Here is a 46973-nt window from a genome sequence, read left to right on the forward strand (position 1 = left end):
GACCGGCTGGCCGACATCGTCTGCCGCCTGTCGGAGTTCCTCGCCGACCAGCGGGAGCGCATCGCGGAGCTGGACGTCAACCCGATCATCTGCGCCGGCGCCGAGGCGGTGGCGGTGGACGCGCTGATCGTGCGGAGCGGGGGCGCATAGGCGCCGCCCACCCCCTACTGCACGCGGATCTCCGCCCGCGCCGCCGCGCCCTCCGCGTCGAGCACCGTGACGCGGTAGAAGCCGGGGCCGGGCGGGGTCCAGAGCGTCTCGCGCTTGGCCCGCTCGCCCGCGATCGGCACGCCGCCGACGAGGAAGGTCAGCGGGCGGCGCCCGCCGGCGGCGCGCAGCGTCACCGGCCCCGCGCCCGCGGCGAGGACCGCGCCGGGGGGCGGGAAGAGCAGGCGCAGGCGGTCCGGCGCCTCGCCGCCGGCCGGGGCGGGGCCGGGCCGCACCGGCAGGGGCGGCAGGGGCGCCGGCGGCAGCAGGTGGAACAGCCGCGCCAGGACCGGCAGGGCGAGGTCCCGCCCCGTCGCGCCGGGCAGCGGCGTGCCGTCCGGCCTGCCCACCCACACCCCGGCGACATGCGCGGCATCGAAGCCGAGCGCCCAGGCGTCGCGCCCGCCCCAGCTCGTGCCGGTCTTCCAGGCCACGCCGCGCGGGCCGCCGCCGGGGAAGGGCTGCACCAGCACGCCCGCCACGGCGGCGGCGGCGCGCGCCTCCACCACCCGGCGCGGCGCCTCCGCCGGGGCATCCGCGCGCAGGCGCAGCGGCGCGGCCACGCCGCCGGTTCCGAGCGCGGCGTAGAGCGCGGCCAGCTCGCGCAGCGTCGTCCCCGCGCCGCCGAGCGCCAGCGGCAGCGAGGGCGCGGCGCCCGGCGGCAGGCGCGGCGGCGCGCCGGCGGCCTTCAGCGCGGCGGCGAAGCGCAGCGGCCCGAGCTGGTCGAGCAGCGCCACCGCGGGCAGGTTGAGCGACAGGCGCAGCGCCTCCGCCACGGTGAGGCGCCCGGCGAAGCCGCGGTCGAAATTCTCCGGCGCGTAGCCGCCGAAGCGCAGCGGCAGGTCGCTGACGAGGGTGTGCGGCGCCGCCACGCCGCTCTCGAAGGCCAGGGCGTAGAGGAAGGGCTTCAGCGCCGAGCCCGGCGAGCGCACGGCGCGCGTCAGGTCGAGCATGCCGGCGCGGCCCTCCTCGCCCCAGGCGCCGCCGACCAGCGCGCGCACCTCGCGCGTGGCGAGCTCGGCGACGAGGATGGCGACGGAGGCGCGGTCCGGCAGGCCCTCCAGCGCCATGCCGGCGATCGCCTCGCTCGCGCGCTGCAGCGGCGCGGAGAGCGTGGTGGCGACGCGCGCCTCGCCCGGCGCGCGCGCGAGCTCGCGCGCGAGGTGCGGCGCGAGGCGCGGCATCGGCCGCCGCCAGGCCGGCACCGGCGCGGCGAGGGCGAGCGCGCGGTCCTCCGCCGAGAGCCCCGCGAGCGGCCCGGCGCGATGGCCGAGCACGGAATCGCGCGCGGCGCGGGCGCGCTCCGGGTGGCGGTCCGGGCGCGTCGCGGCGGGGCGGCGGGGAATGGCGACGAGCAGCGCCGCCTCCGCCGCATCGAGCCGCGCCGCGGGCCGCCCGAACCAGGCGAGCGCGCCGGCGCGGATGCCCTCCAGGTTGCCGCCCTGCGGGGCGAGGGTGAGCCAGATGCCGAGGATCTCGCGCTTGCTGAAGCGCGTCTCGAGCTGCACCGCGCGCGCGATCTCGACCAGCTTGGCGCCGAGGGTGCGGCGCGGGCGCGGCTCCAGCAGCCGCGCCGCCTGCATGGTCAGCGTCGAGCCGCCGGAGACGACGCGCCCGCCGGCGCGCGCCCACTGCACGGCGGCGCGGGCGAGCGCGATCGGGTCCACGCCGGGATGCCAGCGGAAGCGGCGGTCCTCGGCCGCGATCAGCATGGCGAGCAGGGCGGGCGGGACGTCCTCGGCCGCGGTGCGCAGCCGCCAGACGCCGCCGGGGGCGGGGAGGACGGCGAGGGGGCGGCCCTCCCGGTCGAGGATCTCGGTGCCGGTCGCGCGCAGGCGCGAGAGGTCGGGCGGGAACAGGCGATCGAGCGCGGCCGCCGCCCCCAGGGCGAGCAGCAGCGCACCGCCGGCGCGGGCGAGGATGCGCCTCCGGCGCGCCCGCATCGCCCTCAGTCCGCCGGCAGCACCGTCACCCGCCCCGCGTTCTGCCGCGCGAAGACGCCGGGGCGGTACATGTCGGCCAGCTCCGCCCCCGGCAGCTCGAACACGCCCGGCGTCACGGCGCGCAGCCGCACCGCGAGGCGCACCGTCGGCGCGCTGCGCGTCAGGTCGAAGGAGGCGGCGAAGCGGTCGTCCAGCGCCGGCTGCGCCGCCGCCTCGGAGAGCGTGCCGAGCCAGGGCATGCCCGGCACCTCCCCCGCGCCGAGGCGCCCGGCGATCTCCCAGCCCGCCGCTAGCCCCTGCTGGAGCATGGCGCGGTGCGTCTCGCCGGTCTCCGCCTGCGCCTCGATCAGCAGCACGAACACCGTGTTCTGCCGGAGCTGGTCCAGGTTCAACGGCTGGCCGGCGAGGTCGAAGAACCACCGCCGCACGCGCATCCCCGACCGCGCCGCCGGCAGCGGCGCCGCCGGCACGCCGGCGGCCGAGACCGAGCGCCAGACCGGCGCGTCGCCGAGGTTGCGCGCCGTCGCCGGCCCGCTGAGCGCGGCGGCGAGGAGCGGCCCGGCGAGCGTCTGCCCGTCGAGGGCGATCCGCGCCGGCCGCCCGTCCTGGCCGAGCGCCGCCGCCGCTGCCACGGCCCAGGCCTGCTCCTGGGTGGTGGTGGCGGCCGGGGTCAGCTCCGGCCCCGGCAGGCGGGCGAGCAGCTCGGCCAGCCTCTCGCCGAGCACGCCGCTCTCGCGCAGCAGCAGCGCGACGGCGAGCGCGTCCCGCGCCGCGCTGCCGTAGTCGTGGAGCCAGAAGCGGCGGCCCGGCGCGTGCGCCAGCGCGGCGGCGAAGGCCGCCTCGGCGCGCGGCGTGTCGCCGGCGCGGGCGAAGGCGGCGCCGAGCTGCGCCTTGGCGAGCGGGGTCGGCAGCCGGTCCAGCTCCTCGAGCAGCCGCCGCGCCGCGCCGAGGCGGTGGCGGCCGGCGAGCGAGAGCGCGTGCACGCGGTAGGCCTGGGTGGCGCGCTCCTCGGGCGTCTCGGTGCCCGCCTCCTCCAGCTCCTGCTCCAGGTAGCGCAGCGCCTGCTCCAGCGCCGCATCCGGCACCGCGGCGCCGGCGGCGCGGGCGCGCAGCAGCCCCTCGACGGCGTAGGCGGTGAGCCAGGGCTCCGCCTCGCCCTGCGCCGACCACAGGCCGAAGGCGCCGTCGTAGCGCTGGCGGTCGAGCACGGACTGCACGGCGTGCTGCAGCCGCGCCGCGCGCTCCTCGCCCGCCACCCCGTCCGGCGGCATGGCGGCGAGGGCGAGGACCCGGCTCGCCGCCTGCTCCAGGCAGTCGAGCGGGAAGTCCTGCACCGCGCGCAGCAGCGCCGCCACGTCGTAGCGCACCGCGCGGCCGAAGGTGACGCTGGCGCGCCAGGTGCCGGGGAGGAAGCGCGCGACCGGCGGCGCCAGCGCCTCCTCGCGCCCCGGCGGCAGCTCGGCGGTGGCGACCTCGGTCACCGCGCCGCGCGAGGAGCGCACGGTCAGCCGCGCCTCGCGCTCGGCGCGGAAGCCGCCGGGGCCGGTGACGGCGAGGCGCAGCACGCCCTCGCCCGCCGCGGTCGCGCGCAAGGTGGTCGTCGGCGTCGCCCGCGCGCCCTCGGCGAGCGTCGCCGAGAGGCGCGCCGGGCCGGCGAGGGCGAGGGCGCCGCCCGCGCTCATCTCCGCCACCGCCTCGCCGGCGGGGAGGCCGAGGTTGTGCAGCAGCAGCGCGATCCGCGCCTCGTCGCCGGGGGCGAGGAAGCGGGGCAGCAGCGGCTCCGCCACCAGCGGGTCGCGCACCGTCATCGGCCGGTCGGCGTTGCCGACGCGGTTGCCCGTGTCCCAGGCCACCGCCATCAGCCGCAGCTCGCCGGCGAAGTCGGGCAGGTCGAGCGGCACCAGCGCGCGCCCGTCGGCGCCGACCGCGACCGGGCCGGAGAACAGGGCGACGGTCTTCTGCGGGATCTCGATGGCACCGATCCCGTCGCCCTCGTCGCCGCCCTGGCGCAGCACGGCGGGCTCGCCCTCGGCGGGGGCGATCAGCCGGCCGTAGTCGTCGCGGATGTCCACGCCGAGCCGCCGCCGGCCGAGGAAATGCGCCACCGGATCGGGCGAGGCGAAGGCGGTGAGGCGCAGGATGCCCTCGTCCACCGCGGCGAGCGTCAGCATCGCCGCGCCGCCCGGGGCGAGGCCGGCGACGCGCACCGGGATCTCCACGCGCGCGCGGGGCCGCGCGAGGGAGGGCGCCTCGATCGCCACCTCCAGCCGGCGCGCGGCGGGATCGAGTCCGAGCCAGGCGAGGCCGAGCGCGCGCGCGGGCTGCCCGTCGCGCGCCTCGCCGGGGCGGAAGACGGTGACGGCGACATGGGCGCCGGGGCCCCAGGCGGCGTCCACCGGGACCTCGACCTCGCCGCCCGTCTCCGGCAGGTCCATCTCGCGCAGCGACACCAGCCGGTCGGTCAGCACGGCGATGGCGGCGCGGCCGCCGAAGGGCGGCTGGAGGCGCAGCCGCGCCGTCTCGCCCGGCGCGTAGGCGCGGCGGTCGGCGGCGACGTCCACCTTGTCCGGCACCTCCGCCGCCTCCACCCCGGCCCAGCCGCTGCGGAAGCGGAAGGAGGTGATGGCGAGGCCGCCGGGCTCGGTCACCTCGACGCGGTAGCGGCCGAAGCCGAGGCTGCGGGCGAAGCGCGCCGGCTGGCCGGGGGCGACGCGCAGCTCCGCGCTGTCCACCGGCTCGTCCACCCAGACCGTCTCGTAGCGGGCGAGGCGCTCGCGCACGACGACGCGCCATTGCGGCCGCTCGCGCACCAGGCGCAGGCGCAGCGTCGCGGCGACGGCGCGGCCCTCGGGGCTGACGGCGGCGATGTCGAAGGCGGCCTCGGCGCCCTCGTCCACCGCGCCGCCGGCGAAGGCCGGGCGCAGCGCGATCAGCGTGCCGGGCGGGCGCATCGGGACCTCGATCCGCGCGCGGGATTCGCGCCCGCCGGGCTCGGCGACGGCGAGCGCGATGTCGGCGCGCAGCGGGCGCGTGGTGTCGGGCGCGCGCGGCAGGGTGACGGTGAGGGTGGAGCGGCCCTGCGCGTCGGTCTCCGGCAGCGCGAAGGTCTGCAGGTCGGGGGCGAACGGCTCCTCGTGCAGCCCGAACTGCCAGCCCGTCCACTCCGGGAAGGGCTCCGGGTCGTGGCGCAGGCGCAGCTCGGCGCTGCCTTCGAGGCCGGCGCCGGGGGCGCCGTAGAGGAAGCGCGCCTGCACCGGGATGGCGAGCGGCCGGCCGGGCACCAGCGGCCCCGGCGCGGGGCCGAGCCGCACCTCCAGCCGCTCCGGCACGAAGGCGTCCACCCGGAACGTCGCGCGTCCGATCGGCGGCGCGTCGGGATCGGCGAGCACCTCCAGCGTCCACTGCCCGGCCGGGGCGCTGGCGGAGAGCGCGACCGGCCAGTGCAGCGCGGCGCCGGGCAGGCGCGGCGGCACGGCCTCGGCGTAGACCTGCCCGTTCGGGCGGCGCAGCCGCAGCCGCGCGGGGAGGTCCACCGGCGCCCCGCCGGCGTCGCGCAGCAGCGCGCTCGCCCGCACCGTCTCGCCGGGGCGGTAGATGCCGCGGTCGAGCCAGACGAAGGCGTCGAGCGGGCCGGGATGCGGCCGCCCGGTGGCGCCGCGGTCGGAGAGGTCGAAGGCGGCGGCCTCGAGGTCGAGCGCGGCGAGGTCGTCCCCCGCCTCGGCATGCACCGCGACCGGGGCGAGCGGCCCGCGCCCGCGCAGCAGGGCGGCGCCGAAGCGCGCCAGGCCGTCGGCGCCGGTGAGCGCCTCGGCGAGCACGTCGTTGTTGCGCGCGAGCAGCGCCACGCGCACGCCCGCGCGCGGCCGCGCGTCGCCGAGGCCGCGCGCCTGCACCGCGATCCCGTCGGCGCCGCGCCAGACGGTGAGGCCGAGATCGGTCGCGAGCAGCGGCAGCGCCGCGACCGCCTGCCGCGCCCCGTGCCCGTCGCCGGAGCGCGCGACCAGCACGAACAGGCCGGGCCCGGCGCCCCGCAGCGCCTCCGGCAGCGGCAGGGCGGTGCGCTGCGTGCGGTTGGGCTCGAAGCGCGGGATCTCGGCGCGGCCCTCCCAGACCACGCGGCCGATGTCCTCGGCGAGGGCCTCGGCGGTGTAGTCCTCCATCGCCTGGCCGGGGGTCCAGTCGCGGCGCAGCGGCACCAGGTTGCGCTCGCTCACGCGCACGAGGCGGAGCGCGAGGGCGCCGACGTTGACGGTGGCGACGGTGACCCGCGGCTCCCGCCCGCGCGGCAGGAGGAAGGCGCGGCTGTCGAAGGCGACGCGCGGGGCGCGGTTCGGCACCGCCACCGGAACCGCGGCGTCGGCGCGCAGGCTCTGCCCGTCCTCGCCCGGCAGCCCGGCGCGGAGCAGCAGGCGGGTGGTGCGGCCCCAGGGCAGGCCGGCGACGCAGAGCTGATCGCCCTCGCGCAGCACGGCGAGGCCGGGGATCGGCGGATCGGCGCGGATCCAGTCCTCCGGCCGCCAGTCGGTGCGCCGCGCCGGGGCGACGGTGAAGCCGAGGCAGGCGCGGGCCGGCTCGGCGTCGGGCTCGACGGCGACGCGGCGGACGAGCAGGCCGGCGGCGCGGCGCGCGGCGGCGAGCTGCTCGCGGTAGGCGGCGTTGCCGGGGGCGCGCTCGACCACCGCCTCGAGCGTCTCGATCAGCGGCACCGGGCGGTCCAGCCGCCGCAGCGCCTCGGCGATGAGGAGCAGCGCCGGAATCTCCGGCTCGCCCGCCGGGGCCATCTGGAAGGCGCGCCAGGCGGCCTGCAGGGCGCGGACGGGCTCCGGCGGGGTGCGGGCGAGCTGGGCGCGGGCGAGCGCCAGCCAGTGCTCCTCCCTCGGGCTGCCCATGCCGATCCGCTCCTCCCAGGCCTGGGCGGCGGCGCGCCAGTTTCCCTGGCGCTCGGCCTGGGCGGCGCGCTGCTCCGCCTGGGCGCGCTGCTGCGCGGTGGCGCCGGCCGGGTAGCGCCGCGTCAGCTCCCGGGCATAGGCCTGGGTGTCGGCCGAGAGGCCGGGGATGTCGAAGGGCTGCTGCGCCGCGAGGGGCGCGGCGAGGACGAGCGCGAACAGGAGCGGGAGAAGGCGCGGCAGGTGGCGCGGCATGACCGGATCCCCGCGGAAGGGAGTCGAGGACGCAGGCGTTCCAGCATGCCACGCTTCGCGCCGGCGCACACGCGCGGCGTCGCGCCGGCGCCGACGGAGCGTCTAGCCCAGCGACGCGATGATCTCGCGGTAGGCCTCCTCCGGGAACGCCTTGAGCGACTGCGTGCGGACGTTCCCCTGTTGGCCGAGCATCAGCGTGAAGCGCGCCGCCACGGCGTCGTCGGGCGCCTCGTAGAGGAGCACCAGGTCGTACTGTCCCATCGTCATCAGCACCGAGCCGATGCGCCCGCCCATCTCCTCCAGCGCCTTGCGGGCGGCGTCGAGCCGGCGGGGAGATTCGGAGACGGCGCGCATGCCCTGGTCGGTCCAGTTCAGCAGCATCACGTAATGCGCCATCGCACGCCTCCTTCGCAGGTGGTGGCCGCGGCGATGCTACGCCCTCGGGCGGAGGGGGAGCGAGGACCGGCTTCAGGCGACGAGGGGCGGCAGGACGGCGTGGCCGGAGGCGCGGCAGCGGCGAAGCCCGGCCATGGCCGCGCGGAATTGATCGAACGGGAAGCGCGGATGCACCGCGGGCCGCGGCGCGCCCTGCCGCCGCCGGCCGGGCGGCCGGCACCGGAGCGCCGGCACGCGCGGCGCCTGCGCGTGGCGGCCCTCGCCGGGGGACCGGCCGGGCTCGGCGCCGCGCCGCGGGATGGCCCCCGCGGCGCGGCCGCGGGCGAGCGTCGCGCCGCCATCGGCGGGGCCGCGCAGCCCCTCGTCGAAGGGCGCCGCGCTGTCGCGCGCGCCGCCGGCGCCGCCCGGCGCGGCGGCGAGCGCCGCGACGAGGGTGCGGCCCGCGAGCGGCGGCGCCATGCGATCCTCCCTTCCCTATCGTCGTCCTGATGCCAGGATGGGGGCGGACGCCGCGGAGGGAAACGCACGCATGCCGCCGAAGCCGTATGAGGGCCTGGTCGTCCTCGATGCCAGCCAGGGCATCGCCGGACCCTATTGCGCCACGCTGCTCGCCGCCTGCGGCGCCGACGTCATCAAGGTGGAGCCGCCCGCGGGCGACTGGTCGCGCGGGCTCACCACGCGGGCCGGGCAGCACAGCGTCATGCACACCGCCTTCAACCGCGGCAAGCGCAGCGTCGTGCTCGACCTGCAGACCGAGGCGGGGCGCGCCCGCTTCGCCAGGCTCGCCGCGCGCGCCGACGTGATGCTGGAGGCGTTCCGCCCCGGCGTGGCCCGGCGCCTCGGCATCGTGCCGGAGGCGGGCAAGCCGGACGTGGTGTTCCTCTCGATCAGCGGCTTCGGGCAGAGCGGGCCCTACGCCGAGCGGCCCTGCACCGACAGCGTCGGCCAGGCCTTCACCGGCCTCGCGGCGATGAACGAGGGCATGGACGGCGCGCCGCACCGCACCGGGCCGATCATGACGGTGGACGTGGTCACCGGCCTCTCGGCCTTCGCCGCGGTGCAGGCGGCGCTCGCCGCGCAGGCGCGGGACCGGGCGGCGGGCGCGCCGCCGAGGCCGCGCGTGCTCGACGTGTCGCTGATGCAGTCGGCGGCGGCGTTCCTCGCCCTCAACATCGCCGAGCACGGGCTGCTCGGCGAGGTGCCGCCGGTGCCGAACGCGCCCGCCGGCACCTACCGGTGCCGCTGCGGCGGCTGGCTGATCATCGGCCTGGTGCGCGAGGCGGAGTTCGTGGAGATGTGCCGCATCCTGGAGCTGCCGGACCTCTCCCGGGAGCCGCGCTTCGCCACCTATCCCGATCGCGCGCGCAACCGCGAGGCGCTGGTGCCGATCATCCGCGAGGCGTTCCTGCGGCGCGACCGGGAGGACTGGATCGCCCGCTTCCACGCCGCGCGGATGCTGGTGGACCGGGTGAACACGCCGCTCGACTTCCTCGCCGATCCGCATGTGCGCGCGGTGGGCGCGGCGGTGCCGCTGGAGCAGCCCGGGCTCGGCACCCTGCCCTTCCCGGCGCTGCCCGGGATCGGGCCGTGGAGCGTGCCCGCGCCGGGCCTCGGCGAGCACACGGAGGAGGTGCTGCGGGAGGCCGGCGCGTGAGCCTCGCCGCCGCGGTCGCGGCGCAGCGCGGGCTGGTCGCCGGCCTGCTCGACCGGCTGGCGGAGATCGGGCGCGACCCGCCCGGCATCACGCGCCACGCCTACGGCGAGCGCGAGGACGCGGCGCACGCGCTGGTGGCCGGGATGGCGCGCGATCTCGGGCTGGAGGTCGCGCGCGACGCGGCGGCGAACCTGGCGATGACCTGGCCGGGCGCCGACCGCGCGGCGCCGCGGGTGATGCTCGGCTCGCACCTCGATTCCGTGCGGCACGGCGGGAATTTCGACGGCGCGGCCGGGGTGGTGGCGGCGCTCGCCGCGATCGCCGCGCTGCGCGGGACGGGCTTCGCGCCGCGCGCCGACGTCACGGCGATGGCCTTCCGCTGCGAGGAGGCGGTGTGGTTCGGCCTCGGCCTGATCGGCAGCCGCGCCGCGCTCGGCCTGCTGCCGCGCGAGGCGCTGGAGGCGCGGCGGGCGGACACGGGGGAGACGCTCGCCGCCCACATCCGCCGCAGCGGCGGCGCGCCGGAGGCGATCGCGCCCGGCGCGCCGCTGATCCCGCCCGGCGCCGTGCGCTGCTTCCTCGAGGCGCATATCGAGCAGGCGCCGAGCCTGGCCGAAGCCGGCCTGCCGCTCGCCATCGCCACCGGGATCCCCGGCAACCTCCGCCACGCCGCGATCCGCATCGCGGGCGAGGACGCGCATGTCGGCCTGCCGCGCCGCTTCCGCCGCGACGCGGCGCTCGCCGGGGCGGAGCTGTTCACCGCCCTCGACGCGCTCTGGCGCGAGGAGGAGGCGGCCGGGCGCGCCATGGCCTTCACCATCGGCCGGTTCCACACGCCGGTGGAGACGCACGAGCTGACCAAGGTTTCGGGTAGCTTCGCGCTGAGCCTCGACCTGCGCGCCTACGACCCGGCGCACCTCGCGGCGCTGGAGCGGAGGCTGCACGCGATCGTGGCGGAGGTGGCGGCGCGCTGCCGCGTGAGCATCGCGCTCGGCCCGCGCAGCGCCGCCCCGGTCGGGCCGTGCGACGCGGCGCTGCGCGCGCAGCTCGCCGAGGCCGCGGCGCGGATGGGGGTGGCGACCATGCCGCTCGGCAGCCCGGCCTCGCACGACGCGGCGAACTTCGCCGCCGCCGGCATCCCGACCGGGCTGCTGCTGGTGCGCAACACGAACGGCAGCCACAACCCGCGCGAGGCGATGGAGGTGGACGACCTGATGGCCGCCGCGGCGACCTTCGCCGCCTGGCTCGCGGCGCAGGCCTAGGCCATGCCGAGCAGCGCGATCACGTGCTCGGCGATCATCCGCTCCTCGTCGGTCGCGCGCACCAGCACGCGCACCCGCGCGCCCGGCACCGAGATCTCCGGCGCGTGCGCCGCGTTGCGCGCCGGATCGAGCGTGACGCCGAGGAAATCCAGCCGCTCGCAGATCCGGGCGCGCACCCCGGCGGCGTGCTCGCCGATGCCGGCGGTGAAGACCAGCGCGTCCAGCCCGCCGAGCGCCGCCGCCATCGCGCCGATCTCGCGCCGCGCGCGCCAGCAGAAGTAGGAGAGCGCGCGCGCCGCCTCCGGCCGGCCGCTCGCCTCGAGGACGCGCACGTCCTGGCTCAGCCCGGACATGCCCTTGAGGCCGCTCTCGTGGTAGAGCAGGCGCCTGAGCCGCGCCGTGTCCCAGCCCTCGGCCTCGATCAGGTGCAGCAGCACGCCCGGGTCTATCTGGCCGCAGCGCGTGCCCATCGGCAGGCCGTCGAGCGCGGTGAAGCCCATCGTGCTGTCCACGCTGCGCCCGGCGCGGATGGCGCAGAGGCTCGCGCCGTTGCCGAGATGCGCGACCACCAGCCTCCCCTGGCCGAGCGCGGGGTCCTCGCGCGCGATCCGCCGGGCGATGTACTCGTAGGACAGGCCGTGGAAGCCGTAGCGGCGGATGCCGCGGGCGTGGAATTCCGGCGGCAGGCCGAAGGTGTCGGCCTCCCACGGGTGGCCGCGGTGGAAGGCGGTGTCGAAGCAGGCGATCTGCGGCACGCCGGGGAAATGCGCCGCCGCGGCCTCGATGCCGGCGAGGTTGTGCGGCTGATGGAGCGGCGCCAGCGGCACGAGGGCGCGCAGCCGCGCGATCACCGCCGCGTCCAGCAGGACGGGGGCGGCGAAGTCGGGGCCGCCGTGCACGACGCGGTGGCCCACGGCGGCGACCGCCGGCCGCGGCGCGGGCAGGCCGTCCAGCCAGGCGATGATGACGCCGAGCGCGGCGGCGTGGTCCGCCGGCGCGCCGGCCGCCGCGCCGCCGGCCGGCCAGCTGCGGTCGGCGAGCACGGCGTCGTCGGCGCCCCGCGCGACGAAATGCGGCATCGCCGCGCCGATGCCCTCGACCTGGCCGGTGAAGCGCGAGGCCGGGCCGGCGGCCGTCGCCTCGAACAGCTCGAACTTGATCGAGGACGACCCGGCGTTCAGCACCAGGATCGCATCGCCCGCTCGGATCACGTCATGCACTCCTCCGCCGCGCCCGGCCGGGATGACGACGGCGCGACGTCAGACTGCCCGGCCGCGCCCGCTCACGGTTGCGGCAGGTCAAGCCGCAGCGGGCACGCCGGTTTCAGGCCCTGTCGTATTCCTCCGTGCCCGGCCAGGGCTTGTCGGCGACATCGAAGATGATGCCCTCGTGGCCGCGGAACTTGTCCGGGCGGCGGTACTTACCGTCGTCCACCGGCGTCAGCTCCATTTCGTCCACATAGGGCTCGCCGCCCATCGCCAGCACCTTCTCGACGCAGCCGTCGGCGTCCTCCGTGTAGACGCCGAAATGGTGCAGGCCGACGTAGTCCAGGCCCTTGCCGAGCTGGTCGGTCTTGAACTTCAGCAGAGCAATGTTGATCGAGCCGTCGGTCAGGAAGTAGCCGCGGGCCCGCTCGTTGTCGAGCTTCCTCAGCTCGCGGAAGCCGAAGGCGGACTTGTAGAACTCCACCGCCTTGTCGGGGTCCTGGGTGGCGATCGCGATGTGGCGGATCTTGGCCATGGCGTGCGGTCCTTTCGTGGCTGGGGCGGCGGTCGCGGAACGCCGCGCTATTCAGCGCGGATCCCGGCCGCGGCGACCACCTCGGCGATGCGGGTGGCCTCGCGGCGGATGAAGGCGTCGAATTCCTCCGGCGTGTTGGGCAGCACCTCGTTGCCCTGCTCGACGAGCTGTCGGCGGAAGTCCGGCTCGGCGAGGATCGCGCGCAGCTCGCGGTTGAGCTTCTGCGTCCGCTCGGGCGGCAGGCCCGCGGGGGCGAAGAGGCCGAGCCAGGAGGCGATCTCGAAGCCCGGGATCGTCTCGGCGATCGCCGGCACGTCCGGGAGGGCGGGCTGGCGCTGCAGGCTGGCGATGCCGAGTGGCTTGATCGTGCCGGCGCGGATCGGCCCCAGCGCCGTGATCGGCACGTCGAAATAGGCCTGCAGCCGGCCGCCGACGAGATCGGGCAGGATCGCCGAGGTGCCGCGGTAGGGGATGTGCGCGATCTCGATCCCCGCCTTGCTCGCGAGCATCGCCAGCGCCAGGTGCGAGGCGGAGCCGTTGCCGGCCGAGCCGAAATTCATCCGCCCCGGGGCGGCCCGCGCCATCGCGACAAGCTCCGCCACGCTGTTCGCCGGATGCGACGGCGCGACGACGAGCAGCATCGGCGTGGAAGCGATCAGGCCGATCGGCTGGAAGTCCTTCTCGAGGTCGAAGGGCAGGTTACGGTAGAGGAACCGGTTGACCACCTGCGTCCCGGTGTTGCCGAGCAGCAGGGTGTGGCCATCGGGCCGCGCGCGGGCGACGAACTGCTGCGCGATGGTGCCGTTCGCGCCCGGCCGGTTCTCCACCACCACGGGATTGCGCCAGTTGGCCTCGAGCCGCGCGCCGACCAGGCGCGCGAGCACATCGGCGATGCCGCCGGCGGCGTAGGGCACGACGATGCGTATCGGCCCCGACGGGTACTCCTCGGCTCGCGCCGCGCCGGCGGCAGCGGCGAGCCCGGGGAGCGCGAGAGCCCCCCGCAGCAAGGACTGGCGCTTCATCGGTTCCCTCCCGGTGCGGTGCGACGTGCTTTGCGCCGACCCATAACGCGATCATTGCGCGACCCGCAGCCGCGGCTGTCAAGCCGGGGCGGGAGCTTCGGCCCGGACGGGCGATCCGCCCGCGCCGCCGCGGGGGGCGCAGCTTTACCGTGCCGCAAGCGCTGGCTAGCATCCGCACCGTCGCCCGCGCAGCAGTCGCCGCGGCGCGCCGAGCGGCGAACTCGCGCCCGCTCGGCCGGACATCGTGAGGACGGAATTCGGATGAGCACGATCATCGAACCCGGCGCGGGCGCCGACCTCGCCGAGGAGCACCGCATGGTCCGCGACCTGGTGGTCCGGTTCGTCGAGCGCGACCTGATGCCGCTCGAGCCCGCGGTGCTGGCGCGCGAGGCGCGGGGCGAGCGCTACGCCCTGACGCCGGAGGAGGAGGGTCCGCTGCTCGCCAAGTGCAAGGAGCTCGGCCTCTGGGGCCTCGACGTGCCGGAGGAGTTCGGCGGCGCCGACCTGCCGCTCGCCGCGCTGATGGCGATCGAGGAGGAGATGGGCCGCACCGTCACGCCCTTCGTCTTCCCGCCCGACAGCCCGAACCTGCACATGCTGCTCGCCGTGGCGAACGCGGAGCAGCGCGAGAAGTACCTCCGCCCCTACGCCACCGGCGAGGCGCGCTCCTCCATCGCCATCTCCGAGCCCGGCGCCGGCGGCGACCCGGCGGGGATGACCACGCGCGCGGTGAAGGACGGCTCCGACTGGGTGATCAACGGCCGCAAGATCTGGGTCAGCGGCGTGCCGCGCGCCGACTTCGTCATCGTCATGGCCCGCACCGGCGAGGGCAAGCGCGAGGAAGGCATGACCGCCTTCATCGTCGAGCGCGACCAGAAGGGCTTCATCATCGAGCGCGAGATCGCGATGATCGGCGGCCGGCGCACCTACGAGCTGGTGTTCGAGGACTGCCGCGTGCCGGAGAGCCGCGTCCTCGGCGAGCTGGGCAAGGGCTACGCGCCGATGCAGCTCCGCCTCAACGTCCGCCGGCTGCAGATGGGGGCGCGCTGCACCGGCATCGCGCGCCGCGCGCTCGCCATGATGTGCGAGCACGCGAAGCAGCGCGTCACCTTCGGCGTGAAGCTCGCCGACCGCCAGGCGATCCAGTGGTGGATCGCCGACGCGGCGACGCGCATCCACATCTGCCGCCTGATGGTGCGCGACGCCGCCGCCAAGCTCGACGCCGGCGCCGACGTGCGCAACGAGGCCTCGATGATCAAGGTCTTCGGCACCGAGATGGCGCAGAGCGTGGTGGACAACGCCATGCAGTGCTTCGGCGCGATGGGCATGACCAAGGAGCTGCCGCTGCAGCTCCTCGCCCAGCAGGTGCGCGTGATGCGCATCTACGAGGGACCGTCCGAGGTGCACCGCATGGCGATCGCCCGGCGCGTGCTGAAGGCGCATGGCTGAGGTCGCCGGGGCGAGCGCGGGCGGGCCGGCCGAGGGCCCGCTCGCCGGCATCCGCGTGGTGGACCTCACCTCGGTCGTGCTCGGGCCGCTGGCGACGCAGATCCTCGGCGACTACGGCGCCGACGTGATCAAGGTCGAGGCGCCCGAGGGCGGCGACATGATCCGCAGCAACGGCGTCTCGCTGCACCGCGGCATGGGCTCGATCTTCCTCGCGCTCAACCGCAACAAGCGCTCGCTCGCGCTCGACCTGAAGCGGCCGGAGGGGGCGGCGGTGCTGCGCCGGCTGGTCGCCACCGCCGACGTGCTGGTGCACAACATGCGCCCGCGGGCGATCGCCCGCCTCGGCTTCGCCTACGAGGCCTGCGCCGCGATCAACCCGCGCCTGGTCTACTGCGCCGCGACCGGCTACGGGGAGGACGGCCCCTATGCCGGCCGCCCCGCCTTCGACGACGTGATCCAGGCCGGCTGCGGCCTCGCCGCGCTGGTCAGCGCCGGGCGCGAGCGGCCCGACTACGTGCCGAGCCTGATCGCCGACAAGACCACCGGCATGGCGGTGGTCAACGCCGTCCTCGCGGCGCTGCTCTTCCGCGAGCGGTCGGGTCGCGGGCAGTGCGTCGAGGTGCCGATGCTCGAGACCATGACCGCCTTCGTGCTCGCCGAGCACATGGGCGGCCTGACCTTCGAGCCCGCGCCGGCGCCCGCCGGCTACCAGCGCGTCACCGCCGGCGGGCGGCGGCCGATGCCGACGGCCGACGGCTTCATCGCGCTGCTGCCCTACACGGGCGACCACTGGCGCGCCTTCTTCCGCGCCGTCGGGCGCGAGGAGGTGGGCGAGCGCCTCGGCGTCGCCGACCGGCACACGCGCAACGCCAACATCCAGGAGATCTACCGCGAGCTCGCCGCGATCACGGTGCAGCGCCCCTCCGCCGAGTGGCTCGCGCTGTGCGAGGCGCTCGACATCCCGGCCACCGCCATCACCGCGCTCGACGACCTGCCGGAGCACCCGCACCTGAAGGCGGTCGGCCTGTTCGAGCGCTCGGAGCACCCGAGCGAGGGGCCGATCCGCCAGGTCCGTCCGCCGACGCGCTTCGGCGCGACGCCGGCGCGCATCCGCCTCCCCGCGCCCCGCCTCGGCGAGCACACCGCGGCGATCCTGCGCGAGCTGGGCTATGGCGAGGACGAGATCGCCGGCCTCGCCGCCGGCGGCGTCGTGCGCCAGGCGGAGCCGCCCGGCGGCTGAGATGCGCGAAGCGACGGCGGCCGCAGCGGCGGCGCCACCGCTTCCCGCGATTCGTCAGATCTTCAGGCCGTAGGAAAGCGCAAACACCAGGAACACGCAGAGCGCGATGAACACGCCGATCCACGGAAGATCGGAGCCGCGCCGGCTCTCGGAGCCATCCGTCATGGGTTCATTCCTCCCTGTCGCGCGCCGCCCTCTCCGAGACGTGTCGCGAGCCTCCCGGCGAGGCCAGGGTTACGAAAACGTCAGACGATTGCAATGCTGACCTGAGGGGCCTGCGGCCGCTCGCCGCGTCTCCGGCCCGACGCGGGGCAGGCCCGCTTCGGCCGGGGTCCGGCCGTTGCCGCGACGGGCGATGCCGCCTCGCCCGCGGGAGGGGAGCGAGGGGCCGGGCGGGAGCCCGGCTGGCCGACTCCGGCCTCGGTGCATGACACGGTCCGCCCCGCGCCGCCGGCGATGCCAGCGCACGGCCGGCCGGGGTCACGATCCGGTGGCGCCGGTCCGCGCCGCGCGGCTTCCGCCTTGCCGGCGGCGCCTGCAGCCGGCAGGCTCCTGCCCATGTCCGCCGATCCGCGCTTCGTCCGCCGCATCCCCGAAGGCGACAACCGCGAGCGCCTGACCTGCCCGGATTGCGGCTTCATCGCCTACGAGAACCCCAAGGTCGTGGTCGGCAGCGTCGTCGCCGCCGAAGACGGCCGCGTGCTGCTCTGTCGCCGCGCGATCGAGCCGCGCGCCGGATTCTGGACCCTGCCTGCCGGCTACCTGGAGATGGGCGAGACCGCCCCGGAGGGCGCGCGGCGCGAGGCGTGGGAGGAGGCGCAGGCGCGGATCGCGCTCGACGGAGTCCTCGCGGTGTACTCGATCGCACGGATCGGCCAGGTGCAGGTGATCTTCCGCGCGCGTTTCGCCAGGCCGGGCTTCGCGCCGGGACCGGAGAGCCTGGAGACGAGGCTCTTCGCCTGGGAGGAGATCCCGTGGCAGCAGATCGCCTTCCCGACCGTGCACTGGGCCCTGCGGGCTTGGCGCGCGACGGCGACAGGCCCGTTGCCGGCGGCGGCGCTGAACCCGGACGAGGCCGGCGGGCCGGAGGCCGGACCGCTGGGCCTCTGATCGGCGCGCGCGCCGTGCCGTGGCGACGCGCGGCGCTGGCGCGGCTGGCGGTGTGCGGCACGATGCTCGCGGCCGGCGGCTGCGTGCAGGACGCCGCGGTCGCGCCGCACCCGGCCGGCGAACGGCCGCCGCGGATGCGCCTCGCGCCCGGCACCCCGCGGGACCCGCCGCCTGCCTCCGCGTCCCGTGACGAGCGCGCGCCGGTCCCCGATCGCGACCTCCAGGCGCCGCGCGGCACCGGAACCGCGGAGCGGCCCCGTCTCAGCCCGACCCTCATCGTGCCGCGCGGCACGACCCGCGGCGGCACCTTCGAGGGCGACCCCTTCCAGCGCCAGCAGGACCGCCTGTTCGACCAGCCCGCCCCCGGGGCGACGCTGCGGCTGCCCTTCTCCTACTGACCGCCCGGCGGCGCGCCCGCGCTCAGGGCGCCTCGATCAGGGTGAGCAGGCCCTTGAGCAGCTGCGTCGGCGTCGGCGGGCAGCCGCGGATGTGCAGGTCCACCGGCACGACCGCGGCGACGCCGCCGACGCAGGCGTAGCTGCCGGCGAACGGCCCGCCGTTGATCGCGCAGTCGCCGGCCGCGACGACCCATTTCGGGTCGGGCGTGGCGCGCCAGGTGCGCTCCAGCGCCTCGCGCATGTTCTTCGTCACCGGGCCGGTGACGAGCAGCACGTCGGCGTGGCGCGGGCTCGCCACGAAGCGCAGGCCGAAGCGCTCGAGGTCGTGGAAGGCGTTGTTGAGGGCGTGGATCTCCAGCTCGCAGCCGTTGCAGGAGCCGGCGTCCACCTCGCGGATGGCGAGGCCGCGGCCGAGGCGCCGGCGCGCCGCCGCGTCGAGCTTCCGGCCGAGCTCGGCGAGCTCGGGGTCGTCGAGCGCCGGCGGCGGATCGGTGACAGGCCGGTGGAGCAGGCCCTCGAGGAAGGTCTTGCGCATCGGCATCGGTCCCTCCTCAGAGGTCGTGGCCCGAGTAGGAGCAGTTGAAGGATTTGTTGCAGAGCGGGAAGTCGGCGATGATGTTGTCCTCGATCGCCGCCTCCAGCAGCGGCCACTGGAACCAGGAGGGGTCGCGCAGGTGGCAGCGCGCGACGCGGCCGCCGGCGTCGAGGCGCAGCCAGGCGAACACCTCGCCGCGGAAGGCTTCGGCGAGGGCCATCCCCTCGCGCACCTCGCCCCTGGCGGGCGCGACCGGGACGCGGACGGGGCCGTCCGGCAGCCGGTCGAGGATCTGGGCGACGAGGGCGAGGCTCTGCCCGATCTCGCGGATGCGGATCCAGACGCGGGCGTTGACGTCGCCCTCCTCCAGCACCGGGACCTCGAAGCGGAGCGCATCGTAGGGCGGATAGCCGCCGAGCGCGCGGCGCGAGTCGAAGGCGCGGCCGGAGGCGCGCCCGACATGGCCGCCGGCGCCGAAGCGGCGCGCGAGGTCGGGCCGCACGATGCCGGTGGCGACGGTGCGGTCGAGCAGCGAGGCGGTGCGGTCGTAGAGATCGGCCAGGCGCGGGAAGCGCGCGCCGATCTCGGCGACGAGCGCGCGCAGCGCGGCGATGCCCGCGGCGTCGAGGTTGCAGGCGACGCCGCCGGGGACGACGCGGTCCATCATCAGCCGGTGGCCGAAGCAGGTCATGGCGGCGCGCAGCACCCGCTCGCGCAGGATGCCGCAGTGCGCATGCATCAGCGCGAACGAGGCGTCGTTGCAGATGGCGCCGACGTCGCCGAGGTGGTTGGCGAGGCGCTCCAGCTCGGCCATCAGGGCGCGCAGCCAGACGGCGCGGGGCGGCGGCTCGATGCCGAGCGCGGCCTCGGCGGCGCGGGCGAAGGCGATGCCGTAGGCGACGGTGGAATCGCCGGAGGTGCGGGCGGCAAGCCGCGCGGCGCGGTCGAGCTCGGCGCCGCGCATCAGGCCCTCGATGCCCTTGTGGACGTAGCCGAGGCGCTCCTCCAGGCGCACCACCGTCTCGCCGTCGCAGGTGAAGCGGAAATGGCCGGGCTCGATGATGCCGGCGTGGACGGGGCCGACCGGGACCTCGTGCAGGTCCTCGCCCTCGACGGGAAGGAAGGGGTAGGCGGGGGCCTCGTCCGGCGCCGGCCGCGGGCTGGCGGAGAGCGGCGCGGCGACGCCCCAGCGGCCGTGGTCGGGCCAGGGCCGCGCGTCCGGCAGGCCCACGGGCTCGAGGCCGAACAGGTCGCGCATCGCGCGCTCGAGGCGGATCGCCGGGGCGTGCACGCGGCCGACCGAGGGGAAGCGGCCATCCGGACAGGCGAGGCTGAGCACCTCGATGCCGGGCGAGGCGGCGCCCTCGTCGAGGATCGCCATGTGCGCGCAATCGGGCTCGCCCCACAGGGCGAGGAGGGTCCCCTCCCCTGCCGCCAGCCGCGCCGCGGCGCGCTCCCAGCCGGGCGCGTCCGCCATGCGGCGCGGCCAGGGGCGGTGATGGGTGACGGTGCCGGTCATCGCGCCCCGCCCTATCCCAGCAGCCGCGCCACGTTCTGGAACCATGCGACGACGCCCGGCGGGAGGTAGAGGCCGGCGCCGAGCACCAGCGCGAGATGGGCGAAGATCGGCAGGCTGGAGGCCCGGACCGGCCCGGTGCGCCCTTCCGGCGTGCCGAAGGCGAGGCCGGTGACGCGCAGCAGCAGCGCGCCGAAGCCGATCAGCAGGCCGAAGACGAGGATCAGCGCGAGCAGCGGCGCGCGGGCGAAGGTGGAGCTGACCACCAGGAACTCGCTCATGAAGACGCCGAAGGGCGGCAGGCCGGCGATCGCCGCGACGCCGGCGACGAGCGACCAGCCGAGCACGGGGTGGCTCTCCGTCAGGCCCCTGATCTCGGCGATGCGCTGCGTGCCCTTGACCTGGGCGATGTGGCCGACGGTGAAGAAGATCGCCGACTTCGTCAGGCTGTGCATCGTCATGTGCAGCAGCCCGGCGAAGTTGCCGAGCGGGCCCGCCATGCCGAAGGCGAAGACGATGATCCCCATGTGCTCGATCGAGGAGTAGGCGAACATCCGCTTGATGTCGCGCCGGCGGTAGAGCATGAAGGCGGCGAAGACGAGCGAGACCAGGCCGAGCGTGACCATCAGCGGCCCTGGCGCGATCGCGCCGGGATTGGCCGCGAGCAGCATCTTGAAGCGCAGCAGCGCGTAGAGCGCGACGTTGAGCAGGAGGCCCGAGAGCACCGCCGAGATCGGCGTCGGGCCCTCGGCGTGCGCGTCGGGCAGCCAGGCGTGCAGCGGCGCGAGGCCGACCTTGGTGCCGTAGCCGAGCAGGAGGAAGACGAAGGCGAGGTTGAGCAGCGCCGGGTCGAACTCCGCGGCGCGCCCGATCAGCGCGGTCCAGACCATCGCCTCCGGCCCCTCGCCGATCACCGGCTGGGCGGCGAGGTAGACGAGGATGGTGCCGAACAGCGCCAGCGCGATGCCGACGCTGCCGAGGATGAAGTACTTCCAGGCCGCCTCCAGCGCCTCGTGCGTGCGGTAGATGCCGACCATGAGGACGGTGGTGAGGGTGGCGAGCTCGACCGCGACCCAGATCAGGCCGATGTTGTTGGCGACCAGCGCGAGGTTCATCCCGAACATCATCAGCTGGTACATGGCGTGGTAGAAGCGGAGGTAGCCGCGCGTGAGGCGGCCGATCTCCAGCTCGTGGCCGATGTAGCTCGCGCTGAAGACGCTGGTGGTGAAGCCGACCAGGGTGTTGAGCAGGATGAAGACGACGTTGAGGTCGTCCACGAAGAGCAGCGCCCCGGCCCCCGGCCGGTGGAAGAGGAGCTGCGCCGCGGCGAGCAGCGAGAGCGCGCTGGCGACGACGTTGATCCGCGCCGAGAGCCGGTAGCCCGGCAGCAGCGCGAGCAGCGCCGCCGCCGCCAGCGGCACGAGGAGGACGGCGGCCTCCGGCGGGAGGGGGGTGCCGATCACCGGCGCTCTCCCCGGAAGCGGTCGAGCGCCTGCACGTCCACCGTGTCGAACCGCTCGCGGATGCGGAACAGGAAGATGCCGATCACGATGAAGGCGATCAGGATCGAGAAGGCGACGCTGATCTCGACCACCAGCGGCATCCCCTGGGCGCCGGTGGCGGCGAGCACGATGCCGTTCTCGAGCGACATGAAGCCGACCACCTGGCTCACCGCGTTGCGCCGCGTCACCATCAGCAGCAGTCCGATCAGCACCACCGAGAGGGCGAGCGCGATGTCCTCCCGCGCCACCGGGTCCGCGCCGGCGGTGACCGGGAGCATCACCGCCATCGAGAGGGCGACCAGCCCGATGCCGGCGAGCATGGAGAGGCCGATGCCGGTCACCGTCTCGATCTCGCGGTGGATGCCGAGCCGGACGATCATCCGGCGCAGCGCCATCGGCACGACGATCGCCTTGAACAGGAGGGCGATGGCGGCGGTGATGTAGAGGTGCGGCGCCCCCTGGATGTGGGCCTGCCAGGCGACGGAGAGGGCGAGCACCGCGGCGTGCAGCGCCAGCACGTTGAGCAGCGCGCCGAGGCGCCGCTGGTAGAGCATGACGAAGCTCAGCAGCACCAGGGAGCCGGCGAGGGTGTGGGCGACGTCGAAGTAGAGCTTCGGCATCTCAGAGGCTCCGCGAGATGAAGAGCAGGAGCGTCGCGAGGAGCCCGAGCATCAGCGCCGCGCCGAGGAAGCCGGGGACGCGGAAGACCCGCATCTTGGCGATCGAGGTCTCGAACATCGCGAGCAGCACCCCCCCGGCGGCGAGCTTCGCCAGCCAGAGCCCGGCGCCGGCGGCGTAGGCGAGGAGGTCCCGGCCCTCCTGCGCCAGCCCGAAGGGGAAGAAGATGCAGGCGATGAGCGAGAGGTGGAACAGCAGCTTCACCGAGGCCGCGGCCTCGATCATCGCGAGGTGGCGGCCGGAGTACTCGAGCACCATCGCCTCGTGCACCATGGTGAGCTCGAGGTGGGTCGCCGGGTTGTCCACCGGGATGCGGGCGTTCTCGGCAATGGCGACGATGACCAGCGCGACCAGGGCGAAGGCGAGGGAGACGCGCAGCCCCACCTGCTCCGAGCCCATGAAGGCGGCGATGTGGGAGAGCTGGGTCGAGCCCGCGATCAGCGCGATGGTGAAGACGATCATGATCGTCGCCGGCTCGGCCAGCGAGGCGATCAGCGACTCGCGGCTGGCGCCGATGCCGCCGAAGCTGGTGCCGATGTCGAGCGCGGCGAGCTGAAGGAGGAAGCGCGCGGTGGCGAGCAGGGCGATGATCGCGATCAGGTCGCCGGTCCAGCTGAACAGCAGGCCGGTGGCGAAGGTCGGCACCAGGGCCGCCGCGACCCAGGTGGCGGAGAAGACCAGGTAGGGAACGACGCGGAACAGCCAGGAGGCGTTCTCGGCCAGCACCACCTCCTTGCCGATCAGCCGGCGGAGGTCGCGGTAGGGCTGCAGCAGCGGCGGCCCGCGCCGGCGCTGCAGCCGCGCCTTCACCTTGCGCACCAGGCCGGTGAGCAGCGGCGCGACCAGCAGCACCAGAAGCATCTGCGCCGCCTGGGCGGCGAGCTCGCCGATCAGGACCACAGGCCGAGCCCCAGCAGCAGAAGCACGAGCGAGAGGAAGACGAAGACGAGATAGCGCCGGATGGTGAGGAACTGCAGGTGGTTGAGCAGCTCCGCCGCGCGGCCGACGGCGCGGCCGACCGGGGCGTAGAGGAACTCCCACGCCAGGTCCCGGCGCTCCCGGACGATGCGCGCCGGCGCGACGGAGCCGGGCGGCGGCATCTCCACCGTCTCGCGCGCGCGGAAGACGACGGGGCCGAAGACGCGGCGCAGCGGCTGGGAGAGGCTCGCGCCGGTGTACTGCATGGAGGGCGCGAGGCGCGGGAAGCCGCAGTCCCAGGGCGGGGCGCGGCGCAGCGCGCGCGAGGCGAGGCGGTGGATCGCCGCCGCCGCGATCACCGCCGAGGCGACGACGAAGAGGAACACCAGCAGGCCGTTGTAGGAGCTGCGGCTGTCGGCGATCGGCACGATCGAGAGCCAGGCCTCGCCGAGCTGGGCCGGCATGCGCGCGCCGACCAGGCGCTCGGTCACGGGCGCCAGGGCGTCGACGGCCGCGCCGGGGAACAGGCCGAACAGCACGCAGAGCACGGCGAAGCCCGCCATGGCGGCGCCGGAGAAGCGATCGGTCTCCGCGGCCTCCGCCGCGGCGGCCGAGCGCGGGCGGCCGAGCCAGGCGATGCCGTAGGCGCGCAGGAAGCAGGAGGCGGCGAGCGCGGCGGCGAGGGCGAGCAGCGTCCCCACCGTGGGGATGAGGAATTTCAGCGCCCATTGCGGCAGGTCGGGGCTGACCAGGATGGCCTGGAAGGCGAGCCACTCGGAGGCGAAGCCGTTCAGCGGCGGCAGCGCCGCGGCGGCCATGGCGGCGACCAGGACGGCGGCGGAGGAGACGGGCATGCGGTGGATCAGCCCGCCGAGACGCTCGATGTCGCGCTCGCCGTGGGTGGCGGCGAGCACCGCGCCGGCGCCGTAGAACAGGGCGCTCTTGAACAGGGTGTGGTTGAAGGCGTGGAACAGGGCGGCGACGAGGGCGAGCGCCGCGGCCCCGAGATGGCCATCGGCGCGGAAGGCGAGGGCGAGGCCGAGGCCGATGAAGACCACGCCGATGTTCTCGATGGTGCTGTAGGCGAGCAGCCGCTTGAGGTCGCCCTCCGTCAGCGCGTGCAGCACGCCGAGGACCGCCGAGCTGGCGCCGAGCGTCAGGACCGGGACGCTCCACCACCAGGCGGGGGCGCCAAGCAGGTCGAAGACGATGCGGATGAAGGCGTAGACCGCGACCTTGGTCATCACGCCGCTCATCAGCGCCGAGACGTGGCTCGGCGCCGCCGGGTGGGCGAGCGGCAGCCAGACGTGCAGCGGCACGAGCCCCGCCTTGGAGCCGGCGCCGAGGAGGGCGAGCGCGAGCACCAGGGCGGAGGTGAGCGGCGCGTGGTCGCCGACGCGCATGGCGGCGAAGGCGTAGCGGCCCTCGGGGCCGGCGAGCAGGCCGAAGGCGAGCAGCAGGGCGAGCGTGCCGAAGCTCGCCATGACGATGTAGAGGAAGCCGGCGCGGGCGTTCTCCGCCGGGCGGTGCTCGGCCAGCACCAGCGCCCAGGAGGCGAGCGACATCAGCTCCCAGCAGAGCAGGAAGGCGTAGGCGTCGTCGGCCAGCGGCACCAGCAGCATGCCGGCGAGGAACAGCGGATAGAAGGGCAGGACGCGCAGCGGCGCCTCGGCGTGCCGGCCGTAGCCGAGGGCATAGAAGCTGGCGCCGGCGGCGCCGAGGCTGACGAGCACGAGGAAGGCGGCCGACAGCGCGTCGAGGCGGAAGTGCGCGCCGAGCCAGGGCAGGCCGAGCGGCAGGGTCAGGCCGGAGGTGACGCCGCCGAGCAGCGCGGCGAGGGCAAGGGCGAAGGCCAGGGTCGAGACGGCGAGGCAGCCGCCATAGACCGCGGCGGTCGCGAGGGCGGCGCCGCGCCTCTCCCCGCCGCGGCCGAGCGCGGCGAGCCCCGCCACGGCGAGCAGCGCCAAGGCGCAGAGGAGCAGCGCGGTCAGCATGCGCCCGAGGCCATCGCCGGGGTCGCCACGGGGCCTTCAGCCCTTCAGCCGCACGCCGCGGCCGCCGCCGGGGCTCACCGCGCCCTCGGCGATCAGCTGCACGCCGGCGGCGTCGAGTGCGGCGACGAGCTTCATCAGCGAGTCCACATTGCCGCGGATCACCCCCTCGCTCGCCTCCATGCGCTGGATCGTCGGCAGCGAGAGGCCCGAAAGCTCGGCGAGGCGTCGCTGGTCCATGCCGAGCAGCGCGCGGGCCGCGCGCATCTGCGCCGCGGTGATCATGGGCGGAAGGACATGCTGGCTGGGCGGCTCCCCGGACGGCGCGAAGCTAACGCCTTGCTTTCGCCGCTTCAAGCCTGAAAAGTGAGTCCTGACACATGCTTTCTGCGGTTCGCCGCCGCATCCCCGCCGGGGCGCTTGCGCCCGCCGGGCGGGCGCCACACCTGTTGCGCATGCCGATCGCCCCGTTGCCGGACCGCGGGGTCGTGGAGGTCGCGGGCGAGGACCGGATCGCCTTCCTCCAGGGCCTGGTGTCCAACGACGTCACGCTCGCCGCGCCGGGCCGCGCGGCGTGGGCCGCGCTGCTCACGCCCCAGGGCAAGTGGCTGGCGGACTTCTTCGTCCTCGATGCCGGGGACGGGCGGCTGCTCCTGGACTGCGAGCGGGCGCAGGCGGCCATGCTGGTGCAGCGGCTCGGCCGGTTCCGGCTGCGCGCGCGCGTGGCCCTGCGCGATGCCAGCGAGGCCTTCGTGGTGCTGGCCGGCTGGGGCGCGACCGCGCCGCCGCCCGGCCAGGCGCTGGCGGCGCCCGACCCGCGGCTGCCGGAGGCGGGCTGGCGGCTCCTGGTGCCGGCCGGCTCCGCGCCGCCGCCGGCCGACGCCGCGTGGGAGGACTGGGACCTCCACCGGCTGGCGCTCGGCCTGCCGGACGGCTCGCGCGACCTCGAGGCGGAGAGGACGGTCCTGCTCGAGGCCGGGTTCGACGAGCTGAACGGCGTCTCCTGGACCAAGGGCTGCTACTTGGGGCAGGAGCTGACGGCGCGCACCCGCTACCGCGGCCTGGTGAAGCGGCGCCTGGTGCCGGTGACGGTCGAGGAGGGCCCGCTGCCGGCCCGCGGCACTCCGGTGCTCGCCCCCGATGGCGTGGAGCGGGGGGAGATGCGCTCCGGGCGCGGGAACCGCGGGCTCGCGCTGCTGCGCCTGGAGGCGATCGCGCGGGGCGAGGCGCTGGCCTGCGGCGCGGCGCGGATCACGCCCCGCATCCCCGGCTGGATGCGCCTCCCGGCGCGCGACGCGGCCTGATCGGGAACCGCCGGTGCGGTCCTGGGCGCGCAGGGGCCGGATCGCGGACGCGCCGGGCGGCGCCCCTCCGCGCCGGGCCGCCGCGCCGTGACCGCGCCGGGGGGCACGACGGATCGCGGCCCCGGTGTGGTCGTGCCGCCGCCCGCGATCGTCGGCGCGCTGCTGGTCCTCGCCTGGCTGCTGGACCTCGCCTTCCCGCTGCCGCTGGCCGCGCCGCTGCGGCTGGCCGGGCTGATCGTCATGGGCCTCGGCGTCGCGCTGGCGGGCTGGGCGCTGGCGCTGATGCTGCGGGCGCGGACGGATCCGCGGCCCGATCGGCCGGATCGCGTGCTGATCGAGTCCGGGCCGTTCCGGTCCAGCCGCAATCCGATCTATCTCGGCTTCCTGGTCTTCAGCGCGGGCCTCGCCCTGCGCTGGGGCAGCCTGTGGGGATGGCTCGCGGTCGCCCTCGCCTTCCTGGCGCTCGACCGCCTCGTGGTGCCGCGCGAGGAGCGCTACCTGCGCCGGCGCTTCGGCGCGGCGTACGAGGCGTATGCGGCACGCGTGCGCCGCTGGATCTAGCGGCCTCCGGCAGCGACGCCGCGTGGCGGCTCCTTCCCCCCCCCGCCCCTTCACCGCCATGCCGCCGTTCGGGGGCGGCGCCCGGCCGCTCGTGCCGCTGCCGGGCCCGCCGCCGGCGAGGACGACGCGGCAGGGCGCGACCGCCTCCGGCCGGCCGGCGCGGGCCTCTCGGCGCGGCCGCCTCAGGCGGTGCGGTCCACGCCCCCTCCGGAGAGCGCCGCCTGGGCCGCGGCGAGGCGCGCCACGGGCACCCGGTAGGGCGAGCAGGAGACGTAGTCGAGCCCGATCTCCTCGCAGAACCGGATCGAGGCCGGGTCGCCGCCATGCTCGCCGCAGATGCCGAGCTTGAGGTCGGGCCTCACGCCGCGCCCCTTCTCGCTCGCCATGCGGACCAGGGCGCCGACGCCCTCCGCGTCCAGGCTGACGAAGGGGTCCTTCGGCAGGATGCCCTTCTCGACGTAGAGGGGCAGGAACTTGCCGGCGTCGTCGCGGGAGAGGCCGAAGGTGGTCTGGGTGAGGTCGTTGGTGCCGAAGGAGAAGAAGTCCGCGGCCTCGGCGATGGCGTCGGCGGTCAGCGCCGCGCGCGGCAGCTCGATCATGGTGCCGACGCTGTAGGGCACGTGGTAGCCCTGCTCCGCGAAGACCTCCTGCGCGGCCTTGTCCACGATGGTGCGGGTGATCTCCAGCTCGCGGCGCGTGGCGACCAGCGGGATCATGATCTCCGGCAGCGGGGCGTTGTGCGTCTCCTTGCCGATCTGGGCCGCGGCCTCGAAGATGGCGCGGGCCTGCATCTCGTAGATCTCGGGGAAGGTGATGCCGAGGCGGCAGCCGCGGTGGCCGAGCATCGGGTTCGCCTCCGAGAGCTCGGCGGCGCGCCGGCGCATCCGCGCGACGTCGGTGCCGAGGGCGGCGGCGACCTCCTCGAGCTCGTGCTCGCCGTGCGGGAGGAACTCGTGCAGCGGCGGGTCGAGCAGGCGGATGGTGACCGGCAGGCCCGCCATGATGCGGAACAGGTCCACGAAGTCCCGGCGCTGGAAGGGGAGCAGGCGGGCGAGCGCGTCGCGGCGGCCGCCCTCGCTCTCGGCCATGATCATCTGCCGCACGGCGCCGATCCGCTCGGGGTCGAAGAACATGTGCTCGGTGCGGCAGAGACCGATGCCCTCGGCGCCGAAGCGGCGCGCGGTCTCGGCGTCGGTCGGCGTCTCGGCGTTGGCGCGCACGCGCAGGCGCCGGACCCGGTCGGCCCACTCCATCAGCGTCGCGAAGTCGCCGGAGAGCTGCGGCTCGATCATCGGCACGCTGCCGACGAAGACCTCGCCGGTCGAGCCGTCGAGGGTGATGGTCTCGCCGGCCTGCACCACCTGGCCGCCGGACATCATGGTCTGCGCGCTGTAGTCCACGGTGATGCCGCCCGCGCCGGCGACGCAGGGGCGGCCCATGCCGCGCGCCACCACCGCGGCGTGGCTGGTCATGCCGCCGCGCGTCGTCAGGATGCCCTTGGCGGCGTGCATCCCGTGGATGTCCTCGGGCGAGGTCTCGACGCGCACCAGGATGACGCTCTCGCCCTTCTGCGCGCGCGCCTCCGCCTCGTCGGCCGAGAACACGACGACGCCGCAGGCCGCGCCCGGCGAGGCGGGCAGGCCCTTGGCGAGCAGCGTGCGCGGCGCCTTGGGGTCGAGGGTGGGATGGAGGAGCTGGTCGAGCGCGGCGGGGTTGACGCGGGAGACCGCCTCGCGCTCGTCGATCAGCCCCTCGCGCGCCATGTCCACGGCGATCTTGAGGCTCGCCGCGGCGGTGCGCTTGCCGTTCCTCGTCTGCAGCATGTAGAGCCGGCCGCGCTGCACCGTGAACTCGATGTCCTGCATGTCGCGGTAGTGGCGCTCCAGCGTCCCGCGCACGCGCAGCAGCTCGGCGAAGGCCTCCGGCATCGCCTCCTCCATGCTGCGCTCGCCGGGCTTGGCGCGCGCCTTGAGGATCGGCTGCGGCGTGCGGATGCCGGCGACGACGTCCTCGCCCTGGGCGTTGATCAGGTACTCGCCGTAGAAGACGTTCTCGCCGGTCGAGGGGTCGCGGGTGAAGCAGACGCCGGTGGCGCAGTCCTCGCCCATGTTGCCGAAGACCATGGCCTGGACGTTGACCGCGGTGCCCCACTCCTCCGGGATGTCGTGCAGCCGGCGGTAGGTGATGGCGCGCTGGTTCATCCACGAGCCGAACACCGCGCCGATCGCGCCCCAGAGCTGCGCCTCCGGGTCCTGCGGGAAGGGCCGGCCGGTGACCTCCTCCACCATGTCCTTGTAGCCGGCGACGACGCGGTGCCAGTCCTGCGCGTCGAGCTCGGTGTCCTCGACCACGCCCTTGTCGATCTTCGCGTGCTCGATGATCTCCTCGAAGCGGTGGTGGTCCACGCCGAGGACGACGGAGCCGTACATCTGGATGAAGCGGCGGTAGCTGTCCCAGGCGAAGCGGGAATCGCCCGCATTCTGCGCGAGGCCGTCCACCGTCGCGTCGTTGAGGCCGAGGTTGAGCACCGTGTCCATCATGCCGGGCATCGAGACGCGCGCGCCGGAGCGGACCGAGACGAGGAGCGGCTTCGCGTGGTCGCCGAAGCGCGCGCCGACCGCCTCCTCGACGCGGCGCAGCGCGGCCTCGACCTGGCCGCGGAGGTCCTCGGGGTACCGCCGCTCGTGCGCGTAGTAGTAGGCGCAGACCTCGGTGGTGATGGTGAAGCCGGGCGGGACGGGCAGGCCGATCGCGGCCATCTCGGCGAGGTTGGCGCCCTTGCCGCCGAGGAGGTCGCGCATGTCGGCGCGGCCCTCGTTGAGGCCGGCGCCGAAGCTGTACACCCACTTGGTCATCGGGGTTCCCCCTCTCTCCGTGTGCGGGGCGATCCGCGCCCGGCGCGCGCGGCGCCGCGCGGCTGGCCCTGTCAGCCTTCGACCTTCGAGAAGTCGGCCACGGCGTCCATCACGGCGCGCAGCCTGGCGAGCAGACGCAGGCGGTTGCGGCGCAGTTCCGGCGCCGGATCGTTGACCGTGACGCGGTCGAAGAAGGCGTCCACCGGGCCGCGCAGCGCGGCGAGGTTGTCCATCGCGCGCTCGAAGTCCTCGGCCTCGAGGTCGAGCTCGACGCGGCGGGCGGCGGTCTCCAGCGCCTCGGCCAGCGCCTCCTCCTCCGGCGCCTTGAGGAGGTGGCGCTCGTAGCCGGTGTCGTAGGCGTGCCCGTCCTTGCGCTCCTCGATGCGGAGGATGTTGGCGGCGCGGCGGTAGGCGACCAGCAGGTTGGCGCCGTCCTCGGACTCGAGGAAGCGGCGCACCGCATCGGCGCGACGCAGCAGGCGGTTGAGGTCGTCGTCCCGCACGGCGCCGAGGACGGCGCTGACCACGTCGTGGCGCATGCCCTCGGCGCGGAGCTGCACGCGCAGGCGTTCGGTGAGGAAGTCGTAGACCTCGACCGTCTCCGGGCGCACCTCGCGCACGATCTCGTGGTCCGGGTTCGGCACGACGATCACGGCGCGCTCGCGCCGCGCCTCCGCGAGGCTCCGCTCGATCCCCCGCCGCGCGGCGTCGAGGATCCCGAACAGGGGCAGCCGCAGGCCGTTCTCCCGCACGATGCGGATCACGCCGAGGGCGGCGCGCCGCAGCGCGAAGGGATCGCCCGATCCGGTCGGCTTCTCTCCGACCGCGAAGAACCCGACCAGCTGGTCGAGCTTGTCGGCGAGCGCCACCGCGATCGCCACCGGCTCGTCCGGCACCGCGTCGTTCGGGCCGAGCGGCCGGTAGTGGGCCGCGATCGCCTCCGCCACGCGCGCGTCCTCGCCGTCGTGCAGCGCGTAGTAGCGGCCCATCACCCCCTGCAGCTCGGGGAACTCGCCGACCATCCCGCTCGCCAGGTCGGCCTTGGCGAGCCGCGCCGCGCGCGCCGCCAGCACAGGGTCGGCGCCAACCTGCGGCGCGATCACCCGCGCCAGCCGCTCCAGCCGCCGCACCCGCTCGCCCAGCGAGCCGAGCCCGGCATGGAACACCACCCCGTCCAGCTTCGGCAGCCGGCTCTCCAGCCGCTCCTTGCGGTCCTGGTCCCAGAAGAACCGCGCGTCGGAGAGGCGCGCGCGCAGCACGCGCTCGTTGCCGGCGACGATCGCCGCGCCGCCGTCGCGCGCCTCGACGTTCGCCACCACGGCGAAGCGCGGCGCGGCGCGGCCCTCCGGCGTGCGCAGCGCGAAGTAGCGCTGGTTGACGCGCATCGTCGTGCGCATCACCTCCGGCGGCAGGTCCATGAAGGCGTCGTCGATGCGCCCGAGCAGCGGCACCGGCCATTCGACGAGGCCGGCGACCTCGGCGAGCAGCCCCTCGTCGGGCACCACCTCGAAGCCCTCGGCGGCGGCGAGGCGCGCGACGCCCTCGCGGATGATCCGCGCGCGCTCCTCCGCCTCGACCACCACCTTCCGCGCGCGGAGGCCCTCGACGTAGTCCGCCGCGCCCCGCACCGCGAAGGCGCCGGGGGCCATGATGCGGTGGCCCTCCGTCTCGCCGCCGCTGCGCAGCCCGTGCGCGTCGTCGTCGCCATGGCGCAGGTCGAAGGGCACCACCGCGCCGTCGAGCAGGCAGAGGATGCGCTTCAGGGGCCGCACCCAGACGAAGCTGCCGCCGCGGCCCCAGCGCATGGACTTCGGCCAGGGGAAGGCGCGCAGCACGGCCGGCACCGCGCGGGCGATCATCGCCGCGGCCTCGATCCGCTCGCCGGGCCTGGCGAGGACCCAGAACCCGCCCTCCTCCCTCAGCGCCTCGCGCGTCGCGCCGTGCTTGCGCAGGAAGCCCTCGATCGCCTTCTCGGGCGCGCCGAGGCGCGGCCCGCGCTCCTCCCTGCCCGGGGTCTCGACCGCGGGCTCGACCTCGGCGACCAGGGCGAGACGCCGCGGCCCGTGGCTGACGCGCGGCGCGCGGCCGGCGAGCAGCGGCGCGAGCTCGGCGCCGAGCAGCCGCTTCAGGTCCTCCGCCGCGCGCGCCTGCATCCGCGCCGGGATCTCCTCGGAGAACAGTTCGAGCAGGAGTTCGGCCATCGGCTGACCTCACGCCCCCCGGTCCGGGGAGCGACCAGGGGCGTGCTCCGGACCCTTGTCCGCTTCCCGCTCTCCCGCGAGCCAGGCCTCGCAGCACCCCTTCGCCAGCGCCCGCACGCGGGCGATGAACGCCGCCCGCTCGGCGACGCTGATCGCGCCGCGGGCGTCGAGCAGGTTGAACCGGTGGCTCGCCTTGATGCACTGGTCGTAGGCCGGCAGCGCCAGGCCCCTCGCGAGCAGCGCGTTGCACTCCCGCTCCGCGTCCTCGAAGTGGCGGAACAGGGTGGGCACGTCGGCGTGCTCGAAGTTGTAGGCGCTGAACTCGCGCTCGGCGCGCAGGAAGACCTCGCCGTAGGTCACGCCGCGGCCGTTGAAGTCGAGGTCGAAGACGTTCTCGACCCCCTGGATGTACATCGCCAGGCGCTCGAGGCCGTAGGTGAGTTCGCAGCTCGGCACCTCGCAGGCGATGCCGCCGACCTGCTGGAAGTAGGTGAACTGCGTCACCTCCATCCCGTCGCACCAGACCTCCCAGCCGAGGCCCCAGGCGCCGAGCGTCGGGCTCTCCCAGTCGTCCTCGACGAAGCGGATGTCGTGCAGCAGCGGATCTATGCCGAGCGCCCTGTAGCTCTCGATCAGCAGGCCCTGGGGGTCGGGCGGCGAGGGCTTCAGGATCACCTGGTACTGGTAATAGTGCTGCAGCCGGTTCGGGTTCTCGCCGTAGCGGCCGTCCGCGGGGCGGCGGGAGGGCTGGACATAGGCCGCGTTCCAGGGCTTCGGGCCGAGCGCGCGCAGCGTCGTCGCGGGGTGGAAGGTGCCGGCGCCCACCTCCATGTCGTAGGGCTGCAGGATCAGGCAGCCCTGCGCGCTCCAGAAGGCGTGCAGGCGCAGGATGATGTCCTGGAAGCTCGGGGGCCTCCCGCTCTCGTGCATGGTTCGGACTTGCGGCCGTCGTGGTGCGGCGCACCATAGTGGCCGCCCCCCGCCCCCGCAAGGAACGCGCCCTTGCCCGAACGCGACGCCGCCGCCGCCCTGGTCCGCCGCTACTACGAGGCGTTCAACGCCGGCGACCGGCCGGGGATGCTGGCCCTGCTCGCCGAGGACGTGGTCCACGACATCAACCAGGGCGGGCGGGAGGTCGGGCGCGCGGCCTTCGCCGCCTTCCTCGCCCACATGGACCGCTGCTACCGCGAGCAGGTGGTGGACCTCGCCGTCATGGTGGACGAGACCGGGACGCGCGCGGCGGCGGAGTTCACCGTCCTCGGCACCTACGTCGCGACCGACGACGCGCTGCCGCCGGCGGCGGGGCAGCGCTACCGGCTGCCGGCGGGGGCGTTCTTCGTGCTGCGCGGGGGCCGGATCGCGCGGGTGACGACCTACTACAACCTCCAGGACTGGCTGCGCCAGGTGGCGCCGAACGGCGCCGGCGGCTAGGGTCGCGCGGGCCGGCAGGAGGGACAGGCATGCGGCGGCTGGACGAGACGGCATCCGGGGTCTTCGTGATCTGCCCCACCCCCTTCACCGAGGCCGGCGCCCTCGACGAGGCGAGCGCCGACCGCATGACCGACGCCTACCTGGCGGCCGGGGCGAGCGGCCTCACCCTGCTCGGCGTGATGGGCGAGGCGCCGAAGCTCGACCAGGAGGAGGCGCTGCGCTTCGTCCGCCGGGTGCTGCGCCGGGTGGACGGGCGCGTCCCCGTGGTGGTCGGCGTCTCCGCGCCCGGCTTCGCCACCATGCGCGCCCTCGCCCGCGGCGCGGCGGAGGCCGGCGCGGCGGCGGTGATGATCGCGCCGCCCGCCGGGCTGAGGGGCGACGACGCGGTGGTCTCCTACGTCGCCCAGGCGGCGGAGGCGTGCGGCGACATCCCCTTCGTGCTGCAGGACTTCCCGCTCCCCACCGGGGTCGCCATCAGCGCCGAGATGGTCCGCCGCATGGCGGCGGCCGATCCGCGCCTCGTCATGCTGAAGGCCGAGGACTGGCCGGGCCTCGACAAGATCACGGCGCTGCGGCGGATGGAGGCCGAGGGCCGGATGCGGCGGATCAGCATCCTCTCCGGCAATGGCGGCCTGTTCCTCCCCTTCGAGCTGGAGCGCGGCTGCGACGGCGTGATGACCGGCTACGCCTTCCCCGAGATGCTGGTGCGGGTGCGCGCCCTGCTCGCCGCGGGCCGGCGCGAGGCGGCGCACGACCTGTTCGACGCCCACCTGCCGCTGGTGCGCTACGAGCACCAGCCCGGGCTCGGCCTCGCGGTGCGGAAATGGGTGCTGCAGCGGCGCGGCATCATCGGCTCGGCGGCGCTGCGCGCGCCGGCGCCGAGGCTGACGCCGGAGACGATCGCGGAGGTGGAGTGGCTGCTCGCGCGCGTCGAGCGGAAGGTCGCCGCGCTCGGCGCCGGCTGAGCGCAGCTACAGGCCGAGCCGCGCCCAGGCCGCCCGCTCCTCGATCGCCGCGGCCAGGGCCTCGCCGGCGCCCGCGGCGAGGGCCGCGCCGACGCCCGGCAGCAGGCGCCACGGCCAGGGCGCCCTGCGCGCGCCCACCGGGATCAGCCGCGCCTTCTCGCCGAAGCGGCGCTTCGCCTCGCCCTCGGCGCTGCCGATGCGGTCGGCGAGGCCGAGCTCGACGGCGCGCCGGCCGGTCCAGAAGCGGCCGGTGAAGAGCTGCTCCTCCGGCGCCCGCAGACGGGGGCCGCGCCGCGCCCGGACCCAGGCCTTGAACTCCTCGTGCAGCGCCTGGAGAAGCTCCTCCAGCCGCTCGCGATCGCGCGGGTCCTCGGGGCGGAAGGGGTCGAGAAAGCTCTTCTCCGTCCCGGCGGTGCGCACCCGCCGCTCGATGCCGAGCCGGGCGATCGCCTCCTGCAGGCCGAAGCTCGCGCTGATCACGCCGATGCTGCCGAGGATGCTCGCCGGGTCGGCGACGATCTCGTCCGCCGCGCAGGCGAGCCAGTAGCCGCCGGAGGCGGCGGCGTCCTCGACGCAGGCGATCACCGGCAGGTTCTTCTCCTCGGCGAGCCGCCGGATGCGGCCCGCGATGAGCGAGGACTGCGCCGCCGAGCCGCCGGGCGAATTGACGGCGAGGATCACCCCGGCGAGGCGGCGGATGGCGAAGGCGCGGTCGAGCAGCGGGCCGACCGAGGCGATGTTCAGGCCGCCCGCGACCAGCGGCGTCGGCCGCGCGGCGATCAGGCCGTGGAGGCGGACCAGCGCGACCCGCGGACGGGAGCCGAACAGGGGGAGGATGGCGGCCATGGGATGTCCAGATACCCGCCTTGAGGCCGCCATCAAACCGTGGCACCGGCACGGCATGAGGAAGCGGGACCGGATCGGGCTGGCGGCGGCGGCGGGCGCGCTCGGCCTGATGCTGCTGTACCGCGCGATCTACGTGGAACCGCGCGCCTGGGGCGCGCTCTGCGCCGCCGCGGCCGTGCCGCTCGCCTGCCATCCGCGGGCGGCGCTGCTCTGGCTGCAGCATTGGCAGCTCTGGGGCGGCGGCGCGCTGCTGCTCGGGCTCTGGGCCTTCCTCGGCGGGCCGTTCCGGGTGCGCGTCGCGGCGGTGGCGCTCGGCGCGGTGGCGACGGCCAATTACAACGCCACCTGGGGGATGCTCGGCCTGCTGCTCGGCGCCTGGGCCTGGATCGGCGCGGCGGGACGAGGGGCGGAGCCGCCCGCGGCATAGGGCGAGGGCGGCGCCTCAGGCGGGGCGGACGAGCAGGCTCGCCGCCGCCCACGCGATCGCCCAGCCCCCGATCGCCATCGCCGTCCATTTCCGGTAGCGGGCGAGGGCGGCGTCGTCCTGGCGGCGCCAGTGCCAGGCCGTCGCGCCCGCCACGGCGGCGAGGCACAGCGCGCCCGCGGCGAAATTTGCGCGCGCGGCGACCGCGGCGGCGGCGTCCCCCGGCGGCGGCCATGCGGCCCAGATCGGCAGCAGCATCGTCGCCGTGCCGAGGACCAGCGCGGCGAGGAACAGGTGGTGCGCAGGGGCGCCGTTCATGGCGGGACGAACGCTCGGGGACCGGAACGAGGCCACCCTAGTCCCGAGGCCCTTCGCTGTCAGCCGCCGCCGGCCGGAGCGGGCACCGCCTCGCTCTCCGGGCGGCGCCCCGGCGCCGGCAGGCAGCGCAGCAGCGGCGGCGCGGCGAGGACCAGCGCGCAGACCGTCCACCCCATCGCCTGGCGGTTCGCCGGCCCCTCGCGCACGGCGCTCCCCAGCGCCGCGAGGGCGAGCGTGGCGCCCGCCCAGAGCTCCTCGCGCCCGCCGCCGCCGCGCGGCAGGTCGCGCAGCAGCGCGCGCGCGGCGACCGCGACCAGCGGCACGGCGAAGCCCGCGAAGGGGAAGTCGCGGTAGCGGGGATCCACCAGCAGCAGGAGCTGGAGCGCCATCGCCGCCCACAGGAAGACGAAGGAGAGATCGTCCAGCGCGAAGTCCCGCCAGCCGCGCAGCAGCCCCCGCCCGCGGCCGGTGAGCAGCGCCCGCACCGTCGCCGTCGCCTGCGCCCCGTCGCGCGGCGCCTCGACCGGCGCGCCGGCGAGCCGCATCGCCGCGCGGCGCAGCAGCAGGGCGGCGAGCGCGCCCTGCCCCGCCAGGTTCGCCGCCGCGGCGAGCGCCAGGAGCTCGTCGAGCGCATCGCGCCGCGCGCCGACGGCCGCGAAGGCCAGCGCGTTGCCGAGGGCGAAGGCGAGGACCGCGACCCGTGCCCGCGCGGCGCCGTCCAGCCCCGGGAAGGCCCGCAGCGTGCCGCCCCAGAGCGCGAGCGACAGCAGCAGCGCGAGCCCCGCGTGGAGCGGCCAGGCCGGGTCCTCCGCCACCGGCCCGTCGAACGGGAACTTCGGCCGTCGGTCGGCGGTGAACAACCCCCAGGCGGCGCCGACCGTGCCCTCGAGCCGGTGCTTCCACACCTGGTCGAAGGCCTCGATCAGGTTGTAGTCGAAGCCCTCCTCGCGGGCGAGGCGGATGAAGGCGCGCAGGAACACCGCCTGGTTGACGCGCGAGGGCGCAGCGTCGGCGCGCCAGCGGCCGCGGCTCGGCCAGCCGACCTCGCCGATGGCGATCGGCTTGCCGGGGAACATCCGCCGCATGCGCTGCACCACCTCGCGCGCATGGGCGATGGCGTCCGCGACCCCCCGCGGCTCGTCCTCCCAGTAGGGCAGGATGTGGATGGTGACGATGTCCACGTGGTCGGCGAGCTGCGGGAACTGCGCCCAGAACTCCCAGACGTCGGCGTAGGTGACGGGCTGGCGCACGGCGGCGCGCACGCGGTCCAGCGCGGCGGCGAGGTGCCCCACCGGCAGGTCGCGGCGCAGCAGCACCTCGTTGCCGACGACGACGCGCTCGACGGTCTCCGGGTGGCGGTTGGCGCTCTCGATCAGGCGCGCGATCTCGCGCGCGTTGCGCGCGGCGTCGGGCCCGAGCCAGGCGCCCTGCCAGACCCTGAGGCCGTGGCGCGCGGCGAGCGCCGGGACGTCGTAGTCGCCCTCCAGGCTCGCATAGGTGCGGATGGCGCGCACGCGCGGGGCCAGCAGCGCCAGGTCCTGCTCGACCTCGGCGGCGCTCGGGTAGCGGTGGCGCAGCGGCGACTGGCCGGGGCGGAACGGCGCGAAGCTGACGGAGTTGAACCGATCGGCGGTCATCGGCACCTCGCCGCCCCGGGGCCGGTTCGGCAGCCACCAGCCGAGCGCGGTCAGCAGGGCGCAGAGCAGCAGGAGCGCGGGCAGGACGGCCGGGGGGCAGGTGCGCCGGCGCCGGGAGGCGGCTAGCATCGCGCCGACGTCATGTCCGGCCATTGCGGCGGAAGGACGGCGGCGCGACGGCGCGGGCCGGGCCGTCCGTCGCCGCCCCCGACCAGGAGACCGACCGACCATGTCCCCAGCCGCCGCCGCACCGAGCGACGAGGAGATCCGCCGCATCCTGCTCGGCACCCGGCGCATCGCCGTCGTCGGCGCCTCCGACCGGCCGTCGCGGCCGAGCTTCGGCGTCGCCCGGTTCCTGGTGGACCGCGGCTACGAGGTGGTCCCCGTCAATCCGCGCATCGCCGGGCGGGAGATCCACGGCGCGCGGGTGGTGGCCTCGCTCTCCGAGGCGGGGCCGCTCGACATGGTGGACGTGTTCCGCCGCTCGGCGGAAGCGGGGGCGGTGGTGGACGAGGCGGTGCGCCTCGGGGCGCGGACGGTGTGGCTGCAGCTCGGCGTGATCGACCACGCGGCGGCGGCGCGCGCCCGAGGACGCGGCGTCGCCGTGGTCATGGACCGCTGCCCGGTCATCGAGTGGCGGCGGCTCGGCCTGCCCGCGCGGATCGGCGACGGCCACGCCACCGCGTGACCGATCCGATGCGCCCGCCGCCCACCGCCACGGCGCCGCGCGCGAATCGTCTTGAAACGCCCGCCGTCCCGGGCCAACTCGGACCGCGGCCCGGCCGGGCCGGACCGCCCGCCCCCGGGCGGCCACGCCATCTGCCGGGAACGGGCCGGGCTCCGGAGAAGGGACTGACATGAACGACGAGGAGCGGCGGATCATCACCGCCTTCGTGGAGCGGATCGGCGGCGCGCAGCAGGGCAGCGCCGGGCCAGGCGGCAGCGTGCCGAGCACCCAGCAGCGCCCGCCCCTGCCGCCGATCGACCCTGAGGCGGACCGCCTGATCGCCGACCTGTTCCAGCGCTACCCCGAGGCGCGCTACCGGATCACGCAGTTCGCCTTCGTCACCGAGGCGGCGCTGATCCAGGCGCAGAACCGCATCCAGGAGCTGGAGTGGGAGCTGGAGAACGCCCGCCGGCAGGCCCAGCATGCGCAGGCCGCGCCAGAGGCCCGCGGCGGGTTCCTCGGCGGCCTGTTCGGCGGCCGGCCGGCGGCCGTCGCGCCGCCGCCCATGCCGCCGCGCCCGCAGCCCCTGAGGCCGCCGCCGGGCGCCGCCACGCCGCAGATGCTGCAGCAGGCCGGGACCGGGCCGGGACGGAGCGGGCCGGGCTTCCTCGCCGGCGCGCTGACCACCGCGGCCGGCGTGGCGGGCGGCATGGTGCTCGGCAACGCGCTGCTGGGCATGTTCTCGGGACAAGGCGGCGCCGCCCAGGCCGCATCCGCCGGCGCCTTCGGGCAGGAGCAGGTCCCGTCCGGCGGCTCGCCCTGGACCGATCCGGGCCAGGCCGCGGCCGCCCCCTGGGGCGGCGGGCAGAGCCAGGCGCAGCCGGCCGCGTCCAGCGACTGGGGCCAGGAGGACGCGCGTCCGGCCGGCTATGACGACGGCTACGACGTGGACGCCGGCGGTTACGACGACGGCGGCGGGATGGACGAGATCTGAGCGGGTTCCGGGGCGGTCCCTGACCGCCCTCCGGTGAGGCCGGGCGTGCCGCGGGGCGGTGGTTCCGCGGCACGCCCAAGCCGGCGTCCCTGGGGGTCCGGCCGGCTGCCCGGCGCCGCCGCGGTAGGCGCGCGGCGGCGGGTGGGCTCACCCTCGGCCCGGTGCCGGGCCGGTCAGCGCCCCGACCAGGGCACGCGGGCCCACAGCTCGCGGTAGCGGCGTTCGGTAGCGCGCAGTCGGGCGAACCACGGCTCGCCGATCTCGACCAGCGGCTCGGTGAAGCGCGTCTCGAGGATGCGGATGAACTCCGGATCCTTCGCGATGTCCGCCGTCGCCTCGCGCAGCCGGGCGAGGATGGCGGGCGGCGTCGCCGCGGGCGCGACGAGGCCCCGCTCGGAGGCCATCTCCACCGGGTAGCCCAGCTCGCGCAGGGTCGGCACGTCCTGGCGGAAGCGGCTGCGCGTCGCGCCGCCCTGCGAGAGGACGCGGATCTTGTCCGGGTTCGCCGTCACCGGGCCGAGGTTGAGGCCTATCAGGTCCACCTGCTTGCCGAGCAGCGCGGTGCGCAGCTGGGCGTCGCCCTGGAAGACGACGTGGCTGAAGCGCGTCCCGGTCGCCGCCTGCAGCAGCACGAGCTGGAGGTGGTCGTCGGTGCCGACGCCCGGCGAGGCATAGGTGATGGTGTCCGGCCGGCGCTTCGCCTCCTCGATCACCTCGCCGAGGCTGCGCCAGGGGCTGTCCACGTGGCAGGAGATGGCGCTCGGGTCGGTGACGAGGTTGCCGATCGGCGCGAAGTCGTCGAGCTTGAACTGCGCCTGGCGCTCGATCGGGATGGTGAGCAGGCCCGGCATGTTGGTGGTGCCGAGGGTGTGCCCGTCGGGCCGCGCCCGGGCGACCGAGCCGAGCGCGACCTCGCCGCCCGCGCCGGGGCGGTTGACGACGACGACGGTGCCGCCGAGGCGCTGCTCGAGGAAGCGCGCATAGGCGCGCGCGTCGAGGTCGGTGCCGCCGCCCGGGACGAAGCCGACGACGATCTCGATCGGCCGCTCCGGGAAGCGCACGGTCTGCGCGATCGCCGGCGCGGCGAGCGCCGAGAGGCCGGCTCCCGCGAGCGCGGCGCGGCGGGTGACGGGTCTGGTCATGGGCGCTTCCCCTCGTTGCTGTTGAACCAGGCGATCAGGCGGTCGAGGCCCTCGCGCATGTCCACGAGCGGCTTCCAGCCGAGGACGCGCTCGGCCTCCTCGTGCGCGATGCGGAAGGCGCCGCCGCTGGTCAGGCGCACCTTGCCTGGCTCGTTGCCGACGAATTCCGGCTCGGGGCCGCCGCCGGCGAGCTCGGTGACGAGCTTCACCAGCTCGAGCGTGGTGATCGGCGCCGGGCCGGAGGTGTTGACCGCGACGTCGGTCGCCGCGCTCTCGAAGGCCATGCGGTTGGCGCGGGCGAGGTCGCCGACATAGACGAAGTGCTTGGTCTCGCTGCCGTCGCCGAAGACCTGCGGGCGCTCGCCGCGGCGGATGCGGTCGTAGGTCTCGATGATGTAGAGGGCATTGGCGGCGCGGTAGTGCTGGCGCTCGCCATACACCGTGGAATAGCGCAGCACGACGTAGTCGAGGCCGTGCCTGCGGTGATAGTCGCGGCAGAGCTGCTCGCCGATGATCTTGGAGGCGCCGTAGAGGATGGCGGCGGGCGGGGCGCCGTGGCTGTGGAAGGGCGTCGTCTCGACGAGCTCGCCCGAGACGCCGGGACCGTAGCCGTAGACCGCGTTGGAGGAGGCGAAGACGACCTTGCGCAGCCGGTTGGCGCGCGCCGCCTCGAGCGCGTTCTGCACGCCGCGGATGTTGACGTCGAGACCGCCCCAGGGGTCGCGGTCCATCGAGAGCGTCATGTAGGCGGCGAGCAGCAGGGCGCCGTGGCAGCCCTCCGCGGCGCGCAGCAGGTCGGGCAGGCGCATCACGTCGCCGCGGATCAGGCGCAGGCGGGGGTGGTCGCGCAGGTGGGCGACGGCCTGCTCCGAGCCGAAGGAGAAGTTGTCGAACAGCACCACCTCGGCCGCGCCGTGGTCGAGCAGCTCGCCGGCGGTGGCGGAGCCGACCAGGCTGGCGCCGCCGACGATGAGGAAGCGATGGCCGGCGATGGGCAGCGCGGCGTCGGGCATGCAGGGGTCCTCCGGATGCGGGGCGCAGGATGGACCGGATGGGAGCCGGCATGAAGCCCCGGCGCCGCTCAGTCCGCCCGCGCGCCGGAGGCGCGCACGATCGGCGCCCAGAGCTCCATGTCCTCGCGCACGAAGCGGGCGAACTCGGCGGCGCTCATCGGCACCGGCTGGGCGCCCTGCGCCGCCAGCACGCGGCGCGTCTCGGGGTCGTTCGCCACCTCGGTCAGCGCCGCGTTCAGCGCCTGCACGATCGCGGGCGGGGTGCGGGCGGGCGCGAGCAGGCCGAACCAGGGCTGCACGTCGAACGCCGGCCCGCCCGATTCGGCCGAGGTCGGCGCCTCCGGCAGCATCGGCGAGCGCGCGCCGGTGGAGATCGCCAGCACCCGCACCTGCCCGCCCTGCAGGAAGGGCTGCGCCGTGTTGAGGCTGAGCCAGCCCATCGCCACCGCGCGCTGCGCCACCGCCATCCCCGCCTCCGGCGCGCTGCGGTGGGGGACGTGCACGGTGTTGATCCCGGCGCGCTGGTTCACCAGCACGCCGAGCAGATGGTTGGTCGTGCCGTTGGAGGGCGAGGAGAAGAACAGCTCGCCCGGCCGCCGGCGCGCCTCCTCGATCAGCGCGCCGAGGCTCCGCCAGGGGGCGTCGCGGTGCACCAGCAGCACGGAGGGGACGATGGCGAAGGGGGCGACGGCGACGAAGTCGTTCGCGGCGTCGAAGCCCGGATTGGCGTAGAGGACCGGATTGATCGCGAAATTGCCGGAGAAGCCGGCGAGCAGCGTGTAGCCGTCCGGCGCGCTGCGCGCCACCTGCGCGGTGCCGATGTTGCCGCCGGCGCCGGGCCGGTTCTCCACCACCACGGGCTGGCCGAGGCGGCGCGGCAGCCGCTCGGCATAGACGCGGGCGAGGATGTCGGTGGCGCCGCCGGGGCCGAAGGGGACGACGAAGCGGATCGGCCGGGTCGGATAGGATTCGGCGGTCTGGGCGCGCGCCGCGCCGGCCGTGGCGGCGGCGAGCATCGCGGCGAAGGCGCGGCGGCCGAGCCGCGCCGGCGGGCTTCCTCGAACGCTCATGGACGACCCCTCCTCTCGGTTCCGGCAGGAGCCTCGCGCAGCGCCGCGCGCCGCTCAACCCGGCGCGACGCCTTTCGCGCCGGCCCGCCGGCCGCGCGGCCCCCGCAACGGGCCTTGGCCGGCGTCACCGCCGCGCCGCCTCCAGCCGCGTCAGCTCGGCGAGGAACCGCTCCGCCGCCAGGTCCGGCGGCCAGGGGCGCCAGGGCGTGCCGCCATAGGCCGCGGCGAGCGGATCGTCCGCGATCACCGCGGCGCGGATGCCGAGGGTGCGGCGCACCTCCTCGCGGCTCCAGCCGGCGACGTGCACCGCCTCCGCCGCCGCCGCCGCGACGTCGGCCGCCTTGTGCGCGCGCTTCTCCTCCGCCGTCCAGGGCGGCAGGCGGTAGCGCGCGGCGACCGCCGCGCGCAGGCGCTCCTGCAGCTCCGCGAAGGCCGCGCCGAGGAAGGGCTTGAGCGGCGCGATGCAGTCGAAGTTGATCAGCCCCTCCTCCGCGTCGTGCAGCAGCTCGCGCAGCGCCTCCGCCGCGCCGAGCGGGCCGCCGGCGCGGGCGCGGCGCAGGTGCAGCACGGTCAGCGCGTGCTGCGCGACCGAGAGCGGCTCCGGCCAGACGGAGTGCCCGCCCCAGCGGAAGGTGCGGGCGAGGCCGGTGGCGAGGTCGGCGTCGGTCCAGTCGAGGGGGGTCGGCGCCAGCAGGTCGAGCCGGCGGCCGGAGGGCAGGCGCACCCAGGCGCGCTGCGGCGGCCCGGCCCGCCGGCGGGAGAGCGTCGCGCGCGCTGCGCTCACAGCTTCGGGGCGGAGATGTCGAACTCCTCCGTCACCGCCAGGTCCTCGTCGAACCACGCCTTGATGCCGGCGCGGCGCTGGCCGACGTACTCCGGCCTTCCGTCGGCGCCGAGGCGCATGGTGAGGTCGTGGCCGGGGACCAGCAGCGTGCCCGGCACCTTGCGCCACAGCGCCCAGATGGCGTCGAGCGAGGCCTCGCTCGCGCGCTGGTCCATCGTCATGTCCACCGCGCGGGAGAGCAGCTCGGCGCGGTTCTTCGCCGCGTCGCCGGTGAACAGCACCGGCACCTCGTTGGCGGTCAGGTAGAACAGCAGGCAGCCCGGCGTGTGGCCCGGCGCCTCGTGGGCCGTGAAGCCGTCGAGGAACTCCTGCCCGTGCTCGAGCAGGCGCAGCCGCGGCGAGCGCGCGAGGTCGGCGACGTAGAGCTCCGGCAGCGGATTGAAGCCGACCGGGACCCTGCTCGCCCAGTCCATCTCGGTCCGGCCGATCCAGACCGTCGCCCTGGGGAACAGCGTGTAGTTGACGCTGTGGTCCCAGTGGGCATGGGTGAGCAGGATGTCGGTCACCCCCTCCGCCTTCACGCCGCGCGCGTCGAGCTGCCTCTTCAGCTCCGGCCGGATCGAGAAGGAGCCGACATCCACGAGGACGGTGCGCGTCGCCGAGCGCAGCAGGGCGATGGTGCTCCAGCCGAGGCCGCCGTGGCAGACGCTCTTGCCGGGATAGCCCTGCACCAGCACGTCAATCCGGTACATGCGCGCCGTTCCTCCGTTGCGATGCCGCCGGGAAGGGTAGTGGCCGGCCCCCTCTTGCGCCACCCCGCCCGCCCGGTGTCTGTTCGCTTCCCGTTCCGCTCGCCGGAGGCCGATTCGCGTGCGCCTGCTGCACACCGCCGACTGGCATCTCGGCCGCAGCCTGGCCGGCGCCTCCTTCCTCGAGGACCAGGCGCATCTGCTGCGCGGCCAGTTCCTCGACATCCTGCGCGAGACGCGCCCCGACGCGCTGCTGATCGCGGGCGACGTGTTCGACCGCGCCGTGCCGCCGGTCGAGGCGGTGGAGCTGCTCGACGACATCCTGCACGAGGTGGTGCTCGGCCTGCGCATCCCGGCCGTGCTGATCCCCGGCAACCACGACGCGACCGAGCGCCTCGCCTTCGGCGCGCGGCTGATGCGCGCGGGCGGCCTGCACATCGCCGACTCCGCGCTCGGCGCGCCGATCCGCTTCGCGGACGCGCATGGCGACGTCTGGGTGCTGCCCTCCGGCTACGCCTCGCCGCTGCTGCTGGCGGAGCTGCTCGGCGACGAGACGGTCGCCTGCCACGACAGCGGCTTCGCCGTGATCTGCCGCCGCCTGCGCGAATCCTGCCCGCCCGGCGCGCGCATGGTGATGGTGGCGCACGCCTTCCTCGCCGACGGGCTGACCAGCGAGAGCGAGCGGCTGCTGCAGGTGGGCGGCGCCAGGGCGGTCTCGCCGGCGCGGTTCGCGGGGTTCCACTACGTCGCGCTCGGCCACCTGCACCGGCCGCAGGCGATCGGGGAGGACGGGCGCCTCCGCTACGCCGGCTCGCCGCTCGCCTATTCCTTCTCCGAGGCGGGGCAGCGCAAGTCGGTGACGCTGGTCGAGCTGGACGCGGCGGGCGCGGTGCGGACCGAGGAGATCCCGCTGACCCCGAAGCGCGCGCTGCGCGTGGTGGAGGGCACGCTCGCCGAGGTGCTCGCCATGGAGCGGCCGGAGGACCGCGCGGACTGGCTGCGCGTGGTGCTGACCGATGCCGGCGCCGTCTGGGGCGCGATGGACCGCCTGCGCGAGGCCTATCCCAACGTGCTCGAGCTCGCCTTCGCGCGGCACGAGACGCTCGACCGCGACGCCCTCGCCGCCGGCCCCTCGGCGCGCGCCGCCGCCGACCCGCTGGCGCTGGTCGAGGAGTTCCACCTGGCGCTGCGCGCGCGCCCCCTGCCGGACGCCGCGCGGCGGATCGCGCGCGAGGCGATCGAGGCGGCGCTGGCGGCGGAGGGCTGACGCGCGATGCGCCCGCTGCGCCTCCGGCTGCAGGCCTTCGCCGCCTACGGCGACACGCAGGAGCTCGATTTCGGCCGCCTCGGCGAACACCGGCTGTTCCTCATCCACGGCCCGACCGGGGCGGGCAAGACCAGCGTCCTGGACGGCCTCTGCTACGCGCTGTTCGGCGAGAGCAGCGGCGCCGACCGCGAGGCGCGGCACCTGCGCAGCCACCACGCGCCGCCGGGGCTGCCGACGCTGGTCGAGTACGACTTCGCGCTGGGCGGCGCGCGCTACCGCGTCCGCCGCAGCCCGGCCTGGGAGCGGCCGAAGCTCAAGGGCGCCGGCACGGTGACGGTGCCCGGCGAGGTCGCGCTGTGGCGCCTCGGCGAGGACGGGAGCGCCCCGGCGCTGCTCGCGGAGGGCGAGAACAAGGTGCGCGCGGCGCTGGAGGGGCTGCTGGGATACAAGGCGGCGGAGTTCCGCCAGGTGGTGCTGCTCCCCCAGGGCCGGTTCCGCGAGCTGCTCACCGCCAAGCCCGGCGACCGCCAGGCGATCCTGGCGACGCTGTTCCGCACCGCGCTGTACCGCCGCATCCAGGACGCGCTCGCCGAGCAGGCCAGGGCCGCGACGCAGGAGGTGCGGCGGATCGAGGAGCGGCGCCGCGTCCTGCTCGGCCAGGCGGGCGCCGAGACCGAGGAGGCCGCCGCGGCGGCACGCGCCGCGCTGGCGGTCGAGGCCGAGCGGGCGGAGGCCCGGCAGGCGGCGGCGGAGGCGGCGGCGCGCGCCGCGCAGGCGGCGCTGGAGGCCGGGCGCGCCGCGGCGGCGCTGCTCGCCCGGCTGGCCGAGGCCGAATCCCTCCGCGCGACGCTGGAGGCCAGGGCGCCCGCCGTCGCGGCGGATCGCGCGCGTCTCGCCGCCGCGCGCCGCGCCGCGCGCCTCGATGGCCCCGCCGCCGCCCTGCGCGCCGCGACCGAGGCCGAGGCCAAGGCCCGCGCCGCGGCCGACCGTGCCCGCCAGGCCGAGGGCGCGGCGCGCGACGCGCTGGCCCGCGCCGCCGCCGCCCTCGCCGACGAGGCGGCGCGGGAGGCCGCCGAACAGGCCGCGCAGGCGGAGGCCGCGCGCCTCGCCGCGCTGGCCGAGGACGCCGGGCGCGCCGCCGCCGCCGCCGCCGCCCTGCGGCGCGCCGAGGCCGCCGCGCGCGAGGCGGACGCCGCCCGGGAGCAGGCCGTGGCGACGGCCGCGGCGGCGCGCGCCGCGGCGGAGGCGGCGGCCGCCGCGGTCCGCGAGCGGGAGACCGTCGCGGCGCAGCGCGAACGCCATCGCCTCGCCCTGGCGGCCGCCGAGACGGAGGAACGGGACGCCCGCGCCCTGGCGCAGGCCGAGGCGGAGACGGCCGGCCGCACCGAGGCGCTGCGCCGCGCCGAGGCGGCCGGCGCCGAGGCGCAGGCGCGCGCGGCGGCGGCGCGCGCGGCACGGGAGGCCGCGACCCGCGCCCTGCTCGGCGCCGAGGCGGCGCATCTCGCCGCCACCCTGGTCGCCGGCGCGCCGTGCCCGGTCTGCGGCAGCCCGCACCACCCGCGCCCCGCCACCGCGTCGGCAGGCGAGCGGCCGGACGCCGCGGCCGCCGAGGCCGAGGACCGGGCGGCGCAGGCGGCGCTGGAGGCCGCGCGCGCCGCCTGGGCCGAGGCGCGCGCCGCACTCCGCGCCGCGGAGGACCGCCGGGCGACCCTCGCCGCGCGGTTCGCGCAGCCGCCCGACCGCGCCGCCCTCGCCGCCCGCGCCGCCGCGGCGCGGGAGGCGCTGCGCGCGGCGGAGGCCGCGGACCGCGCGCTGCCGGCCCTGCGCGCCCGGGCGCAGGAGGAGGCGGCGGCGGCGGACGCCGCGGAGCGCGCCCGCGCCGCCGCCGACGCGGCGGCCCGGGATGCGGCCGAGGCGCTCGCCGGGGCCCGCGCGACGCACGCCGCGCTGCTGGCGCGGCTGCCCGCCGACGCCGCCGGCGATCCCGCCCTCCTCCGCGCCCGCGCCGGGGAGGCCGAGCGGCAGGCGCGCGAGCGGCGCGCG

General features: G+C 76.1%; 41 protein-coding genes (1 of these 41 cut by a window edge). 16 read left to right on the plus strand and 25 right to left on the minus strand.

Annotation, left to right across the window (positions count from 1 at the left end):
- Window positions 1-150 carry the end of an acetate--CoA ligase family protein gene (locus IEX99_RS01590; protein WP_188897726.1) on the plus strand. The gene continues 2001 nt to the left of window position 1, outside the view, so only the last 150 of its 2151 coding nucleotides appear in the window; its start codon lies beyond the left edge, outside the window; its stop codon occupies window positions 148-150.
- 14 nt (window positions 151-164) lie between these two features.
- Here the strand turns inward: IEX99_RS01590 and pbpC are convergent, their stop codons facing one another.
- The 4 genes from pbpC to IEX99_RS01610 all read right to left on the minus strand — a co-directional run bounded on the left by pbpC (window position 165) and on the right by IEX99_RS01610 (window position 8146).
- On the minus strand, window positions 165-2150 hold the full coding sequence (gene pbpC / locus IEX99_RS01595; protein WP_188897728.1) for a penicillin-binding protein 1C: 1986 nt from the start codon (window positions 2148-2150) through the stop codon (window positions 165-167).
- 5 nt (window positions 2151-2155) lie between these two features.
- On the minus strand, window positions 2156-7291 hold the full coding sequence (locus IEX99_RS01600) for an alpha-2-macroglobulin family protein (RefSeq protein ID WP_188897730.1): 5136 nt from the start codon (window positions 7289-7291) through the stop codon (window positions 2156-2158).
- Window positions 7292-7393: 102 nt separating this feature from the next.
- A complete protein-coding gene (locus IEX99_RS01605; RefSeq protein ID WP_188897732.1) occupies window positions 7394-7687 on the minus strand; it encodes a GYD domain-containing protein in 294 nt (97 codons plus the stop codon).
- A gap of 72 nt (window positions 7688-7759) precedes the next feature.
- Window positions 7760-8146 (minus strand): hypothetical protein, encoded by a 387-nt coding sequence (locus IEX99_RS01610; RefSeq protein ID WP_188897735.1) that lies wholly within the window; start codon window positions 8144-8146, stop codon window positions 7760-7762.
- Window positions 8147-8216: 70 nt separating this feature from the next.
- On the opposite strand from IEX99_RS01610, the gene IEX99_RS01615 reads away from it, so the two are divergent.
- On the plus strand, window positions 8217-9341 hold the full coding sequence (locus tag IEX99_RS01615; protein ID WP_188897737.1) for a CaiB/BaiF CoA transferase family protein: 1125 nt from the start codon (window positions 8217-8219) through the stop codon (window positions 9339-9341).
- Complete coding sequence (locus IEX99_RS01620) at window positions 9338-10603, plus strand: hydantoinase/carbamoylase family amidase (RefSeq protein ID WP_188897739.1); 1266 nt, start codon at window positions 9338-9340, stop codon at window positions 10601-10603. The genes IEX99_RS01615 and IEX99_RS01620 overlap by 4 nt, the downstream gene beginning before the upstream one ends.
- On the opposite strand, the gene IEX99_RS01625 is transcribed toward IEX99_RS01620, so the two are convergent.
- The 3 genes from IEX99_RS01625 to IEX99_RS01635 form a co-directional block, all read right to left on the minus strand.
- Window positions 10600-11814: an acetate/propionate family kinase gene (locus IEX99_RS01625; RefSeq protein ID WP_229677739.1), complete on the minus strand. Its 1215-nt coding sequence runs from the start codon at window positions 11812-11814 to the stop codon at window positions 10600-10602. The two genes, IEX99_RS01620 and IEX99_RS01625, sit on opposite strands and share 4 nt — an antisense overlap.
- 112 nt (window positions 11815-11926) lie before the next feature.
- A complete protein-coding gene (locus IEX99_RS01630) occupies window positions 11927-12343 on the minus strand; it encodes a VOC family protein (protein ID WP_188897741.1) in 417 nt (138 codons plus the stop codon).
- 47 nt (window positions 12344-12390) lie between these two features.
- Window positions 12391-13365 (minus strand): Bug family tripartite tricarboxylate transporter substrate binding protein, encoded by a 975-nt coding sequence (locus tag IEX99_RS01635; RefSeq protein ID WP_188897743.1) that lies wholly within the window; start codon window positions 13363-13365, stop codon window positions 12391-12393.
- 261 nt (window positions 13366-13626) lie between these two features.
- Between IEX99_RS01635 and IEX99_RS01640 the strand changes: the two genes are divergently transcribed.
- From IEX99_RS01640 to IEX99_RS01655, 4 genes are all read left to right on the plus strand, one after another.
- Window positions 13627-14814 (plus strand): acyl-CoA dehydrogenase family protein, encoded by a 1188-nt coding sequence (locus IEX99_RS01640; protein ID WP_188897746.1) that lies wholly within the window; start codon window positions 13627-13629, stop codon window positions 14812-14814.
- The gene (locus IEX99_RS01645) at window positions 14807-16054 is read left to right on the plus strand and encodes a CaiB/BaiF CoA transferase family protein (RefSeq protein WP_188897748.1); all 1248 of its coding nucleotides are present in this window, start codon (window positions 14807-14809) and stop codon (window positions 16052-16054) included. The genes IEX99_RS01640 and IEX99_RS01645 overlap by 8 nt, the downstream gene beginning before the upstream one ends.
- Window positions 16055-16612: 558 nt before the next feature.
- Window positions 16613-17164 carry an NUDIX hydrolase gene (locus tag IEX99_RS01650; protein ID WP_188897750.1) on the plus strand — a complete coding sequence of 184 codons (552 nt, stop codon included), beginning with the start codon at window positions 16613-16615 and terminating at the stop codon, window positions 17162-17164.
- Window positions 17165-17178: 14 nt separating this feature from the next.
- Window positions 17179-17562, plus strand: a complete 384-nt coding sequence (locus IEX99_RS01655) for a hypothetical protein (RefSeq protein ID WP_188897752.1) — start codon at window positions 17179-17181, stop codon at window positions 17560-17562.
- 22 nt (window positions 17563-17584) lie between these two features.
- Here the strand turns inward: IEX99_RS01655 and IEX99_RS01660 are convergent, their stop codons facing one another.
- The 7 genes from IEX99_RS01660 to IEX99_RS01690 are packed head-to-tail and all read right to left on the minus strand — an operon-like array spanning window position 17585 to window position 24987.
- Complete coding sequence (locus tag IEX99_RS01660; RefSeq protein ID WP_456304516.1) at window positions 17585-18103, minus strand: NADH-quinone oxidoreductase subunit B family protein; 519 nt, start codon at window positions 18101-18103, stop codon at window positions 17585-17587.
- 10 nt (window positions 18104-18113) lie between these two features.
- The gene (locus tag IEX99_RS01665) at window positions 18114-19616 is read right to left on the minus strand and encodes a hydrogenase large subunit (protein ID WP_188897754.1); all 1503 of its coding nucleotides are present in this window, start codon (window positions 19614-19616) and stop codon (window positions 18114-18116) included.
- Between the two features lie 11 nt (window positions 19617-19627).
- A complete protein-coding gene (locus tag IEX99_RS01670) occupies window positions 19628-21076 on the minus strand; it encodes a hydrogenase 4 subunit F (RefSeq protein WP_373285138.1) in 1449 nt (482 codons plus the stop codon).
- The gene (locus IEX99_RS01675; protein WP_188897756.1) at window positions 21073-21735 is read right to left on the minus strand and encodes a hydrogenase-4 component E; all 663 of its coding nucleotides are present in this window, start codon (window positions 21733-21735) and stop codon (window positions 21073-21075) included. Before IEX99_RS01675 ends, IEX99_RS01670 begins: the two co-directional genes overlap by 4 nt.
- 1 nt (window position 21736) lies before the next feature.
- Complete coding sequence (locus tag IEX99_RS01680) at window positions 21737-22693, minus strand: respiratory chain complex I subunit 1 family protein (protein ID WP_188897758.1); 957 nt, start codon at window positions 22691-22693, stop codon at window positions 21737-21739.
- Window positions 22684-24705, minus strand: coding sequence for a hydrogenase 4 subunit B (gene hyfB / locus IEX99_RS01685; RefSeq protein WP_188897761.1), 2022 nt, complete (start codon window positions 24703-24705; stop codon window positions 22684-22686). Before hyfB ends, IEX99_RS01680 begins: the two co-directional genes overlap by 10 nt.
- 36 nt (window positions 24706-24741) lie before the next feature.
- A complete protein-coding gene (locus tag IEX99_RS01690; RefSeq protein ID WP_188897763.1) occupies window positions 24742-24987 on the minus strand; it encodes a helix-turn-helix domain-containing protein in 246 nt (81 codons plus the stop codon).
- A 170-nt stretch (window positions 24988-25157) separates the two neighbouring features.
- Here IEX99_RS01690 and ygfZ point away from each other — a divergent pair, with 170 nt between their 5' ends.
- Both ygfZ and IEX99_RS01700 read left to right on the plus strand, forming a co-directional pair.
- Window positions 25158-26006 (plus strand): CAF17-like 4Fe-4S cluster assembly/insertion protein YgfZ, encoded by an 849-nt coding sequence (ygfZ, locus tag IEX99_RS01695; protein WP_188897765.1) that lies wholly within the window; start codon window positions 25158-25160, stop codon window positions 26004-26006.
- 126 nt (window positions 26007-26132) lie between these two features.
- A complete protein-coding gene (locus tag IEX99_RS01700) occupies window positions 26133-26567 on the plus strand; it encodes a methyltransferase family protein (RefSeq protein ID WP_188897767.1) in 435 nt (144 codons plus the stop codon).
- 182 nt (window positions 26568-26749) lie between these two features.
- Here IEX99_RS01700 and ppdK read toward each other — a convergent pair whose 3' ends face one another.
- From ppdK to IEX99_RS01715, 3 genes are all read right to left on the minus strand, one after another.
- On the minus strand, window positions 26750-29422 hold the full coding sequence (gene ppdK, locus IEX99_RS01705) for a pyruvate, phosphate dikinase (protein WP_188897769.1): 2673 nt from the start codon (window positions 29420-29422) through the stop codon (window positions 26750-26752).
- A gap of 71 nt (window positions 29423-29493) precedes the next feature.
- Window positions 29494-31623: a glycine--tRNA ligase subunit beta gene (glyS, locus tag IEX99_RS01710; protein ID WP_188897771.1), complete on the minus strand. Its 2130-nt coding sequence runs from the start codon at window positions 31621-31623 to the stop codon at window positions 29494-29496.
- Between the two features lie 9 nt (window positions 31624-31632).
- Window positions 31633-32553, minus strand: a complete 921-nt coding sequence (locus tag IEX99_RS01715; RefSeq protein ID WP_188897773.1) for a glycine--tRNA ligase subunit alpha — start codon at window positions 32551-32553, stop codon at window positions 31633-31635.
- Between the two features lie 72 nt (window positions 32554-32625).
- On the opposite strand from IEX99_RS01715, the gene IEX99_RS01720 reads away from it, so the two are divergent.
- On the plus strand, window positions 32626-33054 hold the full coding sequence (locus tag IEX99_RS01720; protein WP_188897775.1) for a ketosteroid isomerase-related protein: 429 nt from the start codon (window positions 32626-32628) through the stop codon (window positions 33052-33054).
- 29 nt (window positions 33055-33083) lie between these two features.
- Window positions 33084-34019: a dihydrodipicolinate synthase family protein gene (locus IEX99_RS01725; protein ID WP_188897778.1), complete on the plus strand. Its 936-nt coding sequence runs from the start codon at window positions 33084-33086 to the stop codon at window positions 34017-34019.
- 6 nt (window positions 34020-34025) lie between these two features.
- Here the strand turns inward: IEX99_RS01725 and IEX99_RS01730 are convergent, their stop codons facing one another.
- On the minus strand, window positions 34026-34865 hold the full coding sequence (locus IEX99_RS01730; RefSeq protein WP_188897780.1) for a S49 family peptidase: 840 nt from the start codon (window positions 34863-34865) through the stop codon (window positions 34026-34028).
- Between the two features lie 55 nt (window positions 34866-34920).
- Between IEX99_RS01730 and IEX99_RS01735 the strand changes: the two genes are divergently transcribed.
- A complete protein-coding gene (locus IEX99_RS01735; RefSeq protein ID WP_188897782.1) occupies window positions 34921-35292 on the plus strand; it encodes a hypothetical protein in 372 nt (123 codons plus the stop codon).
- Window positions 35293-35307: 15 nt separating this feature from the next.
- On the opposite strand, the gene IEX99_RS01740 is transcribed toward IEX99_RS01735, so the two are convergent.
- Entirely contained in the window at window positions 35308-35607 is a 300-nt protein-coding gene (locus IEX99_RS01740) for a hypothetical protein (RefSeq protein WP_188897784.1), read from the minus strand.
- A 59-nt stretch (window positions 35608-35666) separates the two neighbouring features.
- On the minus strand, window positions 35667-37373 hold the full coding sequence (locus tag IEX99_RS01745; protein ID WP_188897786.1) for a glycoside hydrolase family 17 protein: 1707 nt from the start codon (window positions 37371-37373) through the stop codon (window positions 35667-35669).
- 100 nt (window positions 37374-37473) lie between these two features.
- On the opposite strand from IEX99_RS01745, the gene IEX99_RS01750 reads away from it, so the two are divergent.
- Window positions 37474-37932, plus strand: coding sequence for a CoA-binding protein (locus IEX99_RS01750; RefSeq protein ID WP_188897788.1), 459 nt, complete (start codon window positions 37474-37476; stop codon window positions 37930-37932).
- Window positions 37933-38101: 169 nt separating this feature from the next.
- Window positions 38102-38905, plus strand: coding sequence for a DUF2076 domain-containing protein (locus IEX99_RS01755; RefSeq protein WP_188897790.1), 804 nt, complete (start codon window positions 38102-38104; stop codon window positions 38903-38905).
- Between the two features lie 173 nt (window positions 38906-39078).
- Here the strand turns inward: IEX99_RS01755 and IEX99_RS01760 are convergent, their stop codons facing one another.
- From IEX99_RS01760 to IEX99_RS01780, 5 genes are all read right to left on the minus strand, one after another.
- Window positions 39079-40047 carry a tripartite tricarboxylate transporter substrate binding protein gene (locus tag IEX99_RS01760; protein WP_188897792.1) on the minus strand — a complete coding sequence of 323 codons (969 nt, stop codon included), beginning with the start codon at window positions 40045-40047 and terminating at the stop codon, window positions 39079-39081.
- Window positions 40044-41060, minus strand: coding sequence for an NAD-dependent epimerase/dehydratase family protein (locus tag IEX99_RS01765; RefSeq protein ID WP_188897794.1), 1017 nt, complete (start codon window positions 41058-41060; stop codon window positions 40044-40046). The genes IEX99_RS01760 and IEX99_RS01765 overlap by 4 nt, the downstream gene beginning before the upstream one ends.
- Window positions 41061-41128: 68 nt before the next feature.
- Entirely contained in the window at window positions 41129-42130 is a 1002-nt protein-coding gene (locus IEX99_RS01770; RefSeq protein WP_188897796.1) for a Bug family tripartite tricarboxylate transporter substrate binding protein, read from the minus strand.
- 124 nt (window positions 42131-42254) lie between these two features.
- A complete protein-coding gene (locus tag IEX99_RS01775) occupies window positions 42255-42914 on the minus strand; it encodes an HD family hydrolase (RefSeq protein ID WP_229677740.1) in 660 nt (219 codons plus the stop codon).
- Window positions 42911-43666, minus strand: coding sequence for an MBL fold metallo-hydrolase (locus tag IEX99_RS01780; protein ID WP_188897798.1), 756 nt, complete (start codon window positions 43664-43666; stop codon window positions 42911-42913). Before IEX99_RS01780 ends, IEX99_RS01775 begins: the two co-directional genes overlap by 4 nt.
- 118 nt (window positions 43667-43784) lie before the next feature.
- Here IEX99_RS01780 and IEX99_RS01785 point away from each other — a divergent pair, with 118 nt between their 5' ends.
- Together IEX99_RS01785 and IEX99_RS01790 are read left to right on the plus strand one after the other, a co-directional pair.
- A complete protein-coding gene (locus tag IEX99_RS01785) occupies window positions 43785-44930 on the plus strand; it encodes an exonuclease SbcCD subunit D (protein ID WP_188897800.1) in 1146 nt (381 codons plus the stop codon).
- Window positions 44931-44936: 6 nt separating this feature from the next.
- Window positions 44937-46973: AAA family ATPase (locus tag IEX99_RS01790; RefSeq protein WP_188897803.1), on the plus strand; the 2037-nt coding region annotated here is incomplete at its 3' end.

The sequence above is a fragment of the Caldovatus sediminis genome (genome assembly GCF_014644455.1).
Lineage (GTDB): Bacteria > Pseudomonadota > Alphaproteobacteria > Acetobacterales > Acetobacteraceae > Caldovatus > Caldovatus sediminis.

What these genes read in the sequence shown, in the direction of transcription:
- pbpC (WP_188897728.1), bottom strand. Translation starts at nt 2,150, where the DNA reads ATGCGGGCGCGCCGGAGGCGCATCCTCGCCCGCGCCGGCGGTGCGCTG.
- IEX99_RS01600 (WP_188897730.1), bottom strand. Translation starts at nt 7,291, where the DNA reads ATGCCGCGCCACCTGCCGCGCCTTCTCCCGCTCCTGTTCGCGCTCGTC.
- IEX99_RS01605 (WP_188897732.1), bottom strand. Translation starts at nt 7,687, where the DNA reads ATGGCGCATTACGTGATGCTGCTGAACTGGACCGACCAGGGCATGCGC.
- IEX99_RS01610 (WP_188897735.1), bottom strand. Translation starts at nt 8,146, where the DNA reads ATGGCGCCGCCGCTCGCGGGCCGCACCCTCGTCGCGGCGCTCGCCGCC.
- IEX99_RS01615 (WP_188897737.1), top strand. Translation starts at nt 8,217, where the DNA reads ATGCCGCCGAAGCCGTATGAGGGCCTGGTCGTCCTCGATGCCAGCCAG.
- IEX99_RS01630 (WP_188897741.1), bottom strand. Translation starts at nt 12,343, where the DNA reads ATGGCCAAGATCCGCCACATCGCGATCGCCACCCAGGACCCCGACAAG.
- IEX99_RS01635 (WP_188897743.1), bottom strand. Translation starts at nt 13,365, where the DNA reads ATGAAGCGCCAGTCCTTGCTGCGGGGGGCTCTCGCGCTCCCCGGGCTC.
- IEX99_RS01640 (WP_188897746.1), top strand. Translation starts at nt 13,627, where the DNA reads ATGAGCACGATCATCGAACCCGGCGCGGGCGCCGACCTCGCCGAGGAG.
- IEX99_RS01645 (WP_188897748.1), top strand. Translation starts at nt 14,807, where the DNA reads ATGGCTGAGGTCGCCGGGGCGAGCGCGGGCGGGCCGGCCGAGGGCCCG.
- IEX99_RS01650 (WP_188897750.1), top strand. Translation starts at nt 16,613, where the DNA reads ATGTCCGCCGATCCGCGCTTCGTCCGCCGCATCCCCGAAGGCGACAAC.
- IEX99_RS01660 (WP_456304516.1), bottom strand. Translation starts at nt 18,103, where the DNA reads ATGCCGATGCGCAAGACCTTCCTCGAGGGCCTGCTCCACCGGCCTGTC.
- IEX99_RS01665 (WP_188897754.1), bottom strand. Translation starts at nt 19,616, where the DNA reads ATGACCGGCACCGTCACCCATCACCGCCCCTGGCCGCGCCGCATGGCG.
- IEX99_RS01675 (WP_188897756.1), bottom strand. Translation starts at nt 21,735, where the DNA reads ATGCCGAAGCTCTACTTCGACGTCGCCCACACCCTCGCCGGCTCCCTG.
- hyfB (WP_188897761.1), bottom strand. Translation starts at nt 24,705, where the DNA reads ATGCTGACCGCGCTGCTCCTCTGCGCCTTGGCGCTGCTCGCCGTGGCG.
- IEX99_RS01690 (WP_188897763.1), bottom strand. Translation starts at nt 24,987, where the DNA reads ATGATCACCGCGGCGCAGATGCGCGCGGCCCGCGCGCTGCTCGGCATG.
- ygfZ (WP_188897765.1), top strand. Translation starts at nt 25,158, where the DNA reads ATGCCGATCGCCCCGTTGCCGGACCGCGGGGTCGTGGAGGTCGCGGGC.
- ppdK (WP_188897769.1), bottom strand. Translation starts at nt 29,422, where the DNA reads ATGACCAAGTGGGTGTACAGCTTCGGCGCCGGCCTCAACGAGGGCCGC.
- glyS (WP_188897771.1), bottom strand. Translation starts at nt 31,623, where the DNA reads ATGGCCGAACTCCTGCTCGAACTGTTCTCCGAGGAGATCCCGGCGCGG.
- IEX99_RS01715 (WP_188897773.1), bottom strand. Translation starts at nt 32,553, where the DNA reads ATGCACGAGAGCGGGAGGCCCCCGAGCTTCCAGGACATCATCCTGCGC.
- IEX99_RS01725 (WP_188897778.1), top strand. Translation starts at nt 33,084, where the DNA reads ATGCGGCGGCTGGACGAGACGGCATCCGGGGTCTTCGTGATCTGCCCC.
- IEX99_RS01730 (WP_188897780.1), bottom strand. Translation starts at nt 34,865, where the DNA reads ATGGCCGCCATCCTCCCCCTGTTCGGCTCCCGTCCGCGGGTCGCGCTG.
- IEX99_RS01735 (WP_188897782.1), top strand. Translation starts at nt 34,921, where the DNA reads ATGAGGAAGCGGGACCGGATCGGGCTGGCGGCGGCGGCGGGCGCGCTC.
- IEX99_RS01740 (WP_188897784.1), bottom strand. Translation starts at nt 35,607, where the DNA reads ATGAACGGCGCCCCTGCGCACCACCTGTTCCTCGCCGCGCTGGTCCTC.
- IEX99_RS01745 (WP_188897786.1), bottom strand. Translation starts at nt 37,373, where the DNA reads ATGCTAGCCGCCTCCCGGCGCCGGCGCACCTGCCCCCCGGCCGTCCTG.
- IEX99_RS01750 (WP_188897788.1), top strand. Translation starts at nt 37,474, where the DNA reads ATGTCCCCAGCCGCCGCCGCACCGAGCGACGAGGAGATCCGCCGCATC.
- IEX99_RS01755 (WP_188897790.1), top strand. Translation starts at nt 38,102, where the DNA reads ATGAACGACGAGGAGCGGCGGATCATCACCGCCTTCGTGGAGCGGATC.
- IEX99_RS01760 (WP_188897792.1), bottom strand. Translation starts at nt 40,047, where the DNA reads ATGACCAGACCCGTCACCCGCCGCGCCGCGCTCGCGGGAGCCGGCCTC.
- IEX99_RS01765 (WP_188897794.1), bottom strand. Translation starts at nt 41,060, where the DNA reads ATGCCCGACGCCGCGCTGCCCATCGCCGGCCATCGCTTCCTCATCGTC.
- IEX99_RS01770 (WP_188897796.1), bottom strand. Translation starts at nt 42,130, where the DNA reads ATGAGCGTTCGAGGAAGCCCGCCGGCGCGGCTCGGCCGCCGCGCCTTC.
- IEX99_RS01780 (WP_188897798.1), bottom strand. Translation starts at nt 43,666, where the DNA reads ATGTACCGGATTGACGTGCTGGTGCAGGGCTATCCCGGCAAGAGCGTC.